We start from the raw sequence: 57,671 nt of genomic DNA, 5'->3' as shown, positions 1-57,671 counted from the left end.
TCGGCGAGGCTTTCGAAGCCCCAAGATTTCCCAGCCAGCTTTTGGCGACGGCGTTCAATGAACGGCAACTGACCCGGCTTCGCGAACAAACCGGCCTGGGCAGTTTCACCGCCGACATCGAAGTTCTGAACGAAGATCTGTTCAACTGGATCTGCCCAGGCAAGGCACAGTGGGTCGGCTATCGGGAGTGGCAAAATAGGCTGATCCGAGCGGTCGACATTTTCGGCAAGGGCAATGTCGGCACCGGTATCGTCGGCGGCGTCGAAACGGCAGCGCCGAATGGGTTCCGGACGGAATCCGATGCCCTGCGCGCGACGTTGGACGAAGCTGAATATCTTGCTCAGAACGGTGTCACCACGGTTCACACGGTCTGGGCTCCGCAAATCGGGTCGCAGTTCTACCATCTGAAGGCGCCGTCGCTCGATTACTTCATCCGTCTCGCCCGCGGCCTGCAGGATATCAGGGAAAAATACGGGCTGTCGGCCGACTTCGATGACTTCCGCCGTTGCGGCAATCACCCGGATACCGATCTGGCCCGCCTTCAATGAAGTTCTGAAATCGCGAGGGAAACCCATGACAGCCAATCTCAGCCAGGAAGTGATCGACCTCCTCAACGATCCGGAAACGACCAAGGTGCTGGCGACGGTCGACACCGCGGGCGAACCTCACGCCGTGGTGAAGCAATCGCTTCATCTGGGCGAGGACGGCAACATTCATTATCTGGAAAGAATCGAGTCCTCGACTACCAACCGCAATCTGGTGCGCAGCATCTGGTTCGACGGTTCGGTCGCCATCTCCCTAACCGGACGCAACGGACGCACCGTGCAGATCAAGGGCAAGCCTATCAAGATTCACGTCTCCGGTCCGCTTTTCCTGGACCATTATAACCGGTTGCGGGCGACCCTGGGGGATTCCGACCTGGCCGGCGTCTGGGTCATCGAACCCGAACGGGTGATTGATCAGGCGCTGGAGACGAGACGCGCAATTGAGGCGGAAAAGCATCCCCACTTCATTCACCTCGATCGCCTTGCCCGCCATTGAGCGGGGCGGCCGCCCAGGTAGCCTCACCGCCCGTTTTCGATGGCCAGCCGCATCAGTTCGGCGGAGTTCGAGACATGAAGGCGGGTCTTCAACTGGGAACAGGTGTTGGCCACAGTCTTGTAACTGACGTCGAGTTGCGCGGCGATCTCGCTCAGGGTCTTGCCCTGGCCGAAGAGGTCGAACACGGCCCGTTCGCGGCGGGTCAGGCCCGCCAGCGGATGCCTCGACATCCCGCCGACACCGGCCAGGGCCAGTTTTTGGGCGACCGGGCGGCTCAGGTAGGGGGCGCCGCCCAATACGGTCGCGGCGGCCTCGACGATGGTTTCAGGATCATCGCTCTTGGTGACATATCCATGAGCACCCCGCTCCATGGCGCGGGTGGCGTGGGCGGCATCCTCGTGCATGGAAAACACCAGGATGCGGACGCCGGAATCCAAAGCCAGCAAGGGGGCGATGAGGTCCAGCCCCGTCCCGTCGGGCAGGTTGAGATCGAGAAGGACCAGGGCCGGCGCGACCTCGCTCATCAAGCGAAGCGCCTCGGAGGCGCTGGCCGCCTCGACGACCTCAAGCCCCCCCCAGCCTTCCAGCAGCATGCGGCACCCCGCGCGGACCACCGCGTGATCGTCGATCAGCAGCACGCGCTTCTTCTCAGGCATGACCCGCCCCCACCATCCCGACCAGGGGGCCGAGGGGCAACAACGCCTCGAGAAGCGTCCCGGTCCCGCCGCCACCGTTCACCGTCACGACGCCGCCATGCCCCTCGACACGCTCATGAATGCCAAGCAGGCCGAACCCCCGCCGGCACCCCTCGTCACGTCCACGGCCGTTGTCGCCCACCGCCACATAGGCCACCGGGAAATCGGGATCGCCCCGCCATGACGGAGCAATGGAACCGAAGCCGCCCGCCGGCCCGCTGCCGATCTCGACGACCACGCGGGAAGCGCCGGAATGCCGAGCGGCATTGGTCAGACACTCCTGGATGATCCGGTAGATGGAAAGGGCCAGGGATTCGTCGGATGGCGCCTCGAAATGGACGCAGCGGAACTGCCAGTCGACCTCCGGCGCGCGGCCGCGCCAATCGTCCACCAGCTGACCGACGGCCGCGACCAACCCCAGATCATGCAGGCCCAGCGGCCGCAGTCGCCCAAGGATTCGCCGGTTCAGCCGTTGCAGATCGTCGACCAGCCCAAGGATGGTCTTGGCGTGATCCGTTTCCGCCGTTTCCCGCGCCGCACGAACGATACAGGCGGCCTGCGCCTTGATCCCGAACAGACAGGGCCCCAATTCGTCGTGCAATTCGTGCGCGAGCATGTTGCGCTCGCTCTCCTGCACGGAGATGAGCTTCTGGATCAAAAAGCGGTTGTCGCCGCTGATCCGCGCCAATGAACGGGCCAGACTGTTGAATTTCATGCCGACGTCGGCGAGTTCCGGAACGTCGAAGGGAGGCAGGCTCGCGTTGAAATTTCCCTGTTCCAAACGCCCGAGCCCCTGGCCGAGCAGAAAAAGGGGATGCAGGGCTTGGCCGACCAGCCAGAAGACCACGCCGACGAACACCACCATCAACCCCAGCAGCATGGCCCCGCCCAGCACCATCTCGTCCCACAATTCCGAGATTTCCCCGGAAGGATCGCCCGAGATCACCACCTCGCCCAGACGCCGGCCGTCCATCATGATGGGATGGCGGAGTTCCCAGGGCGGCGGACGGAGAAGATCGAAAAACCACCGCGGCGGCGTCCCGGACGTCACCGAGCGGCCATCGGCACTTTCCCCGCCGGCCGGCCGGCCGGAGACCGCCACGCTTACGCGAACGTGGCGCAAGGCCGGCAGGGATGCGATCACCGCTTGAAGGCGCGTCATGGCGTCGGGCGCGCCGGGCGGCAAGGCGGCGACGGCTTCCGCAGCCAGATGATCGGCGAGTTCGGCCGCCGAAGCCCGCTCCGCCACCACCCGCAGCCGCGCCTGATGGACCATCACCAGCAAGGCGGCGATGGTCGTCACCACGACCACGCTGACGAAAATCAGGATCAGCCGCTTGCGCAGAGAACCACCTCCCCCGAAGACCGGCCGGCGACCGGGATATCTTTGGATGCTCCCGTTTTATCAAGGCCCCCGTCGCCGCGCCATGCTGCCTAAGTCTTAGGGCCTGGGACGGAATTACCGAACCAGGCTCTCCAGCCCGAGCAGCGCCTGAGCCCGCCGACAGCGGAGCGTAGGCGTCATATCAAACCTAAGGCCTGTGGATAATTGGCAATTGTCCGGATGTACTTCGTCCTCTTGATCGTTCCGGTGCGCTCCGGCTTTTGATGAACCACCAAGGCACCAAGACACCAAGGTGGCGGAGTGTGCCACTGGCATTTTCCCGTCCCGTCATCGGCTGTCGGCCGAATGCCTGTGGCGCGGATTGGCCGCCACCGGATGATCCGAAAGACGCCTTGGTGTCTTGGTCTCTTGGTGTCTTGGTGTCTTGGTGGTTCAAAATATCCGGGGTTTCCTTTCATGCCATCGGGGAACCTGAGGCAACGGGAGAAGCCTTGAGGCGCCCCCCTCAAGGGGGCATGGCCGTCTGAATGTCCACGCGCCCTTAGAGTCCCGGCGGACTCACGCGCCGCTCGGGCTAAAATGGCCTGGTTTAAAACGCCACCCGGACACCTCCCCAGAAGCTGCGGGGCTCGCCGGGGCTTTCGAAGCGGGTGTCGGTGAAGGAGGGAAAGAGCGAGGTCGGATTGCCCAGGGTGCCGGCCGTCGCATATTTGCGGTCGAAGATGTTCTGAACCCGGAAGAACAGCTCCAGGCCGGGCCGCAGCCGGTAGGAGGATGAGGCGTTGACCACGGCGAAAGCGGGGATTTTCGGCATGCTGTTGGATTCATCCCCCCGAATGACGCGGTCGGAGGAGAACCGCAGATCGCTTCCCACCGACCATTGGTCGGACAGGGCATATTCCGCCCCCACTTTCAGCGTATGCAGCGGAATGCCCGGCAACCGGTCGCCCCGCCGTACCTGGATGTTGCCGTTCGCGTCGGCCGCCGTGTTGTTGGGACTTTGTATGGTCAAGGGGCTGTCGAAGGTGGCCCGGACCAACCCGTAATCGGCGAACAGCCGCCAGGATCCCAGGCTGGCGTCGAGGCCGGCCTCCAGGCCCTGGCGCAGGGTGGCGGCGGCGTTGGTGAAATAGCCGCTACCCAGCAGCGACCCGCTACTGACGAAGATGATGTCGTCGGTACTTTTCGTCGTAAAGGCGGCCAACGACCATTCGACCCGGCCCGTCCCCGCCGGCAGCCGCCCCCGGGCGCCGATCTCCCAAGTCCGCGCGATCACCTGCTTCAGGTCCGGGTCGGAAACAAAGGCGTTGGGAACCCGGCAAGGCTGATCGGGATCGGCGCAACTCAATTCGGCGGCGGTGGGCACGCGGTTTGCCTCGCTGTAATTGACGTAGGTCGTCAGTCCGTCGACGACCTGCCAGGCCAGACCGAGCGAGGGATTGAAGCGCTGGTAGTCGTGCTTGCCGGAAAGAGCGCCGCCCAAGCGGTCCTGCAGATCCTGCTGGGCGAAATTGAAGCGGCCGGCGGCGGTCAGATGCAGATGGTCGGTCAGGGAAAAAGTGTCCGAGACATAAGCGCCGTAGTAGGCATTGTGCGCCCCCAGGGATACCGAGTAGGAAGAACCGCCCAGATAGACGCCGCTGCCCACCACGGCGCGGGACGAGGACAGCTCGCCCAGTTCGGCATTGGTATTGTAATCGGTCCATCCCTGATCCGTGCTGACGCCGAAGACGGCATGGTTGGCATGAGCGGCGACGCGGCCCTCGTGGGTGATCTGCGCCGAGGCCCCCATCGACTGGGTCAGGGTCACCGTGTTGTTGTTGATGCCGTTGCCCCCCAAGGCGGAGGAAATGGTGTTGCCGGCGCGATCGGTGATCGGACCGTTGTCATCGCAGAGAATGCCGTCGTTGGGATCGGCGCAGGCCGAGATCCCGCTGGCGTCGCCGTTGTGGGTGGCGGTCCGCAGATGCCGGTAATAGGCGCCGCCCTGTAGCGACAGACTATCGGACAATTCGTAGCTGCCGCGCAGATCGATCGCCGCCAGGGCATTCTGGGTCTGGTCGGGGCTGGTGAAAACCGCGCTACGGTTCTCCGCCAGCAATTGCACCGGCGACGTCCCCAACCCCGATAGATCGGACGCCGCCAGGGTCACCCCGACGCCCAGTTCCAGAGCCTCCTTGCGGAAGGCGAGATCCGTGTAGTTCTGGATGAGCTTGGAGCGGGACGATTGGCGCCAACCATCGTCGGTCTGCATGGCGACCCCCGTATAGAAGCCGAAGCCGCCGAACTGCTGTCCCGTCTCCACCATCGTGCGGGCCCGTCCGAACGAACCCGCGGCGATTTCCCCATCCGTCCCCGGGTTGGTAAAGCCGTTCTTCATTTTCAGTGTCACCGCCCCACCCAGGGCGTTCAGGCCGAAGACCGGATTTGAGCCCGGCAGAACCTGGAGCTTATCGATGGCGAAAGAGGGATTCATGTCCCAATTGACCAGGTCACCGAAGGATTCGTTCAACCGCATGCCGTTTTGATAGACGGCCAATCCTTCCGAATCCCCCAGCGTCGGCGAGGCGTTGAACCCCCGGAAGCTGAGGCTGGGTTGCATCGGATTACCGGCATAGTCGGCAACCGACACCGCCCCCAACCGGGCATTCAACAGATCCGCGGCACTTTGCGGACCGGTGGCGCGCAACGCGGCCGGGTCCACCACCTGCACATTGACCGGCAGCTTGTCGCGATCGACGCCACTGCCCATGACGGGGGCCACCCCGACCACCACCACCTCTCCCAACGAGACGGGCGCCCCGTCTTCGGCAAAGGCGGGAGGACAAAAAATCACCGCGGGGAAAATACCTAAAGTGAGACGTCGCCACATGCAGCCGCTCCCGATTTGACACCACCCTTGTCAGAAGGGATTGCCGCAACAATACTTAATTAAAACAATGTATATTAATTGTCATAAGGTATTATAAAACACAAAAAATCTCTCTTGATTTTCACTTCATGGAGATACGACGGGAATATTTGTAAATAAAATCGGGAAGATTCGGCAAAATTTTGCTTATGGCAGATTGATTCCCATCATCTCGAGCCGTCGGGGGAAGCGATCCGACCGTCCGCCTGAATGAACAAGGTGCGGGTGGCGTAGGACAACCAGAAGCGATGGGCGCGCATATAGTCCTCGCCGATCAGCATGTCGGCCTCGGTGGCTGGGAAATCCATGATTCCCACACCCAATCCGTGGATGGTTTCGCCGGCAACCCGGACCGTCCCCTTCGCGCCGGCGTCCGGCATTCCGGCGACCATGCCGATACGCTCGCCCGACGACCGGGCGAGCATAATGCCGCTGGCCCCCGTATCGAAGATGGCACTGAAGATATTGCCATTCACTTCGACCGGCATCGCCAGCCGCCGGGACCGGGTCAGCCATACCGGAACCGTCACGTAACCGCCATCCCAAGGCGGCGAAAGCGTCGTACAGCCATTGACGCGATAGAGCGTGATGGTCCGCGCGGGAACATCGAAATCGACGTCATAAGCGGACAGCAGATCGGCACCGATCAGACCGGCCATCGTCACATTGGCGGGAAACTGCCCGGCGGCGGCCGTCGGTTGACCGAGCGCGATCACCGCGACGCTCTTGCGCCTGTAGGCGATGCCGCCGAATTCCAGTTCGTCCAGCACCGCATTGCTGACCCAGGTTCGTCCGCTGACGCCGGAGCTGGTGGTGAAGCGGCCGGGATCCCGGGGAAGCCTCAAATATTCGACGGTTTCCGGCGTGATGACGGTCCCTTGCGCGCCGGTGTCGATGCCGATGGCCACCCTGTGGCCATTGATGGAGGCGGCCACCGTCGGCATGAAACCGTTGAACGTGACCGGCAGGACGGCCTGGCGCTCGATGCGGCATTCGCCCCGGGCGGCCGATCCGGGATGGACGGCCAATCCGAAACACAGCGCACAAAGCCCCAGCCGACGCCCGGTCACGGTCAATCCAAAGCTTCCCTTCCCACGACCCTTCGCCCGAGCGGGCCCGAGGACATTCGGCAATCGGCCGGACGCACTCCGTCCTCTTTTGATGGTTCCTGTGCGCTCCGGCGTTTGGTGAGCCACCTTTACGGTTTCCGGGACCATCAGCGCGATATCCCGGTAACTGACGACGGGCCCTAAACCGACAGATGGGCCTCCATCCGGAGCTCCGCAATGTTCCGGACGAATGGGTCATCTCCCCCCTTGAATTTCAGAACGATCATTTCCATAATAGATCCATGCAAACGCCCAAGCTCTTCGCCGTGACCGATCCGAACGCCCATCAAGGCCCGGGCCGACCACGCGAATTCGACATCGATGAAGCCGTGCGGGACGCCATCGAGGTGTTTCGCCAGCGCGGCTATCACGGCACGTCGGTGCAGGACCTGACGGAGGGCACCGGGCTCGCCCGGGGAAGCCTTTACAAAGCCTTCCACGACAAACGCTCATTGTTCCTGGCCGCCCTCGACCATTACACCGCCGGATCCCTGCAGCGCATCGGGGACACATTGTCCCAACCTGGATCGGCCCGCGCAGCGATTCGCGACACCCTGATGGGATACGCCCGCCGCGCCGCGGAAGGGAAAGGTCGGCAAGGCTGCCTGCTGACGGCGTCCGCCATGGAATTGATGCCCGAGGATGTCGAGGTCAGCGCCCTGATCAGCAGAATGTTCCGGCGCATGCAGGACTTGTTCGCCGCCGCCGTCATCCGCGGTCAGGCGGCGGGCGAAATCCCCCGCGAATATGACGAGCGGGCGATCGCCCGGGCCCTGCTCTGCACCGTTCAGGGGCTGCGCGTGCTGGGCAAGACCGGCCCCAGCGAACAGGAAACGGCGGAAGTGGTCGATCAGGCTTTGAAAATTCTCGATTGACCGACCCCCTGGCAGGTCAAACTTGGCTTAATTTGGAACCATTCGTTCCATAATAGAAAAAGGATCGGAGAAATGACGATGGCTTCGGTACCAGCCGCGAACGGCGCGGAAGCGCTTGATCCCAGGCGGTGGGCCGCGTTGGTCGTGCTGCTCACCGGGGCCTTCCTGGCCCCCCTCGATTTTTTCATCGTCAATATCGCCATGCCGTCGATCACCACTGGACTGGGCGCCACCGCCGCCGACGTGCAGTTCGTCATTTCCGGCTATGCCGTGGTCTATGCGGTCTTCCTGATCACCGGCGGACGCCTGGGCGATATCTTCGGACGCAAGCAGATCTTTCTGATCGGATTGGCCGGCTTCGCCCTGGCCTCGGCCCTGTGCGGCCTCGCCTGGTCGCCCTTCTCCCTGATCATGGGCCGCCTGCTGCAGGCCCTGGCCGCCGCCGCCATGGCGCCGCAGGCCCTCGCCTCGATCCATGCCCTGTTTCCCCCGCATGAACGGGGCCGCGCCTTGAGCATCTATGGCGTCACCCTCGGCCTGTCCTCGATCGTCGGCCAATTGCTCGGCGGCGCTCTGGTCGGCGCCGACCTGGGAGGGCTTGGCTGGCGGCTGATCTTTCTCATCAACCTCCCCATCAGCATCGCCGCATTCGCCGTCGCCATCCCGCTTCTGCGCGAGACCCGTGACGGTCATCGGCCCCGCCTCGACGCCGGAGGCGTCGTCCTCTCGGCAATGGCGCTCACCGCATTCGTGCTGCCCTTGATCGAGGGGCGGGAACATGGCTGGCCCTGGTGGGCCATCGCCACGCTTCTGAGCGCGCCCCTGTTCGCCGAAGCCTTCCGGCGTTATGAAATCGGCCTGGCCGGGATGGGCGGGGAACCGCTGGTTCCGATCGAGGTCTTCCGCTCGCCCGGACTGCTCAGAGGGCTGGCAGCGATCGGCACGCTCTATGCCCTGGCGGCCTTCTTCCTGACCTACTCCATCTATCTGCAGGACGCCCTCGGACGGACCGCCCTGCAGGCCGGCCTCGCCATCCTGCCGTTTTCCCTGGGCTTCCTGCTGGGCTCGACCGGCAGTCCGATGGCGGCCCGGCGTCTGGGGTCGGCCTCGTCGTCATTGGGCTTCGCGCTGTCCTCGACCGGCCTGATCGCCACATCGCAGGTCGCCGCCATGGCTCCCCCCGGCGCCATGCCGCCCACCGCCCTGATGGCGCCGTCCCTTCTGCTGATCGGATTGGGCATGGGATTTTCGATTCCGACCATGATGCGAGTCGTCGTCGAGCGGGTCGAACCGCGGCGCGCCGGTCTGGTCGGCGGCATGGTGAACTCGACCCTGCAAGTCAGCGCCGCCGCCGGCGTCGCCGTGCTGGGCGGATTGTTCTACACCGTTCTCGGAGACAGGACGGACCCCGCGCAGGTGACGCACGCCTTTTGCGTCACCTTGCTGGCCATCGCCGGCTGCCACATCCTGGGCGCCGTTCTCGCCGCCGGCCTCGGACGGCGGCAAAGTTGACTTTACACCAGATCTCGGTGATCGGACCCGATCACCGAGCCCTCAATCGCCGGGCGTGCTTGCCGGCCCCCTGTCTTTCACCAACCGGGCGCGAGATTGGCGGCGAGGATCGGCCAGTCGCGAGCCCAGCAGCAGCCATGGGTGAAATCGGAAACTTCCCGCAGTTGTACCGGCGCTCCCGGCGGTAAATGCTTGATATAGGAGGCGACCACGTCGGTACCGACCGCCGTGTCTTTCTCCCCGGTAAAATGGATCTGCGGCATGGCGCCCAGGGAGCCGGCCACGTCCACCGGATCCAGGGATCCCGCCAATGGTGACAGACCGTCCCGCTCCGTCCAATAGCCGAGATCGAGATCGGCGACCACGGTGACGATCTGGACGACATCGTGACGCCCGGCGACGAGCAGAACGGCCAGCGCGCCGCCCCCCGAATAGCCGACCAGTATGATCCGGGCGGCACCGGCGCGGGCCTTCAAGGTGTCGATGGCCAGCCCCATGCCCTCGACCACTTCGGGCGCGTAACGCCGGGACGTCCACATCGGCGTCGCGCAATTCCGGCCATGGGCCGGCAGGGTATATTGGCAAGGCCGCGCGATCCAGGCCACCGACGCCCGCCCGGGATGGGCGAGGGCGAGGCGCAACGCCACCGGATCGGTGGGAGTTGGATCAAGCGAAGGCTGCCGGGGGTGGACAAAGGCGAAACCGTCACCCTCCAGATAGACGACCAGGATATCGCCGCCGCTGCGCGGCGGCGCGCTGGCGACCGCCAGATCGAAGGATCCCGACGGCAGGATTTCCCACCGCCAACCGGCGTCTTTTGTCAGAGACGGCCCCTCCGCCTGGCGCGATGCACAGGCGCCCAGCAGCAGGACCAGCAAAAGAAAGCTCAAGGGTCTGCTCATCGGATCTTATCTCGCAAGGCCGCCAGTTCGTTTGCCATACGCGCCAGGGTCCCCGGCCAATCGCCTCGCGCGCTTTGCCGAAACAGCCGGGTCTGCGGATACCAGGGCGTATCGGCACGGTCCATCAGCCAGCGCCAATCGGGAATGAAGGGCAGCAGGACCCAGACCGGACGCCCCAGGGCGCCGGCCAGATGAACCGGAGAGGAATCCACCGAAATCAGCAGATCGGCGATCGAAAGGATGGCCGCCGTATCTTCGAAATCGTCGATCTCGTCATCCAGCGCCAGCAAAGTCATGCCGGCGGGCGGCGTCTTGGCCTCGGCGGCCTTCGGCCCCTTCTGCACGGCGAGAAAAGTGACGCCGGGCATGGCCAGGGGCGCCAGATCGGCCAGGGTCATCGAACGGTTGGCGTCGTTATGATGGGCCGGCCGACCGGCCCAGACCAGGCAGACCAGCGGCCGCGGAAGTTTCGCCAGACGCCGCCGCCATTTGGCCACACGGGTGGGGGACGGTGACAGATAGGGGATGGTGCCGGGCAGATCGTCCAGTTTCAGCCCCATCACCATCGGCAGGCTCATCATCTCGCAATGGACGTCGAAGGCCGGAGGCAGCGTGCCACGGACGATAAGTTCGTCGGCCCCCTTGCAGCGCTCAGCCAAAGACAGGCTTTCCCGGTTGATTTCCAAAATGACGTGGGCCTGGCTGCGTTCCTTGGCCCAGGCGACCATGCGGATGAATTGGAAGGTGTCGCCATAACCCTGCTCGTCGTGAATGAGCAGGGGCCGCCCCGGCATGGGGCGGCCGTCCCAGCGCGGACGCTGTACCTTGCGCTCGATGCGGGTGGTATGGGACAGACTGTAACGGTAATGATATTCCCGCCACCCCCGCTCGAACTCTCCCATCAGCAAAAGGGTCTCGGCCAGATCGAAACGCCCCGACAGATCTCCGGGAACGGCTTCGACCAGCATCTCCTGAACAGCCCGCGTCTCGGCGAGACGACCCTGCTGGCGGCTGAGTTGGGCCAGGAGACGCCACAACGGTATGGGGCCGCTGCCCGAAGCCAACAGGGGCCGCACGATGGCCTCGGCCTCCTCCAGCCTGCCTTGCGCGATCAATGCATGGATCTGCTGATCCACGACGGAAGCGTCCACGATGGTCACGTCAGGTCGACACCCAAGGCCGTCAGCAGGGGCTCCAGGTGACGGGCATGAGCCTTCCAGCGCCCCATCGAGGATTTATAGATCGGACGACGCACCTGGTTGACGCTGGCGGTACGGATCGTCCTGCGGTTTTCATGGAAGTTGAGGCAGCTCTCTTCCCACGGCAATCCGAGGAAATCGATCAGACGTTTCGCCTCTCCTTCGAGATCATCGACCACCGCCTCGTAATCGACCTCAATGAAACGGTCCTTGGGCAGCACTTTCCGCCAATGCGCCATCAGTTTCTGGTAGGCGACATGGAAGCGGCCCAGTTCGGCCAAATCATAAGTGAACAACTGTTCGGCGGTGAACAGTTTCGTGTAACAGGAAAGACAGGTATCCACCGGATCGCGCCTGCAATGGATGATCCGCGCGTTGGGCAAAGCCAGGCGGATCAGCCCGGCATGCAGGAAATTGGCCGGCATCTTGTCCACCACATGGAGCCTGCCCTGGGCCAAGGGCTCGACACGAGCGAGATAATCGCGTCCGATCCGTTCCCATACGGTCTTGTCGAATTTCACCACATCCTCGGGATAGACGCCGATGCCATCGACGATCCGCTGCAGCTGGCTCAATTCACCCCCCCCGAGCACCTGGGAATGGGAGGCGAGGATCTGTTCGATCAACGTCGTTCCCGAACGGGGAATACCCACGATGAACACCGGCAGCGACGACGGCGCCCCTACCCCGCGACAAGATTTGAAGAGCGCCGGTGAAAAGACTTTGGCGATCCGCCGCATCCATTCGGTGGTGGCGCCGATGTCGAAATGAAAGGTGGAGCGCTTCAGGCGGTTGCCTTCGTTCAGATGGTAGAAGGCCCGGTCGGAATTCCCCACATCCAGATAGGCCTTGCCCAGGGTGAAGTGCAAAGCCTGGCTATCGGCCAGCGAGCGCGTCCCGCCGTCCAGCAGCATGTCTTCGATAGTCCGGATATCCGGATCGTTCTCGGCAAACGTCTTGAGATCCGAACGATTGAACAAGGCCTGCGCCGAACGGGGAAAGGAGTCGAGAGCGCGATCGAAAGCGGCCCGAGCCTCGTCCTTGCGCCCATTTTCCATGAACAGGATGGCGCGGTTGACCAGGGCGTTTTCCGTCGCCAAACCCGGCAGGGACGCCGCCCGGTCGAATGCCTCAAGCGCTTCGTCGAAACGGCTCAAGGCCTGCAAGACCTGTCCGACGGTGTTGTGCGCGTCGGAACTTTCGGGCGCATTCTCCACCGCGCGCTTGGCCGATTCAAGAGCCTCGGGCAGCCGTTCGAGCCGGATCAGCGACTGGGCTCGCGCGGCGAGCCCGCCCGCATGCATGGGAGCGAAAACCAGCAGTGCGTCCAGCCAGCGCAAGGCTTCGGTGAACCGGTAGCGAGAGGACTCCACCGCTGCCAGATTGATGTAGGCGTCCGCCATCTGGGGATTGAGATCGATGGCGCGGCGAGCCTCGGCGGCAGCCTCGTCGAGGCGGCCACGATCGTTCAGGAGATTGGCCAGATTGCTGTGGGCCTCGGCGTAATTGGGATTCAAGGACAGCGCCTTGGCATAATAGCCTTCCGCGCGGTCCAACCGCCCGAGGCGCTTGCAGGTGTTGGCTAGGTTGTTGTGCGCCTCGGGGGAATTTTGCTGCAAGGCCACCACCCGCTCGAGGCAGGACAGGCTTTCATCCAGCTTTCCCGCCTCCTGCAGGATGATTCCCAGATTGTTCCAGCCGGCCACAAGATTGTTGTCGAGGGCGACGGCCCGCCGTCCGGCCCGTTCGCCTTCGGACAGCAAGCCCTTCTGCCGGCACATCTCGGCGAGGTTGCTGAAATAGACCGCCGGCGCCCGTGGCGCCTGGCAGGCCAGCCGCAGATGCTGCAGCGCCAGATCCAGGTTGCCATAGGCATGCGCCATCACGCCCATGAGATGAAGAGCGTCCGCCTGTCCGGGCCAAACGGCCAGAACGCGCTGGCAGAACAACTCCGCCTGATCGGCCTGCCCGGCGTTCCAGTGGGCATAGGCGCGAGACAGAGCCTCCTCGATGCTCAAATCCTGGGAGGGGGCTGGAGCAGACGGCTTACGGGCCATGGTTTCTACCTAGTTCGATTTGGAAAGGGACTGCAAGGCGGCGGACAAGCCTTCCAGCTTGATCGGAATGTCCATGCCTTTCTTTTCCGATACATTGTAGTGCAGTACCAGCTTTTTTCCCGTCGAGAATTTGGCCATGGCGGTTTTGTCCAATACCGCCATGGCCTCGCAGCCTTCCGCGCCGCAACGCTCGAACGGCAGGAGGATCGGTTTCGAATCGTCAACGCTGAGACTGAAGCCCTGCGGCAGCATGACGCCCAAGGGGGCGGTCAGCGACATCCCGGTCTGGTCGGATTTGTCCGTCGGGAAGAAACGGATATGGGCGAGCACGGAGTTTTGCGGCATGGCCACGGCGAACTGCTCGATGACGCAGGACTGTTTGCCGTTCGCGTCCTTGTTGCAGGTCTTGTTCCAAAGAGGGGCCGGCGCATCCGCGGCCCCGGCGGAAGAGGCGGCACAAAAAAGGCCAGCCAACACAGCAATGGTGAATGATGATTTCATCGTGCAATCACAGCCATAACGTAAACACCTGATGCAATTAATAATTCATTGGTTGCGATGCGCAACCCGAAAATGATTAATCGGCAGCAGCGGGATAGCAAGAAGACAATATAAAAATAATCCTCAAAACCCCTAATTCAGCCATGACATTCCGACGAGTCCTTCCAAAACGGCAAATTGTGACAATCTGTTTCAGATTCTTCGTCGCCTGTTACAAATAAACAACAAATTAGAAATCCCCCTGATATCAACGGGAAGAAAGATGATGCCTACTGAAAAGTGTTGGTATGGAGCCCTCTCGAATGTCGGTCGAGCAAGTCGTCTTGGACAAGAAGCTGATCTTTACGGTAACAGCCGGACGAACGGGGACTTCCTACCTGACCAAATTGCTCGAAGCCGTTCCGACGGTCAGTGCCCATCATGAGCCCAAGCCGAATTACGTCGATGTCTTGCGTCGGGTCCAGAGCAATCCCTACATGGCCTACGACTTCCTTTTCAAACAGAAGATACCGGCCATCCGGGAATGTCCCGGCGAGGTCTATGCCGAGACATCGCATCTGATTTGCAAGGGCTTCATCGAGCCGATGATCCGCATGGGCCTGCGTCCGGCCCTGATCATACTGCGCCGTCCGCCCCGGGAAGTGGCCTGGAGTTATATCCTCCGCGATTGCGTCCCCGCCTGGTCGACGCTCGGCATCGCCTATCTGCTGGATCCGCGCGATCCCGGCGTAATGCCTCTTCTCCGCTGGGAAACGGCCAGCGCATACCAGCTTTGTTTCTGGTACGCGCTGGAGATGGAGCGCCGTCAACGCCACTATGCCAAACTGGCCGAAGATCTCGGACTGCCGGTCTTCGACGTCACCAACCGGGAACTGAACGACTGGCTTATTTTCTCCGAGATGCTTGATACGCTGGACCTGCCGATCACCGACAAGATCAGGCGGGCGCACGCGGCCATCAGCAAGAAACACCACAACCAGAATCCGAAACAGATGGATCTACCCATCGATGACTCCCTGGCCACGCAAGAAGAAGATATCTGGGACGCGGTCAGCCATTACGAACCCTTCCTGCGTGATCACGTCACCCACCGTTACGCAACGTTGTCCCAGGCCGCCTGACGCCACTCAAGGCCGAAACCCTCAATTTCCGGGGCTACAGGGTTTCGGGAATGGGATCAGTCTTGCCGTCAACGAACGAAAATTGCGGGATACACCCTCCCCCTGAACCAGGCGCGCATCGTCGCCCAGCACCTTTTTCCAGTCGTGCCTTCCTCGTCAGAAGGACGCCGACGCTGCCGGTGGTGGCGACAATGCGAACCGCCATGCCGCCGCCCTCAACCGTACGGACGGTTTTCCAGCCCATTGTATATAGCTAACAAATAGTGCGACTTTTCCTCCGATCGCAGAGAAGAGCATCTGGATGCCATGCATAAAAACTGAGCGCTCCTGCAATTAATTGTCCGCGCTCCGGGCATTATTTCAATTTCAAGCCCACCCATTCGGGAATCGCGGAAATCCGCAAAATAGCAACCATTGATCTTATCTTGACGTCACCCCACATCGACTAATTGTGATGTTTCCGGATAGGTACTCCCCATGATCAATCTGCGAATCAATGGCGACATGAGAGCGGTCGACGTTCCCGGAGATATGCCGCTGTTATGGGTTCTCCGCGATATCCTGGGCCTGACGGGCACTAAATTCGGATGCGGCATCGCGCAATGCGGCGCCTGCACCGTACATCTCGACGGTATTCCCGTCCGATCGTGCCTGCTGCCGGTCGGCACGATCGGAGAACGGGCGATCACGACGATCGAAGGCATCGCGGAAACGCCCAATGGCGCCAAAATCCAGAAAGCCTGGCTTGATCTCGAAGTGATCCAATGCGGCTACTGCCAATCGGGACAAATCATGTCGGCCACCGCATTGCTGAATGTCACCCCAAACCCCGACGACGCCGACATCGATGCGGCGATGGCGGGAAACATCTGCCGTTGCGGAACCTACGTACGGATCCGTGAAGCCATCAAACAGGCGGCCAAATCGGTTTGAACAGGCGACCCGGAGTTAGAACATGTTCGACGCGACAGCAACGCGAGCAGGCCCGACAAGACGCACCTTCCTGAAGGCCGGAGCCGCCGTCGGCGGGGCTTTCCTACTGGGGTTTCACCTGCCTTCGGCGATGGCCGCAAATGCGGAGACGACCGTTTTCGCGCCCAATGCCTTCATCCGCATCGATCGTCAGGGCAAAGTCACGTTGATCATGCCGCAAGTGGAAATGGGGCAGGGCATCTACACCACCGTCGCCATGATCCTGGCCGAGGAACTCGACGCCGCCTTCGATCAGGTCGTGCTGGAAGCGGCTCCGCCGAACGACGCGCTTTACGCCAATCCGACATTTCGTATCCAGGTCACCGGCAATTCCAATTCGGTCCGGGCCTTCTGGCTGCCCCTCCGCAAGGCCGGAGCCGCCGCCCGCGCCCTGCTGGTGGAAGCCTCGGCGCGGATTTGGCAGGTCGATCCGGCGACATGCCGGACCGACAGCGGCGAAGTGTTCCACGACGCTAGCGGACGCAAGGCCTCCTACGCCGCGTTGGTGGAACATACGGCGGGCTTGACGGCGCCGGCTGATCCGCCCTTGAAGTCGACGGCGAATTTCAAGCTCATCGGCCAATCGCTCAAGCGGCTGGACACCCCCGACAAGGTCAATGGCAAGGTGATTTACGGTATCGACGCCATGCCGCCGGGCGTGACATTCGCCACGCTGGCCGCCTGCCCGGTATTCGGCGGCAAAGTCGGCCATGTCGACGACAGCAAGGCCAAAAGCCTTCCTGGCGTCCGCCAGATCGTCGTGCTGGACGATCTGGTTGCCGTGGTCGGAGATCACATGTGGGCGGCCAGGCAAGGCCTGGAAGCGCTCAAGATCACCTGGGTCGAAGGGCCGAACGCCGCCGTCTCGTCGGACGACGTCTGGAAACAGCTCCGCGCCGCCAGCGAAAAGGAAGGTGTCACGGCCCGATCCGTGGGCGATGCGACCGGCGCCCTGAGCAAGGGCGAATTGATCGAGGCCGCCTATGAGTTACCCTTCCTCGCCCATGCGACGATGGAACCGATGAACTGCACCGTTCATCTCACCGCCGATTCCTGCGAGATATGGGTCGGTTCGCAGGTATTGTCGCGGGCACAGGCCGTGGCGGCCAAGATCACCGGGCTGCCCCTTGAAAAGATCACGGTGCACAATCTCCTGATCGGCGGCGGATTCGGCCGTCGCCTGGAGGTGGATCACATCGACAAGGCCGTGCGCATCGCCCAGCAGGTTGCCGCGCCGGTCAAGGTCGTCTGGACCCGCGAGGAGGACATTCGGCACGACGTCTACCGGCCGGTCTATCGGGACCGGCTTTCCGCGACCCTGTCGGGCGGGCGGATCGTCGGCTGGAAGCATCGCATCACCGGGTCATCGATCATCGCCCGCTGGTTGCCGCCGGCATTCCAGAAGGGCATCGACATCGACGCCATCGATAGCGCGGCCGACATTCCCTACGACATTCCCAATCTGTCCGTGGACTATGTGCGCGACGAACCGCCCGCGATGCCCACCGGCTTCTGGCGGGGCGTCGGCCCCAACAACAATGTCTTCGCCATCGAAAGCTTCATGGACGAATTGGCCAGGAAAGCCGGCAAGGATCCTGTCGCCTTCCGCCGCGACATGCTGGGAAAGGCACCACGCTTGCAGGCGGTGCTCGATCTGGCGGCGGCCAAGGCGGGATGGGGCAATCCGCTGCCGCCTCGCATGGGCCGCGGCATCGCGCTGCAAACCTCCTTCGGCAGCTATATCGCCACGGTGGCCGAAGCCGAGGTGGATGAGGCCGGCGAAATCCGGGTCCGCCGGATCGTTTCAGCGGTGGATACCGGCATCGTCGTCAACCCCGATACGGTGGTGGCGCAGGTGCAGGGCGGCCTGATCTTCGGACTGACGGCCGCGCTGTACGGTGAAATCACCATCGACAGGGGCCGGGTCCAGCAAAGCAACTTTCATGATTACCGGATGCTGCGCATCGATCAGACGCCGGCCATCGAAGTGCATCTCATCAAAAGCGGAGAGGCCCCCGGCGGCATCGGCGAAACAGGCACCACCGCCGCGCCGCCGGCTCTGGGCAACGCGATCTTTGCCGCGACCGGCGTACGCTTGCGACGCCTGCCGATCGATCGCAGTCTTCTGGCCGGAAGGAAAGTGGGATGACCTTATCCTCCAACGGAATGCTCATCCGAACCGGCATCCTCGCCGTCATCGTCATCGTGGTCGTCGCTTTCTTCTGGTTTGTGGTCGGCCCCGGTCCGCTGGATTTCGCGGGCGGCAAAACCGTCGCGATTGCCGCCTACAGCGGAGCAAATCCCACCGGCGTTCCCGTCGAATTCGCAAAAGACGATCTCGTCACGCGCGGCCGGTATCTGACCCAGGCCGCCGACTGCCAAGCCTGTCATACCACGGAGGGAGGCCTGCCTTTCGCCGGCGGGCGGGCATTCAAGACACCCTTCGGCACACTCTATTCCCCCAACATCACCCCGGATCGGGAAACCGGGATCGGCACCTGGACCGACGCGGACCTGCTGCAGGCCATCCATCAAGGGATCAGCCGAGACGGTACGCGTCTCTATCCGGCCTTTCCCTATGCCGCCTATACCTATCTCGCCGATGCCGATGTCCTGGCGATCAAGGCCTATCTGTTCAGCCTGCCGGCAGTCCATAACGCGCCGCCGGCCAACAGCCTCGCCTTCCCCTACAATCAACGCTGGCTGATGGCCATCTGGTCGTTTCTGTACAATCCCGACCAGCGTTTCCAGCCGAACGCGGAGCGCAGCCCCGAATGGAATCGCGGCGCCTATCTCGCCGAGGCGCTGGGGCATTGCGGGGACTGCCACACGCCGCGCAATCGCCTGCAGGCATTGGACAATCACCGGAAATTCGCAGGCACGGTCGTCCAAGGATGGCGGGCCTACAACATCACGGGAGATCAAGACACGGGCGTCGGCGCCTGGAATAATGCCGAACTGACCAGCTATTTATCGACCGGCCATGCCACCGGCCGGGGCACGGCGTCGGGGCCGATGGCCGAAGCGGTCGATTTGAGCCTCGCCCATCTGAGCGCGACGGATCACGCGGCCATTGTCGCCTATCTGCGCAGCGTCCCGGCCATTCCATCGCCCGATCTCCCGGCCCCCAAGGCGGAACCGGCGCCAGCCGCCCCGAAACTTGGGACACCGGCGGGCATCGATTCGCGAGGCCAGAAACTTTTCGCGGGCGCCTGCGCGGGGTGCCACGATTGGACCGGCGTAAGCCCGCTCAGCCCCTTGGCAACTTTGACCGGCGGGCGTGCGGTGAATGATCCCAGCGCCGCCAATGTGGCACAGATCATCCTTTTGGGGGCCCTGCGGCAGACGATACAAGGCGTCTCGATCATGCCGGCGTTCGGCAGCGCCTACTCCGACGTCGAAATCGCCGCCCTCGCCAATTACGTCGTCGCCCGTTTCGGAGCCAAGCCGTCGGCGATCACCGCTGAGGAGATCGCCGAGCTTCGCCGGATGCAATGAGCGTGAGGATTTTGTTGATTCGACAATTTATCAACACGCCCTTGGCTCCCCTCTTCAGTCAGTCCACCGCCAGGATGACGTGGGATGCCTTGAACAGGGCGCAGGCGCGGTCGCCCACCGTCAGCGGCAACTCCTCGGCGCTGTCCTTGGTGATGACGGCGGTCAAGGTCTTGCCGTTGCCGATATCGAGAATGATCTCGCTGTTGACGCCGCCGTCGATGCGTTCGATCACCGTTCCCCAGATCAGATTGCGTGCCGAAACGCGAGGCAACACATCGCCGCGCGCCAGCATGACGAAGGATGACTTGACCAGGGCCACCGCCTCGCGGCCCGGCGCCAGGCCCAATTCCTGAGCCCCGTCCTTGGTGACCACGGCGACGATGGTGTTCTCGTCGGAAACCTTCAACGTCACCTCGACATTGACCGGTGCCCAGCGGATGTCGGTCACTTGGCAGCGAAAGGCGTTGCGGGCACTGGTTTTCATGGCGACGCTCCAGAACAGAAGATCGGTGTGCTCATCCAACCCATCCTCGGCGATGGCCTGCGATATGCGGGAAAGCTTTTCCTCGAGTCGCCGGAAGGCCGCGATCAACCGACGTCCATCCTCGGTGAGTTCGGCTCCGCCGCCGCCACGACCGCCGGCCTGGGCGATCAGCGCCGGACGCGGCAGCAGATTGTTGATGGCGTTGATGCCGTCCCACACCGCCTTGTAGCTGAATCCCAGCGCCCTGGCCGCCTGGGTGATGCTGCCATGGGTGGCGACGGCCTCCAGCATGGCGATCCTGTCCCGCCCGATAGGACCTTGCCCCTTGCCCCGCAAAGCCAGCAGAGCCTCGATTTTTCCGTCGACCATCGCCTCGCCCACGTTGTGTAAGTCTCTTATATAGCGTGAGCATCGAAGCCTGCGAAGGTCAATCGAAAACCGCGCGTATCCGAAGAGCCCCGGTCCATGGCCGGGGCTTTATCACGACGATAAGGACCTGGGACGAAAGTCACTTGCCGATGATGACGTCGGACGACTTGATGATCGCGGTCACTTGGTCGCCGACCTTGAGCGCAAGCTCATCTGCGGCTTCATTGGTGATCGACGAGGTGATGAGATCACCACCGCCGGTGGCCACCTTGAGAGTGGTGGTGACGGTCCCCCGATGAAGGCTTTCGACCTTCCCCTTCAGGGCATTGCGGGCGCTGAGCTTCATGACGCACTCCTTTTGGGCGGTTAAGCGTCTTGGCAAGTCGATCCTGTCGCGGGACATCCGTCCCTCCGGAACCGGCCAAGAATGCGCGGCGCCTCCTGCCGCGTCAATCGCAGTGAAAAGCTTACGCTTTTGATTGACGACACGCTCAAACGGTCGAGCCCGTCGGGAATGCCCATGGTATCGGTGAAGTCCCGGATCTCCACCTCAAGGCGGCGGGAGGAGGAACCGCTCAGAAGGCCCTCATCCCTCGCCACGGCAGATGGTGCAACACCAACGCCAGGAAAATAAGCCCACAGCCGGCCAATTGAATACCGCCGATCGCGGTGCCCAGACAGATGAGGGCAAGCAGGGCCGTCCATACGGGCTCCAGGTTCATGATCAGCGCGGTATGGCTGATCGGCGCGGTTTTCTGGCCGCGAACCAGCAGGAAGAATCGCAAGGACGTGCTGATCAGCACGCTGGCCAGGAACCAGCCGACGGCCTCCATCCCCACCGTCGTGGGCCAGCTTTCGCGCGCCGCCGACGTGGCCAGGCTCAACAGTCCCACCACCATCAATTGGATGGCGGCCAAAGGCATCACCGGAATGCGGGAAGCGTAGCGGTTGTTCAAGTTGAGATAGAGGGAGTTGGTCACCGCCGTCCCCAGGAAATAGAGATCCGCCAGGGAAAAGCCGATGCCGTCCTTCAGCGACAGGCAGGCCAATCCGGCGGTGGCCACCCCGACGGCCAACCAGGTCGCGCGGCTGACCGGAATGCGAAACAGCACCCGACCGAACAGGGGCGCCACGATATTGCCCAAGGCGCAGATGAAGGCGCCGACCCCCAGATTGTCGGAAACCAGCAACCCCGCCACCCAGAACATCATGGACGCACACATGGCGATCCCGGTCAGTACCGACCGTCGAAGGTCGCGCCGTCCGAGCGAAAGCAGCGGACGGAATCCGAAGCAAGCCAGGATGAGTCCCCCCAGCAGGAAACGCGCCCCCATGAAGAACATGGTGGGCAGACTCTGCAGGGCGTAAAGCGAGAAAAACCATCCCGCGGCGGCCAGTATGGTGACAAGGACAAGCAAGCCGTCGGCTTGCAAACGGCGATCGGAAGGCATCGGTTTCCCTGGGAAGACGCATTAAGAAAACGAGGGGGTGCCCCCCTTGGGCCTAATGGTTTACTCCCAAACCATCCCCTTTTTCAAAGCCGATCCTCGGCTCCATCGGTATTGATAATAATTCGCAACATCGATATGCTCGGTGGGACCGGGCGGCTGAGATCGGGCGGCTTTTCCGCGCCGTTCCGTTACCGGCGCCCTTATTCGTCTTGCGAGAGAGTCCGGCGATGAAGATCAGCGTGATTTACGGTACCGACACAGGCACCACCCGAACGGTGGCGAAGACAATCGCCAGGAAGTTGCCGAAGGCTTCGCTCCGCCATATCACCGACGCCAGCCGCGAGGATTTCGAAAGCAGCGAATTTCTGATCCTGGGTTCGCCCACCTACTGCCTCGGCGAACTGCCGGACGATTGGACGAAGGCTCTTCCTCTGCTTTCCGCCGTCGACATGACGGCCAAGAGGGTCGCCCTGTTCGGAACCGGCGATCAATTGAACTATCCGGATTCCTTCGTCGACGCCATGGGCATTCTCTACGACGCGGTGACGGCACATGGTGCCGACGTCACCGGACCGACGGAGGCCATCGGCTACCAATTCAACAAATCGGAGGCTCTGCGGAACGGCAAATTCGTCGGACTGGCTCTCGACCTGGACAACCAAGCGAACAAAACCGAGGCACGCATCGAATCATGGATTCAGCAAATCATCTGACCGGTTCCAGGATGCAGATCCTGGTCAACAGCATCTACGAACTGAACAAGGGCGTCCGCCATCTCTTCCTGCTGACCGCCGGCAGGACCGACCTTCCAAGGATCAGGAACAGACTGGAAGTCGAAGGCGTGGATTATTTCGTCCAGGACATCAACACGACCAAATGCAATGTCTTCTTCGGCAAGGCCGCCCTGGTGCGGACGGCCCGCCATATCGCCGGAAAGCCGCTCAATCAGATGTCGCCGGAAGAGGACTTCATGCTGGGAACCCTGCTCAGCTATGACAAGGAACGCCAATGCGAGCGCTACCTTTCCATGATCGAAGCCGGACCCCGAATGCGCATGGCGGCGGGATGAGATGCCGGGCGGCGAGGTCCCTCCCGCGAGTGCCCTTCAGGAAACGGTACGATCCATCGAATCGGCGGAATCGGTAAAACCGGCTGATTTGACCAACGGAAAAGGCCGGCGGCGATTGGTCCGTGAGGTTCCCTTCTCCGCTTCCGGAAAAAGAACCCAAATCCCCATGGCCAGGAACGGTATCGATTCAAGCAGCACGCGCGTTTCGGAGATGACGCCGAACACAAGGATCGAGACGACCGAGGCGACCTGGACAAGAGCCAATGAAAAATACCGACGGAAATCTCGCACAGACAAAATAAACGATAGACATAGAATGCAAATCATAAGGCATGGAATAAGCATATTGAAATAAAAATTGATATTTTCGAAAAAATTCTTAATAAAATTAACATTCATCACAAAATTGTTTTGAAAATTCCGCCCTGCCATCTCCGGCATATTGAACAGCGCGGGACCGACCTCTTTCACAAGAAGCAAGTCGCGCAGCATGTTCAACAAGACAAGCCCACTGCCGAAGCAAACAAGCCCCGCGACGAGCATCGCCCATTGCGGGCGGGCGCGATCCAGCACCGCCTTGACCAAAGGATCGGCAATCATCCACAGCGCGATGTAAAGACCGCTCTCCCTATTGAATATCGCCACCGAGAACAACACGGCGAACCAGCGCCAGTCTTTCCCGGTCAGAACAAAATAGGTGAACAGCGTGAATAGAATGATGCTGGCATGATCCCACGCATAAAGCCACGGAGGGGCCAGCAACAAACAAAACAGCAGATGGAACAGGAAAAAGGCCCCCCAGGCCGCCCGGCGCCCGAAACACCGGTCGGTCAGGCTCAGCATCAACCAACCCGCCAGGGCGGTCATGGCAATGACGAAAAAGATGTGCGCCAGGGGGAATCCACCGGTCAGGATGGAAAGCCCCTTGATGATCCAGGGGCTGAGGACGCGACTTTGAAAAACCCGCCAATGAGGTTGGCCCTGCACCACGCCCAGGGCCGCATCGATGGAATTCCTGTATGCCGCCCCCAGGATCAACAGGATCATGCGAAATTGCGCAAAGGCGAACAGCAGCGAGACAATCACCCAGCGAACATTTGGCACCCAGCGAACATTTGGCACCCAGCGAACATTTGGCACCCAGCGAACATTTGGCACCCAGCGAACATTTGGCACCCAGCGAACATTTGTCGTGGGAAGCCGATCCGCAATCCGAAAATTCCTGACCAAAACCGAAGCCTTCCCGATGCCGATGTTGCGCATGCCGCGACCTTCATGCTGAAGTCCTGGAGAATAGCAGGGAGGCTTCCCGGACGGACGCTTAAGCCCGAGCGGCGCTTGAGCGGAGCGGAGGCGTCATATGAAAGCTAAGGCTTTGGAGCGATTGTTTCGCCCCAAAGCCTTAGCAAAAATCCATCAGGATCGGTACAAAAAACGGCCGTTCAGTAAAACATCGAGCCGACCTCAGCAGTCGACGAAATTCACCGCCAATCCCCCCAGCGACGTCTCCTTGTACTTGGATTGCATGTCGGCGCCGGTCTGGCGCATGGTGGTGATGACATTGTCCAACGAAACCCGGTGGCTGCCGTCGCCATGCAACGCCAGGGAGGCGGCAGCGATCGCCTTGAGGGCGCCGAAGGCGTTCCGCTCGATGCAGGGGATCTGCACAAGCCCCCCCACCGGATCGCAGGTCAGGCCGAGATTGTGCTCCATGCCGATTTCGGCGGCATTCTCGATCTGTTCGTTGCTGCCCCCCAACGCCGCGGCGAGACCGGCCGCGGCCATCGCGCAGGCGACGCCGACCTCGCCCTGACAGCCCACCTCGGCGCCGGAAATCGAGGCGTTCATCTTGAACAGCCCGCCGATGGCGGCGGCGGTAAACAGAAAAAGACGCAATCCTTCGGCCGTCGCCTCGCGGCGGTGGTCGCGATAATAACGCAACACCGCCGGGATCACCCCCGCCGCGCCGTTGGTCGGCGCGGTGACGACCCGGCCGCCGGCCGCGTTTTCCTCGTTGACCGCCATGGCATAGACGCTGACCAGATCCATGATTTCGTGCGCCGCCGGATCGTTCGCCGTGCCGCCGGAACGCAGCCGGCCGTAGATCGCCTTGGCCCGCCGTTGAACCTTGAGTCCGCCGGGCAGCGGGCCATCCATGGACAAGCCGCGTTCGATACAGTCGAACATGACCTCCAGAACGCGCTCGACATGCCCTTCCACCTCGGCCGGGGGCCGTGCCGCCGCCTCGTTGGCGCGCATCAGGGCGGCGATAGAGAGCCCGGTCTCCTTCCCGCGGGCAAGCAATTCGTCCGCCGAGGAGAAGGGATGGATATCGCCATGCGCCTGCGCCCCGGCGCCGCCGTCCGGATCGTCCTCGCGCAGGATGAAGCCTCCGCCGATCGAGCACCAGGACTCCTCCATCAGAACGCTCCCCCCGGCATCGCGAGCCAGAAAGCGCAGCGTGTTGGGATGGCGTTTCGGCGGGGTGAGCGTATCGAACAGCAAGTCGCGCTCGGGATCGAAACCGACCGATCGCCGCCCGGCTAATCGAAGCGCCTTCGAATGCCGGACTTCGGCGACGATGACATCGGCCTGATCGGGCTCGACGCTCGCCGGCTTTTCGCCGGAGAGGCCCAGAATAACGGCCTTGTCCACCGCATGCCCGCGCCCGGTGAAAGCCAGGGATCCGTAAAGCGTCGTCTCGATGGCGGCGACCCTTTCCAGCACCCCGCGACTTGCCAATCCCTCGGCGAAGGCCGCGGCGGCCTTCATCGGGCCGACGGTATGCGACGAGGAAGGACCGAGGCCCACCTTGAACATTTCAAAAACGCTGATCATGCCTTATCCGTGATTGGGCCGATGGAACGGCCTGAACATTAGCCCGGCAACACCCGTTCGACCAGACGAACCCAGAAGGCGGCACCGGTGGCCAGGGCGCCATCGTTGAAATCGTAGATCGGGTTGTGCAGCGCCGCCCGGTGGCCGTCGTCTCCCACGCCCATGAAGATATAAGCCCCCGGAAGACGTTGCAGCATATAGCCGAAATCCTCCGAGGCCATCGAAGGTGGACAATCGGTCGTCACCGAGGACCGTCCCACCACCTCCTCGGCGGCCCGGGCCGCCTTGTCGGCCGAGGCCGAAGCATTGATCGTCGCCGGATAGCGGTGTTCGTAGACGACGTCGGCCACCGCGCCATGGGCGGCGGCGATCGATTGGCTGAGCCCCCTCAGGAGCCCCTCGATGTCGCGCTGCACCTCGGGCGACATGCAACGGACAGTACCACGCAGAACCACGCTGTCGGGGATGACGTTCCAGGTATCGCCACCGTGAATCTGCGTAACGCTGAGCACGGCCTTTTCCAAAGGGCTGACCCGGCGGCTGACGACGGTTTGCAAGCCGAGGACGATCTGCGCCGCGACGACGATCGGATCGATCCCGGTTTCCGGCATGGCGCCATGGCAGCCGCGCCCCGTCACGGTGATTTCGAAGGTGTCGAACGCCGCCATCATGGTCGAGCCGTTGATGGCGAATGACCCCAAGGGCAAGGCCGGCCAATTATGCAGGCCGAAAATCTCCGAACAGGGGAACAGATCGAACAGGCCATCCTCGATCATCCGCCGCCCGCCCCCCTCGTTCTCCTCGGCCGGCTGGAAAATGACGTGGATGGTGCCCTGGAAATTCCGCCGCCGGGCAAGCTGCCGGGCGGCGCCCAGCAGCATGACCGTATGGCCGTCATGCCCACAGGCATGCATTTTTCCGGCGATCCGCGAGGCATAGGGCAAGTCCCCCTTCTCCTCGATGAACAGGGCGTCCATGTCGGCCCTGAGGCCGATCACCGGACCGGAGCCGGTGCTCAAGGTCCCGACCACGCCGGTCTGACCGAGGCCCCGATGGACCGCGTAACCGTCCGCCGCCAGTTGCGCCGCGACCAGATCCCCCGTCCGGATTTCGGTGAAGGCGGTTTCGGGATGGGCATGCAGATCATGCCGCCACCCGGTCATCATTTTCAGGATATCGTCGTCCAGAACCGTCATCGTCCCCCCTCGCCTCAATGCCGGAAAAACTGGGCGATCAGCGTCGCGCCGATGAAAGTGCCGGCATTGGCCAGGAACGAGGTGACGATGATCGGCCAGCCGAGACGGCGGAACGCCGGAAGATCCTTGGCGACCGAAAGCCCCGCATAGGCAAGGATGGGCGTAATCAGGGCGAGCGGGCTGATCTTGCCGGTCCAGCTTGAGATTTCAGTGGCGTAAGGCATGCCCGGATAGGTCAGCACCATGCCGACGATCGAAACCCAGCAGACGATCGGCGCGAAGGTGAGCCCCAGGCGGAAGATGGCGAAACCAACCATGGTGGTGGCGAAAATGATCGCCATGCCCGGCAAGGCGTCGCCCACCGCCGTATGAAAACCGATATTGTTGCCGATCAGCGCGATGACCGCCGTGACGAACCAGGCGATCACCCACTCCGTCAGGCTGAAGGCCTTATGCGGATTGGAACCGACGGCCTGGCCGTCCAGTCCGCCGGTGGTGGCCCGTTCCCGTAGGCCGATCCTGCCCAGGACCGGCATCAGCACGCCATAGGCCCAGATGGTGAAGGGCAGCGACAGGAAAAGCGTGAAATAGGTACCGACCGTCGTCGTCAGGAGATTGGCCGCTCCGGCGAAAACGGCAACCTCCTTGGCGACTTCCGGAGACTGTTGCGCGGCGATGGCGCCCGAGGCGGCGGCCATCATGCTGCCCGAACCGACGCCGGCGCCCATCGCCAGGGCGATGGGATCGAAAATATTGAGGCTGGCGATGAAACCGGCCAGAAGCCCGATGAAGACGGCGCCGAAGACCGTGCCGGTGAGATATTCAGCCAGGACGCCCCGGCCTTCCGCCGAGTCGAGGCCATATTTCTCGCTGATGATGGCGAGGCTGGGCTCCCGTCCCACGGAGAAGGTGGCGCCGATAGCCTCGCGTCGGATTCCTAAAAGCAGCGCGACCGGCAAGCCGAAGACCATGGTGCCGAAGAAATGCCCGAACTCCTGGAAGATCAATGACCAGCCGGAGGCCACGACCGACGGCAGGGATCCCCCGACCAGCAGGCCGAGCTTGGCGATCAGCAGGAACAAGGCCGGCTGGAGGAGACTGGCCCCATACCACTGGGTCTCGGGACCGGCCCCCACCGGAGCCGGCAGGAAACGGGAAAAGACGCTGAACAGCCCCCCGAGAAGCACGGACCAGACCAGGGGCATCAGCAGGATCTTGCCCGGCCCGACCTGGAAGCCGATGGTGCCGATGCTCTCGGCGATCACCACGATGAGAAAACACAGAAGATACAGCCTGATCTTGCTTGGCAGCAAAGATCCTTGCCCGGCGTTTTGTCCGTCCATCACGAAGCCCCCTGTCGCCATACCGGCCCAGCCCCGAAGACGCCGGACCACGAAGGAAGCGACTGTGGCACAGGCCCGCCCATCACAGACATACGCTTGGATCTTTTTTTCCGTTGCCTATGATGCAACGCTCGAATGAAATCCGGGAGCGGTCCCCATGGACGAACTGCGCATCGCCTATCTGTTCGAAACCACCAAGGCCGGCAGTATCCGCGGCGCCGCCGAACGGCTGCAAGTCAATGCTTCCACCATCAGCCGGCAAATCTCCCTTCTGGAAAAGGACCTGGGCATCCCCCTCCTGGAGAGACTTCCCCGAGGCATCCGCGCGACCGAGGCCGGACGCATGCTGGTCGACTACTATGCCGATCAAAAGGTCGCCCGCGACGATGTCGTCGCGAAAATCCATGAATTGAACGCCCTGACGCGTGGGACCGTCCAACTCGTCATTGGCGAAGGGTTCATCGGCGATCTTCTGTCCGGGCCGCTGCAGGAATTCTGTAGAAGCCATCCGGGGCTGTCCCTGTCCGTCGACGTCATGGCGACGGACGGCATCATCCGGGCGATCACCGAGGACGAGGCGCAGATCGGCCTGGTGTTCAATCCACCCTTCGACGAGCGGCTGAACACCACCGCGCGGATCAGCCGGTCCATTTGCGCCATTGTGCCCGTCGGCCATTCCGTGGCCAAGCTCGGCCACGAACCGACGCTGGCCGAGTTGCTGCCTTATCCGCTGGCCTGTTTGAGTTCGTCGTTCGGGGTGCAAAAACTGATCGACGACGCCACGCAACGGGACCGCGTCCATCTGCACTCGTCAATCCGCACCAACTCCTTCACCCTGCTGCGCAAATTCGTCGTCTCGGGGCTGGGCATCGCCCTGATGCCGGGCTTCGTCGCCGCCGAGGAACTGGCGGATGGCCTGGTCGAGGCGGTACCCATCGCCAACGACATCCTCAAAGCCGCTGAAATCCACATCGTCACCCGGCACGGCCGGCAATTGCCGCCATCGGCCCTGCGCCTGCTGGGCCATCTCAAATTGCATCTCAAGGCGTTCTACGCCACGGCGAATGCCTGACAACCTTATATGGGCTGCCCTGAGGACCTGACGCGAAATAATCGCGTCAGGTCCTCAGGTTATAAATGACGCCCGCGCCTCCGGCTTGGGCGGGCTCAAGCGCCGCTCGGGCTGTAGAATTTGATATGGCGCCTCCGCTCCGCTGTCGGCAGGCGAGAGGCGCCACTCGGGCTAAGGCCTGTGGACATTCGGCAATTGGCCGGATGTCGTTCATCCTCTTGATCGTTTCGGTACGCTCCGGCTTTTGATGAACCACCAAGACACCAAGGCACCAAGGCGCCTTTCGGATCCGCCAGCGGCAGCCAATCTGCGCCGCAGGCATTCGCCCGCCAGCCGATGACAGGACGGGAAAAGGCCAGTGGCACACTCCGCCACCTTGGTGACTTGGTGCCTTGGTGGTTCAAAATATCAGGGGGGTTCCTTTCATGCCATTGAGGAACCAGAGGCAAAGAGAGAAGCCTTAAGCCTCCCCATCAAGGGACAGGACCATGATGAATGTCCACAGCTCCTAAAGGAGCCTATTCCGTCCCAGGCCCTTACCCGAACGAATCCGCCATCGCCGCCTGCAACCAGGCGATGAAGGCGCTGGCGGCGGCGCCGGGCGACAGGTCTTGCGTCATGATGAAATAGCGCAAGTTGCTCAGGGGCTCCTGATCGACGGCGGGCACCAGGCGCCCGGTCTCCAATAGCGGCTTGACGACCAGCGAGCGGCCGAGCGCCACCCCCATTCCGCCGACAGCCGACCGATAGGCGAGCTGGGCGAGATTGAAAAACTGGTTCTGGCTCGGCCGCCCCCAGGGCGTACCATGCCTGTCCGTCCAGAAACGCCACTCGTCGGTGGGAGACGCGCAAGGCAGCCATGGCTCGGTATCGTGCAGGAGAACCACCGGCCGCGCGCTTCCCGCGGCCTCGCCCTCCGCCCGATAGGCCGCCGAACAAACCGGAAAGACCCGTTCGGGATGATCGAAGGCGACCACGCTTCCCTTCGGCGGCTCGGGCCCGTAACGGATGGCGATATCGATGCCCTCGGAGACCATCCGCGCCCGGTCGAGGTTATGCATTTCGCCGAATATCGCGACATCGAGGCCCGGATGATCGGCGAGAAACGGCTCAAGCCTGGGTACCAGCCACTCCAGCGCCAGGGATGGAACGCAACTGACCCGCAGCGCGCCGGAGGCGGATGTCGCGTGAAGCTGAAGCAGGGCCGCCGCCATCCCCTCGAATCCGGCGCGCGTCGCCTCGTAAAGCGCCTGACCGGCGCTGGTAAGCTGCAGACCGCGCTTGGCCTTATGGAACAGCGTCACCTCGAGACGCAGCTCAAGACGTTGAATACGCTGGGTAACGGCGCTTTGGGTCACCGCCAGGATGTCGCCCGCGCGGCTGAAGCTCCCCGTTTCCGCCGCAACCCGGAAAAACCAGAGATCGCTGGCCAGACGCGCATCCAATTGCCTGATCATCATCGAACTATAAGCTCAGCTAATACATGCCGCCAGAGCATATAATTCGTCGGTCGCCCAAAAAAAAGGCACTGTTGATTTATTCAGCAATCTGACCGGCGGATACCGATGACCAAGCCTCTCTCCGATTACGACTCACGCGCCTCCAACACCATTCCAGCCGCCGTCGGACAGGGGGTTCCTGTCGTCTGGATGAACCCCCGCTATCGGAATACCGCCGAGATCCTTCCCACCCTGCCCTTTTCGATCGTCGACGTGGAGAACACCGAGAAACGCTGGCGATGCTTCGATCCCCTTCTGGCACGGCTGTTCGCCGAACTGGAAACCGGCCGCATCGATTCTCCCCTGCTGTCGCTGGACCCGTCCAGCCGGCGACGCATCGCCGGCAACGACGACGGCGCCGTTCTGGTGAAGGCGGATCACGCATTGCCCATCACCGGATGCATCAAAGCCCGGGGAGGCGTTTACGAAGTTCTGGCATATGCCGAGACGGTCGCCCTGGAGGCCGGCCTGCTCTCCCCCGGTGAAAACTACGCATGCCTCGCCGAGCCGGGGGTCCGGGAGCTCTTTGCCAAACACTCCATCGCGGTGGGCAGCACCGGCAATCTCGGATTCAGCGTTGGGGTAATGGGACGGGCCCTGGGCTTCAAGGTCGAAGTCCATATGTCGCACGATGCCAAGGATTGGAAGAAGCGGCGTCTGCGCGATATCGGCGCGACGGTCGTCGAACATCCCGGAGATTACGGAAGCGCCGTCGCCGCGGCCCGGGCATCCTTCCTGGACAAGAGCTGCGCGCATTTCATCGATGACGAGGATTCCATCGCCTTGTTTCTCGGCTACGCGGCCGCCGCCTACGATCTTGAGCGTCAACTCGCCGCCTTGCGGATTCCCGTCGACAGCGCCCATCCGCTTTACGTCTACCTGCCTTGCGGCGTGGGAGGCGCGCCGGGGGGCGTCACCTTCGGTTTGAAATTGCTTTTCGGCGATGTCGTCCATCCGGTGTTCGTCGAACCGGTCGCCTCGCCCTGCATGCTGGCGCAACTCGCCACCGGCATCGACCGGTCGGTCAGCGTCTACGACATCGGATTGGACAACCACACCGCCGCGGACGGCTTGGCCGTTGCCCGCGCCTCCATGCTGGTGGCGCGCACCGTCGGCGAACTGGTGGAAGCCGTCGTCACCGTCCCCGACGATGAGCTTTTCCTGTGGCTTGGCGATCTTTGGCGGGAATCGAACCTGCGCCTGGAACCATCGGCGGCCTCGGGATTCGCCGCCGCCCAACGGTTTTGCGCGGCCACCCCGGGGCTCGGCGGCAATGACCGGGCGACCCACGTGATCTGGACGACGGGAGGAGCTTTGCTCCCCGAAGCCGAATTTCAGGAAGCACTGTCACGCGCCAGAGCATTAGCCAAAGCAGCCGATCGATAAAGATAATGCTGGAATATCAAGAAAACCACGGGCCATTTGTTCAGGACGAAACATGATGAATAGCAGCGTTCCTAAAAATAAGAACATCAACGTTCTTGGACTTGCCCTTTTATACATCGCATATTGCATGTCCTATACGGACAGATTTGCGATGTCCCTCTCCCTTACCCATGTGGGTAAGGAATTCAGCCTGAATCCGACGGAGCTCGGCCTCGTCCTGAGTGCTTTCTATATCGGCTACTCGCTCATGCAATTGCCCGGCGGCTGGCTGGCCGACCGGTTCGGCTCCAAGTTCGTGGTCATCACGACGATCGGGGCATGGTCGATCTTTACCGTCTTCACCGGCTTCGCCTGGTCCTTCGTCTCCCTGATCGCCATCCGCTTCATCTTCGGTATCGCCGAAGGGGGCTTCCCTGCCTCGGCCGTCAAGGCGGTATCGGAAACATTCAGTGGTGAAATGCGCCCCAAGATGACGGCGCTCCTCATCTCATCGAATTACGTCGGCAGCATGATCGCCCCCTTGATCATGGCTCCGCTCATCATCTATTTCGGGTGGCGTCACGCCTTCACCGCCATCGGCGGCGCCGGACTGCTCTTCGCGCTGGCCTATTACTTCGCCGTTCCCTACGAAAAGCCCGGAGCCGACGGGTCACGGGATTCGAAACCACAAGACTGGACGAGCCTGCGGGAACTTCTGCGAAACCCGCTGCTCTACCAGCTTCTCATCACCTGGTTCTGCCTAAGCTGCGTCAACAAAGGGCTGGATGCCTGGATGCCGGCCTATCTGCTGCAGGCGCGCGGGCTCAACCTGAAAGCGGTGGGCCTTCTCACCCCCCTGCCCTTCGTCATGGCGAGCATCTCGACCGGCCTGGGCGGCTGGATCATGATCAGGTTCTTCGATGGACGAGAAAAGTATCTGATGACGGTCAGTTGCATCTTGACTGGAGTTTTCTTGTATATGATGTACACTGCCTCGACGGTTGCTGGGGTAATCACTTACCAATCCATTCTCTATTTCTTCAAGTCTTTCGTCTTCGCCACCGCCTTTTCTCTGCCGGCCAAATTGTTGAAGGACAATCAGGTCGGAACAGGCATCGGTATGGTCAATCTCGGCGGACAGGTCGCCGGCTTCGTCGCTCCCTTTGTCATGGGCGTGCTGGTCAGCGAATTCGGAACCTACGACGCGGCCTTCCAGTTCCTGCTCGGCGCCACCGTCATCGCGACCCTCGTGTCCTTGACCATCCGGACGCGCCCCGCGTCCCGGACCGCCGTGCAGAGCGCGTGAAACCTCCCTTCGAACCGACCGACCGATCTTTCGGAGCCCCAATCATCATGTTCAAACGTTTCGGAATATCGCTGAAGCTGATTTCGCTGGTGTTCGGCGGTGTGGCGGGAATCGCCGCCCTGGCCGCCTTTGCACTCTATTTCATGCATCAGGCGATGCTCGACGACCGGGTGGACAAGGTGAAGAACCTGGTGGAAACCGCGGTCACCGTGGCGAAGAGCTATCATGACCGGGCCCAGGCCGGCGAGTTCGACCAGGCCACCGCGCAAAAACTGGCCAAGGAACAGATCCGGGCCATGCGATACGGCAAGGGCGAATATTTCACGATCTTCAATCGGAAGGGCATCGCCGTCATGCACGCCCTTCTTCCCAAGACCGAAGGGTTGGACAGGACCGACAACCAGGACGCGACCGGCATTCCGATCGTCCGGCGCTACATCGAAATGGTGCAGGGCAAGGGTGGCGGCGCGCTCTTCTACATGTTCCCCCGGCCGGGGGAGAAGGTGCCCGTTCCCAAGGTATCCTATGCCCTGGGGTTCGAGCCGTGGGAGTGGATCGTCGCGACCGGCATCTATATCGATGACGTGGACGCGGAGTTCACCCTGGTCGCCACGCGTTTCGCCATCATCATCGGGATCATGGCGATCATCCTGGTAACCGGCGGCCTGCTCATCTCCCGCAACGTCACCGGCCCCCTGCGGCGTCTGGTCGCGGTGACCGAGCGCCTGATCCATCATGACTTCTCCGTCGAGGTCAGCGAAACCGGACGTCACGACGAGATCGGCGTCCTGGGTCGCGCCATCGACGTCTTACGAACGGAAGCCGGCCAGGCCGACGAATTGCGCAAGGCGCAGGAACGGGAAAGGGACCGGAACGAACAGGAGAAGCGGCGCCTGATGGAGGAACTGGCCGATCATTTCGACGCCAGCGTCAAAGGCGTGGTCCAGACGGTGGCATCGGCCTCCACCCAGTTGCAGGGAACCGCGCAATCCCTGTCATCGGTGGCGGAACGGGCCAGCCATCAGGCGGCGATCGTCTCGGAGGCGTCCGGCAAGGCCAGCGGCAATGTGCAAACGGTGGCCTCGGCGGCCGAGGAGCTCACCTCCTCGATCCGCGAGATCGGCCGACAGGTCAATGCGGCGGCCGATGTTTCTGGAAACGCCGTGATCCAGGCGGAAAAAACCAATCAGATCGTCACCGGCCTGGCCGGTTCGGCCGATCTTATCGGCAATGTGGTCAAACTGATCAACGGCATCGCCGGACAGACCAACCTGCTGGCCCTGAACGCCACCATCGAGGCGGCACGGGCCGGCGAGGCCGGAAAAGGTTTCGCCGTCGTCGCCGGCGAGGTCAAGTCGCTGGCCAATCAGACGGCGAAAGCCACCGAGGAGATCTCGCAGCACATCACCGGCGTGCAGACGGCCACGGCGGAAGCGGTGACGGCCATCCAGGCGATCACCACGACGATTTCGGAAATCAGCCAGATCTCGTCGGCGATCGCCTCGGCGGTCGAGGAACAGGGAGCCGCGACCCAGGAGATCGCACGCAATATCGAACAGGCGGCAGTCGGCACCGAGGAGGTGTCGCGCAACATCGCCGGGGTCACCGAAGCGGCCACGGAGGCCGGACAGGGGGCGGGCCATGTCCTGTCGGCCTCGACCGAATTGTCCAAGCAGTCGGACAAGCTGCGGGCCGAGGTCGAACAGTTCGTCGCCCGCGTCCGAACCGCTTGAAAGGTGTACGAGGCTTAAGAATCACCCCCTTCGCCCCCTCTTACCCGCTCGTCCAGGGGGCCGTTCCGGCGGCGAAATGGCGGATCAGGAAATCGGCGAGAACCCGCGTCCTGATCGCGCGCGGCTCGCCGGCCGGCATCACCAGATGCAGGGCCAGGGGCGGCGCCGACCAATCGGTCAGGACCGCTTGCAGACGCCCCTCCTCCACCGCCTTCCAGGCAATGAAATCGGGCTGCAAGGCCACCCCGATCCCGGCGGCGAGCGCGGCGTCCAAGGCGTCGGCGTTGTTCGCCTTCAGCCGGGCGGCGACGGCGACCGTCTCCTCGGCGCCGCTGGGACCGGTGAACCGCCACGTCTCCCCCGTCGCCAGATAGCTGTAGCCGAGACAGGCATGCTTTTCGAGATCCCGGGGATGCTCCGGAACGCCATGCCGTAAAAAATAGGCGGGCGTGCCCACCACCCAGCGGCGAACCGGACAAAGCCGCCGCGCGACCATTCCGGAATCCGGCAAATCGGCAATTCGGAGCGCCATATCGAAGCCCATCGCCACCAGATCGACGACCCGATCGTCCAGATGAAGATCGACGGTGACTGCGGGATAGGCGTTCAGAAACTCCGGCAGGATCGCCGCGACATGGCGTAGACCGAAGGACATCGGAGCGGCCAGGCGAACCCGCCCGCGCGGCGTGGCCGACTTGGCCTGCGCCTCGGCTTCGACGGCCTCCCCCTCCGCCAGGATTTGCGCGGCGCGTACGGCAAGGACCCGGCCTGTTTCAGTCACCGAAAGCCGACGGGAGGTCCGATGGATCAAACGCTCCCCCAGACGCGCCTCCAGCCGGCCGATAATCTTCGAAACCGTGGGAGCGGACATCCCGAGTTCGGCGGCGGCCCCGGAAAAAGATCCCAGTTCCACGACCTTCGCGAAAACCGCCCATGCCTCCAGATCGGGAAGGGACATCTTCTTACCTAAAGAAATGGAAATGATATCATTCCATAATTGCCATTTTTATCGGCCTGGTCGAGCCCTATCTTCTTTTCACGACAAAGCCATTCCCGGCTGTTAACGGAGGTTAAAATGATCGAACTTCGGCCTTATTCACAATTGGGTGGCGCCGATCACGGCTGGCTGAAGGCCAAGCATCACTTTTCCTTTGCCAGCTATTACGACCCCCGGCGCATGAGCTGGGGCGACCTGCGGGTGTGGAACGACGACGAGATCGCCGTCAATACGGGCTTTCCGCCGCATCCGCACGCCGACATGGAAATCGTCACCTATGTCAGGGAAGGGGCGATCACCCATAAGGATTCCCTTGGAAACGAAGGTCGTACCGTTGCCGGCGACGTGCAGGTGATGTCGGCGGGATCGGGCATCCGTCATTCCGAATACAATCTGGAAGACGAGACGACACGGATTTTCCAGATCTGGATCGAACCGAGGAGCAGCGGCGGCACCCCCTCCTGGGGAACCAAACCCTTCCCCAAGGGCAAGCGGTCCGGGCGTTTCGTGACCCTGGCCAGCGGCTTCGCCGAAGACGACGCCCTGCCCATCCGGGCCGAGGCCAGAGTGATGGGCGCGACGTTGCGCGCGGGTGAACGGATCACCCTGGCCATCGACCCGAAACGCCACATCTATCTGGTGCCCGCCACCGGATCGGTGGAAGTGAACGGCGTCACGGTGAATGCACGCGATGGCGCGGCGATCACCGAGATCTCCTCGCTCGACATCACCGGTATCGCCGACGCCGAGGTGGTTCTGGTCGACGCGCCGTAAGGAACGGCCTGCCAGCCCAGGATAAAAGGAGTGGCACCGGCCTTCGTGCCGGTGTTCTCCAAAAGGCGACCCACTTCCGGCTCTCGCCGGAACACCGGCGTCCCTGCCCATAGAAGAAAATCTCCCCTCGCCCGCTTTGCGGGCGAGGGCTTATCGCCACCCGGAGGAGTGTTTCGTCTAGGAACTGCGTCCGGTTTCGGCAAGGAACCAGACGCGCAGTTCGGCTTCGTCGATCCAGTTTTCCAGAAGACTGGTACTTGCGACATCGCCGTGCTCGTCGCACAGGCTGTGGGTCTGCCGCATCCGCTCGGCCAGGGCCGCGTTGTCGGCGCACAGTTCCGCCAGCATGGCCGGCGGAGACAACAGGTCTTCCTCATTGCCGGCGATCTGGCTCAGTCGCTCGATATGGCCGATGGAACGGATGGTCGTCCCGCCGATCTTGCGGACACGTTCGGCCATCGCATCGACCAGGGCGAGAATCTGCGACGCCTGATCGTCGAAAAGCAGATGATAATCGCGAAAATGCGGCCCCGAGACATGCCAATGAAAATTCTTCGTTTTCACGAACAGCGAAAAGACATCGGCGATAAGGGCGTTCATCGCATTGGAAACATCGTCGACCGCTTCGATGGAAAAGCCCCCCAGCGATTCCGACGTTCTCTTTTTCTCAATTTTCCGGGCCATATTTTACACCGTAACTATGTCTAATATACAGGGGTCACGAGATGCGGATCGCGCTTCCGCGCAGGCGATCATTCGAGAATGCGCGCGAAGAACTTCCCGGGACTGACCCCGACCGTACGCTTGAACTGGCGATTCAGATGACTTTGATCGAAGAAGCCACAGAGTTGCGCCACATCGGCAAGCTTGAGTCCTTGCTTGATGAATTTCATGGCTTTATTGACGCGATATGTTCTCAAATACTGGTGCGGAGTTACACCGTATTCATCACGAAATTGTCTGATCAACACGAACTGATTGACGTTGGCAAGTTCCGAAAGTGATTGCAGCGTTATTTCCGAGTCGTAATTTTCCCGCATATACTCGACCACGTCACGGTGGCGCCTGTTTGATCTTCTTTTATTTTCATTGGTTGCCTTCTTATGTGTCACTTCCGCGATATCGCGAAAAAGCATAGCGAGACACGTCGATTTCATCAGAGCGCATTCGCGACTTTCAAAAACGGAAAGCGTATGAATAACCCTTCTATGCAGGTCCTCGTGATTCAGAACCGGGTTCGAAAAATCGAACGTTCCATATTCACCGTCTCCATGCGCATTTAAAATATTTTGCAATCCCTCCTGCGAAATATGAATCTCGTGACAATCGGATCCATTCACTTCGTCGCAGTGGATCGTTTTCGTGCTGAAAACCTGCCCTGCGTCACGCAAAACCACGCTTCCCGGGGTTTCATGGTAGGTCCGCCCGTCCTGGTTGCTCAACCAGGACGACCCACGGAAGGCGAGGATGACGACCTCGTCGTGAAAGGCGTTGTTCATTTCGAGAAGGTGTCCGCCGGGGAGAACGCGCCTCACGAAAGAACATAATTTATCGTCTATTTTGAAAACTTGAGGTGCATTTGAGCAATTCGGAACCACCATCTTCATCACTCCACATGACGCCACGCCATTTTCAACAACCCGTCACGATTAAACAAAAAATACTCAAGATATTATTATTTTATCACTCAGGCTTTTACCTGAAATGGGGACGCCGTCACTCGTTTTCACCATTTATAGAACGATATTTTTTTGAGATATCTTGGCAGGCAACCAACAAAAAGGCGCCGACCAGCCCCAGATGCTCATAAAAGGCATTGGCGCTCATGAAGCGTTCCACCCCCGACATTTCCCAATAGCGATTGGCGAGGAACGTCGCCGCCAGGGTGAAGAATCCAAGAGCCAGCGCGCCCGCCCAGCGCCCGACGCCGCCCAGGATCATGACCGAGGCGCCGAGTTCGAGAACGATCACCAGGACCGCGAGAAGAGACGCCGGGGCCAGACCGAAGTGGGTCATTTCGGCGACCGCCCCGGCAAAGTCCGACGCCTTCACCAGTCCACCCTGGAGATAGGCGGCCGTCAATCCCAGCAACCCCAACCATCTGACCATGGCGGAGGTCCCCCAGGGACGCAGCGCCACGACGACCATTCGTTCGACGTCCGACATTTCATCTCTCCATCAGAAGGCCCAGCAGGCACATCCCAGGGCACCCCAGAACCCTTTCAGATCGGACACGGGAATGCGGCCGGACCAGGCCTGGGCATGATCATGTCCGTGGACGGTGCAGGAATGCGCGCAGCCGCAGGATGTCGCCAGCCGGTGAGACGTGCTGTCCGCCGCGGATTGGCGGTCCGCCCACCCCGCGTAACCGCCGAATGTGCGCACCGGCGACCAATCGGGCATGGCCGGAGGAAGAGCGCCCTCGTCAAGGCCGGCGAAATCTCCGGCGCCCCAGACGATCTTGCCGCCGACCATGGTGAGTTCGGAGGTGAGGAACGAGATATCGGATTCGGCGCAGGAAAAGTAATCGCGATCCGGCACGATCAGATCGGCCAGCTGTCCGGCGACGATTCTGCCCTTCTTGCCCTCCTCGTCGGAAAACCAGGTGACGTTCTCGGTCCACATCCGCAAAGCGGTCTCGCGATCCAGGCAATTGCGCTGCGGCGTCAGGCGCAACCCGCCGACGGTCCGCCCCGTCACCAGCCAGGAAAGAGCGACCCACGGATTATAGGAGGCGACGCGGGTCGCATCGGTCCCGGCGGACACCTTGACCCCCATCTCCAGCATCTTGGCGACCGGAGGGGTCGCCTCGGCGGCGCCAAAACCATAGCGCTCGACGAAATATTCGCCCTGGTAGGCCATCCGATGCTGGACCGCGATGCCGCCGCCGAGAGCGGCGATGCGCTCGATCGAACGCTCGGAAATGGTTTCCGCGTGATCGAAGAACCAGTGCAATCCCTCAAGCGGAATATCCTGATTGACCCGCTCGAACACGTCGAGCGCGCGGGAAATCGTCTCGTCATAGGTTCCATGCAGGCGCCACGGCCAGCGGTTCTCCGCCAGGATGCGGATCACCCCTTCCAGATCGCCTTCCATGTCCGGCCCCATATCCGGCCGGGGTTGGCGGAAATCCTCGAAATCTGCGGCGGAAAAGACCAGCATCTCGCCGGCGCCGTTGTGGCGGAAATAGTCGTCGCCCTGCTTGTATTTCGATGTCCTGGTCCAGTTGAGGAAGTCCTCCTTCTCCTGCTTCGGCTTCTGCGTGAACAGGTTGTAGGCCAGACGGATGGTCAGATGCCCATCCTCGGACAGCTTGCGGATGACCTCGTAATCCTCGGGATAATTCTGCGATCCCCCGCCGGCGTCGATGGCGCCGGTAACCCCCAGACGGTTCAGTTCCCGCATGAAATGCCGCGTCGAATTCACCTGATAGTCGAAGGGAAGTTTCGGCCCCTTCGCCAGGGTCGCATAAAGGATGGTGGCGTTGGGTTTGGCCAGCAGCAATCCGGTGGGATCGCCCTTTTCGTCGCGAACGATCTCGCCACCGGGAGGCGCCGGCGTATTGCGATCGTAGCCGACCGCCCGCAAGGCCGCCGCGTTCAGCAACGCCCGATCGTAAAGATGCAGCAGGAACACCGGTGTTTCGGGCGCCGCCGCGTTGATTTCATCGATCGTGGGCAGACGCTTTTCCGAGAACTGATGCTCGGTGAAGCCGCCGACGACCCTGATCCATTGGGGAGGCGGCGTGATGGCGACCTGCCGCTTCAGCATGTCCATGGCATCGGCCAGGGAGCGCACGCCGTCCCAGCGGAGTTCGAGATTGAAGTTGAGCCCGCCCCGGATGATGTGCAGGTGATTGTCGATCAGTCCCGGCAATACGCGCCGCCCCTTCAAATCGACGATCCGGGTGCCGGGTCCGGCCAAAGGCATGATATCGCCATCGGATCCGACCGCGAGAAAGCGCCCGTCCTTGATGGCCACCGCGCTGGCGGAAGGGGCGGACTTATCGAGCGTGGTGAACAGACCGCGATGCAAGATGAGGTCGGGAAAGCTGGGGGCGTTCATTGACGATCTCCGCGAAAGAGGCATTTCAATCAGGAAGGACGACCGGCCGCGTCGTCGGATGCGGCGGCGGGGGCCGCGCTCAGGGTGGGCGAAGGCGCGGCCTTCGGCAGATGCCCGAACATGTGCGGCTTGACCTGCTGGAACCAGCTGTGATCCGCCGATTGACGCTGCCACATGTTCTTGACGACGGGCGGCACCTGCTCGCCGATGAGGATCCCCAGCAGCCCGACCAGGGCGATGACGGGCGGAGCCGGAGAGCGCACATTGATCAGGCCATAGACGGCACCGACCAGCAGACCGGCGGCCAAGGACAACAGATAAGCTTTCATCGGCGGATATCCCTCTTCATGGACCAGGTGTCCGGCGATCCTTCGCCACGCCCTTCGCGGATCCCGCCCCGGGGGAGGCGGGATCCGCTCGCGAGGGCGCCGATCAAGGCGTGCTGATCACCTTGTGGGGGAACGCGCCTCGCTGGGGGGCCTTGTGAACATGGGTGTAGGCGTAATCGACGCCCATGCCGTAGGCCCCGAAATGCTCGCGGACGACCGTCATGACGCCATCATAGGTTTCCCGACGGGCCCAATCGCGCTGCAGTTCGAGCAGGACGGTCAGCGTCGTCATCGAATGGGCCCCGGCCGCCTCCATGCGCCGCACGGCGGCATCGTGGGATTCGGGGGAAGTGCCGCCCGAGGCGTCGGTGACGATATAGATCTCGTAGCCTTCCTCTATGGCGGACAGGGTCGGGAACAGCAGGCAGGCTTCGGTCCACAGGGCGGCGATGATCAGCTTCTTCTTGCCCGACGCCTTGACCGCGGCAACCAGCGTCTCGCTGTCCCAGGAGTTCATCGATGTCCGTTCGATGGGGTCCTGGCGGACCACATCCAGAAGTTCCGGCCAGATATAGCCCGAGAAGGACTCGGTTTCGACCGCCGTCAAGATGGTGGGAATGCCGAAGATCTTGGCGGTCTTGGCCAAAGCCAGCACGTTGTTCTTGAGATATTGCCGGTCGATCGACGTCACGCCAAAAGACATCTGAGGCTGGTGATCGATCAGAATGAGAAGGCATTCATTGGGATTGATCAGTGCCTTTGCATTAAAAGTCATCATTGTCTCCAATTACTGATAAATACTCATTCCATCCGGAGATGAACGCTGAAAATTCATCCCCTGATGAAGGAAAGAAGCTCTTGATTGACGATGTTCTTATGGGTCGTGCACAACCCGTGCGGCGCTCCCGGCACGACTTTCAAGACCCCCCGCGGCAGCAGCTCGGCAGCCAGCTTCCCGGTCGTGGCCAAGGGCACGATTTGATCGTCGTCGCCATGCAAGACCAGGGTGGGAATCGTCATCTTCTTGAGATCGTTTCGGAAATCCGTCTCCGAGAACGCCTTGATGCAGTCATAGTGGGCATTGAGGGCACCCATCATCCCCTGCAGCCAGAAGGTTTCTCGGACACCGTCGGAGACCTTGGCCTCCGGACGATTGGCCCCATAGAAAGGTATGGTGAGATCCTTGAAGAACTGGGCCCGATCGGCCAGGACACCCGCGCGGATGCCGTCGAAAACCGACATCGGCACGCCATCGGGATTGAAGTCGGTCTTGGCCATGATGGGGGTCACCGCCCCGATCAGAACCGCCTTGGCGACGCGCTTCGTCCCATGGCGCCCGATATAGCGGGCGACCTCGCCGCCGCCGGTCGAATGGCCGACGTGAACGGCGCCATGCAGGTCGAGAGCCTCGGTCAGGACCGCCAGGTCGTCGGCGTAGGTATCCATGTCATGGCCGGACCAGGGCTGGCTGGAACGGCCATGACCACGACGGTCATGCGCCACGACACGAAAACCGTTCGAGGCGAGGAACAGCATCTGATCCTCCCAGGCGTCGGCCGAAAGAGGCCAGCCATGACTGAAGACGACCGGCTGGCCATGGCCCCAATCCTTGAAATAGATCTGCGTGCCGTCTTTCGTCGTGATTGAGGTATTGCCCATCTTTGACGCTCCATTTTTTCCGTGTCCGCCGGAAAGAGTGCCGGCCCGATCCGCCGCCAGGGCATCGCTCGCGAAAGCTCCACCACCGATTGCCGAGGCGATGAAGGCGCCACCCTTCATAATCAATCTTCTTGAAATATTGATGGTTTCATTTGAATGAATCACACCCATCACAGAACTACGCTTATTATTACATATAAAAATTTCATATTCATACTAATGTAACACTTTAATTTCGCCCAGTGACGAGATATTCTCACGAGAGACCAATCCAATATTGGATGAAATTGACCATTTTTTAAAAAATGTAAAAAGTATCCTGTATTTTTTTATGGTTTATTTGATACACGCAGAGCCGCCGCAAATAACCATAAATAAATACATGTCTTTATGTTTTATATTTATATTCCACTACATATATAAAATATTTTTATTTATAAATTTTTTATATCGGAGACTCATGATGAAAAAATCAACAACTCTTACATTTTTACTATCATTTTTATCCGGATATGTTGACACGGCCGTCTACGTCTACATGGGCGGCCTCTTCGTCGCTCATGTAACCGGCAATTTCGTTCTTCTCGGAACGACGATGAGTGGGCAGACCGGCGGCGGCGGTCACAATGGCATGGTCGCGCTGCAGCTTCTCTCCTTCCCGATCTTCGTCGGAGCGGCGGCTCTGGCGACGGCCATCGGCGAACGGACCGGCGGCGGCAGACGGGGAACCCGTTTTCTTTTCGGCCTCGACTCCGCCATCTTCGCCCTGGTCGGGGCGGTTGCGCTGGCGGGGTGCGAGATTCGTATCGCGGGATCGCTGCTGCTGGTGGTGGCGATGGGATTTCTCAACACGGCGCACCGGCTTGATCCGACGCTCGGGCCACCCTTCACGGTGATGACCGGCAATGTCACCGGAATGGCGGTCTCCCTCGCCAGGCTGGTCGGACTGGCCCCGAAGGCCGATGCAAAAGGGGGCCCGAAGAGCACGGTTGCGGCAACAGCCATACCGGTGGCCGGCTTTTTGTTCGGTTGCGCCGGCGGCGCCCTGGCCCAGGCCTATTGCGGACTCGGCGCCATGGTCGTCCCCGCCTTGATATTGGTGGCCGGCCTGTTCGCCGCGGCCTGAAAACCGATCCGCAAGGCGCAGGAATTTCGTGTTCCTCAAGACCATCCCCGGGAGATAGGATGGCGGCTCGTCATGCCGGAATTCCGGACGGCCGAACCCACCCGGCAAGGATCAGGCCGACGCATTGCCGTCGCCCGCGACGGCCCGGCGGGCAGAACGATGATCGGATGCCATTTGCTTTCGGGGCTGAGTTGAACGTTCAAGAGATATTCGCCAACGCCCTTCGGCATCATCAGGCGGGGCGCCTGGGCGAGGCCGAAGGGCTTTACCGGCAGGTGCTGGCGATCGACGTCCGCCACGCCGACGCCCTGCATCTGCTTGGCGTTCTGGCCGGCCAGGTCGGGCGCAACGACATCGCGACCGACCTGATCTCCAAGGCCATCGCGCTGAACGATCAATCACCGGACTTTCACATCAACCTCGGCAATGTCCTTCTGATGCGAGACAGGCCGGAGGACGCGGCGGGCTCCTTCCGGCGCGCCCTGGCCCTGAGGCCCGATCTGGCGGAAGCCTATTACAGCCTGGGCCTCGCCTTGCAGAAACGGGGCCGTCGAAACGAGGCCGGAACCGCCTATCGCCGCGCTTTGGCCCAGAAGCCGGATCATGTCGAAGCATCCTTCAATCTCGGCAATATCCTGCAAGAACAAGACAAACCGGAAGAGGCGATCGCCTGTTACAACCGCGCGCTGCATTACAGACCGGACCAAGTCGAGGCATATTGCAATCTTGGAACGGCCCTACAGGCGCGAGGCAGGCAGAGCGAGGCGGCGGCCACCTATCAACGGGCGCTGGCTTTGAAACCGGACCTCTCGGCAGCCCACTATAATCTGGGCAATACCTTCCAGGCCCAGGACCGGCTGGAGGAAGCGGTGATTTCCTATGGACGGGCGGTGGCCTGCCGACCGGACTATGCCGAGGCCCAGGGCAACCTCGGCAATGTTCTCAAAGAGCAGGGAAAACTGGCGGCGGCGGCGGCGGCCTATGGACGGGCGCTAATCCATAAGCCGGACTATGTCGAGGCCCATAGCAACCTCGGCCTGACCTTGCAGGTCCAGTGGAAGCTGGGGGAGGCCGTGGCCGCCTTCGGACGGGCGCTGGCCTACAAACCGGACCATGTTGAGGCCCTCAGCAATTTGGGAGTGGCCCTCCTGGAACAAGGCAAGGTGGAGGAGGCGCTGACCTCTTTCGCGCGGGCCCTTGCCTGCCAGCCGGACTACGCCAACGCTGAACTCAACCTCACCGTCAGCCAGTTATACCGGCCGGATGTCGGATTGGCGGATATTCTGGCCCTGTCGCGTCGCTGGAACGACATCCACGCCACCCGCTTCCAGGACCGCTGGCCGGACCATGCCCGCCCCCGGAACACTGAGGAAAAGCCGCGGCTCGGCTTCGTTTCGGCGGATTTCCGCCAACATCCCGTGGGACTTTTGGCCATTCCGGCACTCGAAGGACTGGCCAGGGCCGGATATCCCCTGATCTGCTACAGCAACAGCAATGACAACAGTTTCAGGGAAGATCGACTGAGGGCTCGCTTCGCCGGGGCGGCGACGGAATGGCGATCGGCGGCCACGCTCTCCGATGACGCGCTGGCCGATCAGATCAAGGCCGACGGCATCGACATCCTGATCGATCTTTCCGGTTACAGCGCCGGCAACCGTCTGCTGGTTTTCGCCCGCAGGCCGGCCCCCATCCAGGTGGCCTGCTGGATCGGCTATCCGGCCACCAGCGGACTGGTGGCGATGGATTACGTCCTGGCCGACCGTTATCAGATACCGCCCGGAGCCGAGGCTTTTTACACGGAAGCGGTGGTCCGGTTGCCCGACGGCTATGTCGCCTTCGAACCGGCACCCGACGCCCCGACGGTAAGCGGACTTCCCGCCCTGTCCCGAGACGGCGTCACCTTCGGCTCGTTCAACGCGCTGAAGAAGATCACGCCGGAGGTGGTGGCCGTATGGAGCAGTATCCTCAGCCGGTTGCCCGCCAGCCGGCTGCTCTTGAAAACGCTGGCCCTGGACTGCCCGGCGACGCGGCGCTATTACGCGGAAATGTTCGCCGCCCACGGCATCGGGGAAGAGCGGCTTCGGTTCGTCGGCAAAACGACGGCCGAGCAGCATATGGCCTGGATGGGGCAAGCCGACATCGCCCTCGATCCGTTCCCCTATGCCGGCGGACAGACGACCCTTGAAGCCTTGTGGATGGGACTTCCGGTGATCAGCCTGCCCCGCGAAACCTTCGGCAGCCGCCATTCCCTCAGTTATCTGTCGAACATCGGCCTGGGCGGATTGGCGGCGGCGACCCCCGGGGATTACGTCGAGCTTGCCTGCGATCTGGCCGGGGACCTTCCCCGTCTCGCCGATCTGCGATCCGGGTTGCGCGGGCGCATGCTGGCCTCACCCCTGTGCGATGCCGACCGCTTCGCCCGCGATCTGGGCGCGGCCCTGACCACGATGTGGCAACGCTGGCACGACGGCCGACCAGCCACCCTCATCGATATGACCTGAGAGGCGTCGCTGAAAAACGCCTCCCCCGCCACGAAAGCCGATTCACGCGCCATCGGACATAGGGGCTGTTGAAAAATTATCGAATCAACAGACACTAAAGCCCGAACGGCGCTTCTCGCCCGCCGTAGCGGAGCGCAGGCGTCATATGGAATCTTAGTGTTTGGAGCGATAATTTCGCGGCGAGCCCTAAGGGCCGCGAATTACCAAGGGTCGCGGCGACACAATAAACCAGTTTATTTACAACATTCTACAGATACCACCCGCCATCGATCGCACGGAAAATTCGGGAGAAACATCATAAAATTCCCAGAATTGCATGAGAGTTCGAAGTGGGTTGAGAAAATTGCATTGCACGACAAACCGCATACGGATGCATTCTGACGGTAAGATTTTGTAAATTTACTACATTCTGAGGTCATGATGCGTAGCTGTGCCACCACTGTCTATTTCACTGTCGCCGCCCTCGTGCTTGTCACCGTTATCGGCGTCACCCACACGGAAACCGCCAAAACCGGCAACCCCGCCCTCGCCCAGGCGATGTTTGCCGATGAGGCCCATGTCGCCGGCCACGGCACGACCAGCGAACAGAACGACTAAGCTTTCTACCGGCATTTGATGGATCGGATCGGATCGGGCCTGAACCGCTCAGGCTCGGTTGTCCGGATCATCATGAAGGCTGTTTTATTCGATCTCGGCGAAACCCTCTACAGCTACGAGGGTCTCCCGCTAAGCTGGAAAGACCATTACCAGGCCGCCTGGAAGCGGGCCCTGCAAATGGCGGGACTGGATTGCGCAGACTATGATCTGAGCCTGGCCGCCGCCCATATGGAAAAATTCAACACCCGTATCGTCATCCGGGATGAGGAATTCAGCAGCGACCACATATTTGACGGCGCCCTGCTTCAGCTGAAAATAGATCAGATCCACCGGGAGAAGATCGTCGACGCCTATTTCGGATATTTCAGGCAGGCATTGCGCCCTTATCCCGAATCCCGGAAGGTTCTCGAAATTTTGCGGCGCAATGGGATCCGAACGGGCGCCCTCACCGATGTCGCCTATGGAATGCCGGCTCATTTTGTCGAAGACGATCTGCGGCTCTGCGGCATTCTCGATCTTTTGGACGTCTGGTTCACATCGGTTCATGTCGGCTATCGCAAGCCGCATCCTCGGGGATTTTTAACCCTGTGCGAGGCATTGGAAATAGCGCCGTCCGAAGCCATATATGTAGGCAACGAGGAAAAAGACGTCGTTGGGGCCAAAAATGCGGGATTGACGGCGGCCCTGGTGAATCGCACACCGGGCGCGAAGCCCGAATGGCGTCAGGATCATACGATCACGAGTTTATTGGACTGCCTCGAAATCCTGGAACTCGGTGGCCAAGCCGATGGATATCGGCGCTAAGACCAAGGGACAATGAGGCGAGCCGCGTCAGTGGCTCGCCGGTATCAAACGATACATCCTCGCAGCCCTCCTGAGAGGATGTATCGTAGCGCTCATGGTGCGTTGCACCGCACGTTCCACGCCATGGCCGTACTTGGCGGCGTCGCGTAAACCGACCTGAAGCAGATGGCGATCTGATCGCCCGCTGCTATAGTGGGTGACAACGCCACCGTCGCGCTGCATGTCGCGTTTCCCGGGTTGCCCCCGACCCCTCCGGGATTGAAATCGCAGACGCTTTGCGCCGACCTTGTGCCGCCCACACCAAGGCCCGTCGAGCCCTTCAAGACGACGATCGCGGCATCCAGATCCGACCATGCGGCGGGAGCCGTCGTCAGCGCCCCTTGAAATGATACCGCGCTGCAGGTACCGGCCACCGGAACCAGGATCGCCGCGGTCGGATTGACCAGGCTTTGGGAATAGACCGCCGTACTGATACCGGACACGGCGAAGCAGTTGCTGGAGCCCCCGACGGGCGTGCTCGCGGCAATGCCGCCACTTGAGCCCGCGAAATTGAATAACGTCTGTGCGACCGCTCCATTCGCCACAACAGCCGCCAGCACGGACACGATCACCACTTTAGAGATTTTATATATCATAAAATCACCTTTTGGTTGTAATTGTCATGGCAGGTGGTCCCAGATGCGGCTTCTGTCAAGAGTGCTAAAAAAAACGGGACCAGCTGGGTCGCGGGGGAGCGGATCGGGCGGTACCGTTGAAGCGGCGCCAGCGACGGCTGCCGGGATCGTTACCGATATGAACTTTGCGCATTCCACATGATTAAAACGAATAAAACCAATCACTTAAAAATATTATAAGCGACCGATCCGCCCTATCGGCACGATGCGCATCCATCACATCGAGCCAGGTTTTCGCGTCTCCCTCGAACGCCAATAAATTATTTCATGCATTTTTCGTGTCTTTTTTTTCCGCTCGGTGGCATTTTGCGCCCGCGCCCGCGCAACTCAGTCGGGTCCCCGGTCATGGGGATTTGCCATCGGGAGGGCGGCGCCATGAACCATGTCGCCGAACCCCGGCTTAACCTGTAACTGCAACGGAACCATATTATGCCACGCCAAACGCCCCTCTCCGATGTCCGAAATATCGGCATCGTCGCTCATGTCGATGCCGGAAAAACGACCACCACGGAGCGCATCCTGTATTACACCGGGCGCAAGCACACCATCATCGACATTCATGATACCAAGGATCTGAAGACCTCGACGACCACCGACTATCTCGAGCAGGAACAGAAGCGCGGCATCACCATCCAGAGCGCCGCCGTTTCGGCCTTCTGGCGCGGCAAGAAGATCAACGTCATCGACACCCCCGGCCACGTCGACTTCACCATCGAGGTGAACCGCTCCCTGCGCGTGCTCGATGGCGCAGTGGTGGTGTTCGACGGTGTGGCCGGTGTCGAGCCGCAGTCGGAAACCAACTGGCGCCTGGCCGACAATTACAGCGTCCCGCGCATCTGCTACGTCAACAAAATGGATCGCAGCGGCGCCAATTTCAAACGCTGCGTCGAGATGATCCGGACCCGCTTGGGCGCGCGGCCCCTGCCGATTCAACTGCCCCTGGGCTCGGAAGACAATTTCAAGGGCATGATCGATCTGGTCGAGATGAAGGCCCTCGTCTGGGATTCGGACGACAAGGACGCCCAGTGGCAGATCCTCGACGTCACCGACGACCTGGCCGACAAGCTGAACATCACCGTGTCGGAAGACCGCGAGATTCTGGCCAATGTCGCCAGCTACCGGTCCGAATTGGTGGACACCGCGCTGGAGCAGGACGAGGAGGCGATGGAAGCCTTCCTCACCGACGGCACCGTCCCCTCCCCCGACATTCTTCGCCGCGCGCTCCGCAAGGGCACGCTGAACTCGTCCTTCACCCCGGTTCTGTGCGGCTCGTCCTACAAGAACAAGGGCGTCCAGCAGGTCCTCGACGCCGTTGTCGATCTGCTGCCCGCCCCCACCGACGTCCCCGCCATCAAGACCGTGGATGCCGACGGCGAACCGATCGGCGAGCGGATCTGCTCGGATGACGAACCCTTCTCGGCACTGGCCTTCAAGGTCATCAACGACGCCTATGGCGCGCTGACCTTCATCCGCGTCTATTCGGGCGTGCTGACCAAGGGGGCCTCCATCCTCAACTCCACCCGCGGCAAGCGCGAAAAGATCGGCCGCATGGTCGAAATGTTCGCCAAGGAAGCGCAGCCGGTGGAAGAAGCCCGCGCCGGCGACATCATCGCCCTGGTGTCGCTGAGCGAGACCGAAACCGGCGACACGCTGTGCGACTCGGCCAATGAGGTGGTGCTGGAACGGATGCGCTTCCCCGAGCCGGTCATCAGCGTCTCGGTGGAAGCCAAGACCAAGAACGACCAGGAGAAGTTCACCACCGCTCTCGGCAAGATGGTGCGAGCCGATCCCTCCCTCCGCCTGGAAACCGACCGCGAGACCGGTCAGACCATCCTGCGCGGCATGGGCGAGCTGCATCTGGAAGTCACCCTGGACCGCATGCGGACCGAATTCGGCGTCGAAGGCAACATGGGCAAGCCGCAGGTGGCTTACCGGGAAACCTTCACCCAGCCGGTCACCCATACCTACACCCATAAGAAGCAGACGGGCGGTTCGGGCCAGTTCGCCGAAGTGAAGATCGTCTTCGAGCCGACGGAGCGGGGCACGGGCTTCCAGTTCATCGATGAGACGGTGGGCGGTTCGGTGCCGCGCGACTATGTTCCCTCGGTGGAAAAGGGCTTGCGCCTGCAAAAGGAAGACGGCGTGCTGGCCGGCTTCCCCACCGTGGATTTCACGGCCACGCTGGTGGACGGCAAGTTCCACGACGTCGATTCCAACGCGCTGACCTTCGAAATCGCCGGCAAGGGCTGCTTCCGCGAAGCCATTCGCAAAGCCAACCCGATCCTGCTTGAGCCGGTGATGAAGGTGGAAGTGGTGACGCCGGAGGATTATCTGGGTGACGTCATCGGCGATATCAACCGTCGCCGTGGTTCCATCCAGGGTCAGCTGGAACGGGGTAACAACATCGCCGTCGAGGCCGACGTGCCGCTCTCCGAAATGTTCGGCTATATCGGCCAGTTGCGCGGCATGACCAGTGGCCGGGCCTCCTACACCATGGAGTTCTCCCACTACGATCCGGTGCCGCGTCAGGTCGCCGACGAAATCGTCGCCCAGATGAGCAAGGCGTCGTAATCGAAGTTGGGGCGGGAAGGCGATAATTTCGCCTTCCCGCCCCAAGATTCGACGCGTCAGGGCCTCAACGGGCCTTTGGCATATCCCGCGCTATAAATCCTCTGTCCGCAAAGACGTCGTCCCCGGACGGATCCCCGGCATCCAGACCTCTTCGCGTTTGGCGATGTTGGCGCGGATTGCCTGCAGCCCCCGGATCAATTCTTTCCGATTGTCTCCGCCGTCGCCTTCGAGGCGTTCGGCGACGACCACTCGCAAGGCGTCGATATGCAGGCGCACCGCCCGCATTTCAACCTCGCCGAAACCGATCCGATCGCTGATGAAATGGCAGAGCTGGGCGGCGATTTCGGTAATCAGGGGATAGCCGAAGCTTCCCCCCTGCCCGGCCATGTCATAGGCGGCCTCGAACAGGGCGCGCATGTTGTCCGTCCGTTCCCCGGGCGCCGCCGCCCTGGCCCGCCTGAAGAAGATCTGCAACCGCGACAAGTCCTTCCGGACCCGGATAAGGTAGTCGTCCTGGAGATCCCTGATCGCGGCGTCGGCCCGCAGCACGGCATCGTCATCGACGCCCCACGGAGAATAGGGCACCCGCAATTGGAATTGGGGCGGAACCGGGATAAGCAGCGGCTCGCTGGGAGAACCGCTATTTTTTGGCTGGTACCAGACATCCTCGGCCTGGGATGATGCCGGTTCCGGCGGAGTATAAAGCTCGTTACCGACGTCTTCGGCATAATCGTCGTAAAGGAGTGCCCGAATTTCCTCGGGCGTGACGACGACCGGTGGATCTTCGTCGACGACCTGGCCCCAGGCATCCGTCTCGACGGCACGGGGCGGGGTCCGGCGCCGATCCATGCCTTCGAAGTCGGTCTGCTGCCAACGCTGGCTGGGACCGAAATAGTCCGGCGTGCGGATGAATGGACGCGGATATTCGATGATGGTCCTGATCCGCGCGAAAAGCGCCTTGGCGGATAAGGGCTTGCAGAGGACGTCATGGGCGCCGGCGGCACGGGCATCGGCGATATGATGCGGAGCGGTCGCGGCGCTTAGCACGAGCACGATGGCGAAGGGATTGGGGCTGTCGTCCGCATTGCGCACCATGCGGACGAAGGCGTCCCCATCGACGGGCCGCGTGCAACGGTCGCAAAGGATGATATCGGCGGGGGACGAGCGCAGGCTGTCGAACGCCTCCCGGCCGTTGGCGGCCTCGGTGACGGCGCGCACGCCAAAGGCCCGCAGCATGCCGCAGACGACCCGCCGCATATCGCGATTGCCATCGACGACGAGAACTCTGGCGTTTTCCAGGCTATATCCGCTCATCGGCTTTGGTCTTCTACCGTGACATCACCTTGAAAAAAGATAAACCATAGATGGTGATGTGTCGCGCCCATCCATACTGCATGATGATATTTCTTTTTTCCGACCCAAACATTTCGCAGGCCCCTCATTCATCACCCCGTTTGCGGCACCGAGGGCCCGTTGGGAAATAACCGCGTCATTGAGAACGTGAGCACAACAACGACGATGAAACAAGTAAAGCATTGATTCATCAACAGCCCCTTAAAATCCCCAGGTGGCCTTCAACAATCCGCTGTGGCTCTGGTAATTGGGCCGCGTCTCGCCCTCATATTCGGCCTTCAGCGTCAGGCTGTCCGACTGTTCCAGCGTTGCCGACAGGATGAGGCGCGCCCCGTCGGCCGGCACGGTATCGACACCAAGAGACGCCTTCGGTATTTCCTGACTCATCTTACAATCCCGCCACGACAAGAAAACCTGTCAAGTCAACACCACGTCAATGAAACGGCAAAATGAAAATTAAAAGGGAATTCATTCAACTTTTAGCTATCGAAACACATCACTCACAACATACCCCCATATTCTCTCAACGATTATTATAGTGAAATGGCCCATGATTAAGAGAGTTTCAAGATATGAAGGATCCATTCCGTTCGCGGCACCAACATGACATTCGTATTATCGGAGACGAGCCGGATGGCGGCCTCGCCGATGATTACCAAATTGCGAATAACCGCCGAAAAATAACCACCGTTCAGCAAATTAAATCCGGTAAATTTCTGGAAATTCCCTAATTTTCGTGTACCGTTTTACAGCACTGCTCAGAAAATCGGGAATACGCGACACCCGAGGGGAATGATCAGATGGGGCACAGCAAACCCGCGCCGGCCACGCTGCCATCGCATATAAAGCTCGACCACGTGGTATTCAGCCGGTTCGCCGAATGTCTATTTTATCTATCCGCGCCCAGCGAAGAATTCGTGCTGTCGGTAAACATCGGCGGCAATCAGGTGGTGTTGCCGGTAGCCGGAATCATCAAGGAATTCGTTCTGGGTCCGGCGGACGTCGAGATGCTGGAGCTTGTCGGTCAGTCTTTGCGGTTCGTGCGTGGATTGAGGATCGGCGACGCCTTGCCGAAGGAAGTCCTGACCGGCGAAGCCAGTTGGGAGGTCTCGCAAAAGCATCAGATGCTGGCCCGTCAACGCGTGCTGATGCAGTTGGTGAACTGGCTGATGGGGGTTGAGACCTTACTGACGTCGCCCGAACAGCTGATGCAGTTGGCCAACGACCCGACGACCAAGAAGAAGGTCAACGAGGCCTTCGGCGAGGCGGCGGAGCGCCTCGGTCTCGGGCGTGAAAACCGCGAACAGATGCTCCCCTATGTCGAAAAGCTCTCCAACGAGCTTTCCTATGTCGAAGCCTTGCGCGAGATCGTCGAATCGATCCGCGCCATGCTCGGCAAGGTCGAGGGGCTTCGCAAGATCTATCAGCGCGAGAAGACCCTTCTGCAGACCCTTGACCAGGTGCGCAAGCTGATGCTGGTGGCCGTTGCCGAATTCGATGAGCGCATTATCGAACTCGACGCGCAGACCGGCGAGATCATCGCCGTGCTACAGAACCTGGAACGCCAGGTTCTGTTCATTCGCGAGAAGCGGGATGATCTCTATGTCCGCCTGCTCGCCTGGCGCGAGGTCATCGACGAGTGGCGGAGAGTCGATGTGGCCATGTCGCTGAAGATGGAGAACGTCATCGCCCGGTTGTATCAATTCCTTGCCGCACGCTACATGAAGACCGACGAATGGGTGTTGATGACTCAGCTTCAGCTCCGGGCCGAGAACATCGATGATCTCAAGAAGAAGAAAAAGGTGCTGGTATGGTGATGTGTGGCGAAAAGACGATACTCGTGGTCGAGGACGAGGGCTTCGCGCGCAAACACGTGGTCATGATTTTGAGCAAAGTCGAGGGATGCTCCATCCTGGAGGCCGTCGATGGACCTCAAGCCACAGATCTTCTATCGAGCAAACAGGTGGATCTGATGATCCTCGATTTGCATCTGCCGAACGCCGCCGGTGTTCAGCTCGTCAGCGGTTTGGATCTCCTGCATCAACTTCGGGCGGGAGAACTGGGGGCGCCGGCCAAGCTGCCGGTCATCGTGGTGACCGGATCGGATGACGTGATCGCCGAACGCATCGCCGGTGCCATGGGCGTGACCGCGTTCCTGCACAAGCCGGTCAGGGCGGACACGCTGCGCCAGGCTGTCGCCGTGGCGCTGAACGGGTCGGAATCATAAACGCCGTCATGACCTAAGATCGACACGGGCATCCACCTGCGGAAACCATACAATGTCATTTGCCCCGACCATCCGGATATCCGTGTCGAGCACGGGTATGACGATTGTATTTGGTGGTGGGACGAATGAAATAAGCCCCGCCGAGAGAAAGCAGTCTCCATGTCCGTCACCAACCCGAACCTTCCCAAATCGATTCAAGCATTCAGGACCTATACCGCCCAGATGTTCCTGCGCGATATCATGGCCGGACTTACGGTGGGACTGGTCGCCCTGCCGCTGGCAATGGCCTTCGGCATTGCTTCGGGCGTAACTCCGCAAGCGGGTATTTACACGGCGGTGGTGGCAGGCTTCCTGATTTCGGCGCTGGGCGGCTCACGCACCCAGATTGGCGGACCCACAGGGGCCTTCGTGGTGATCGTGGCGGGAATCGTGGCCCATTTCGGGATGAGCGGCCTCGCCATGGTGACGGTGATGGCCGGCGTTCTGCTTCTGTTGATGGGTCTCACCGGCCTTGGCGCCGCGGTTCGCTTCATTCCGCGGATGGTGGTGATCGGCTTCACCAACGGCATTGCCGTCCTGATCGCCTCGACACAGGTCAAGGATTTCTTCGGCCTGCGCACCGGGGAGGTCCCCAGCGAATTCCTGCCCCGGATGAAAATGCTCGCCGAGAACTTCGGCAGCTTCAATCCGGTGGCGCTGGGGCTGGGCCTGGGAACATTGGCGATTCTGCTGTTGCTGCCGCGCTTTACCAAACGGGTTCCGGCGTCGATCGTCGCCCTGCTGGTCTGCACCGGCGTGAGCGTCATCTTTCACCTGCCGGTCGAGACCATCGGCAGCAAATTCGGTGGAATCCCTGAAGGGTTGCCGCCTTTCGCCGTTCCGGAATTCCACTCGGAAGATATTCTGCCGTTGATTCCCTCGGCCTTTACCGTGGCGATGCTGGCGGCCCTGGAGAGCATGCTCTCGGCTGTCGTGGCCGACGGCATGACCGGAGACCGGCACAACCCGAATGTGGAACTGGCGGCGCAGGGAATAGCCAACATGCTCTCGCCGCTGTTCGGAGGCATTCCCGCCACCGGAGCCATTGCCCGCACCGCGACGAATATCCGGGCGGGCGCGCGCTCGCCGGTCGCCGGAATGGTGCATGCGCTGACGCTATTGGGCATTCTGCTGGCAGCCGCGCCGCTGGCCAGCTACATCCCGTTGACGGCGTTGGCCGCGGTGCTGTTCGTGGTCGCCTACAACATGGGTGAGTGGAACGAGATCGGTGGCATTCTGCAGTTGGATTTCACCGCCAAGTCGGTGTGGGTGGCGACTTTCGCGCTGACGGTCTTTGCCGATCTGACGGTTGCCGTGGGTGTGGGCTTCACGCTTGCCGCCCTGCTCTACATTCACCGGGTGGCCGAAACCACCTCCGTGGCGCCGGTCACCGAGGAATACATCCGGGATGGCCTGCCCCACAGTCTCCAGGGCCGCATCCTGCCGCCGTTCGTGACCGTTCTGCGCATTCACGGGCCGTTCCTCTGGGGCACCACCGAGAAGCTGGTGGAAGCGACCACGGATCTGGAGGTCTTTCAGCCGGTGGTGATTTTGCGGCTGCGCAACATGACGGCAATCGACGCCACCGGCATTCACGCCATCGAGACCTTTGCCAGGCAACTCCAGGACTCCGGACGCACGCTGCTGCTGTGCGGAGCGATGCAGCAGCCATCGAAGCTGCTGCACGGCGAGCGTTTTCTTGACCGCATAGGCCGCGAGAACTTCATGGCGAATATTCAAACCGCGTTGGACAGGGCGAAAGAGATCCATGCGGCGGCGGAGGTGTCAAAGGCAGGCCCGTGATTGAGCGGCTCCGATAATCAAAAATTTACAATATGAGGAAACAGCAATGAGCAAGACGCTTGATATTGAAAGAGAAAGTCGTATCGCCTCAATGGGGATCGATCAAAATACGCGCGAGGTGATAGCGGAGTGCAAGCCCCTCATCGAGACGATGATCGAGGGCGCGGTCCGGGATAGCTTCTCAAAAATCATGAAATCGCCGGAGGTCCAGAAAGCATACGCCGGCGTTAATCTGGAGGATGCCGTCGCCGCCCAGCGATCTCACTGGGTCAATGATATATTGCCGGCACAGTTTACAAACGACCAAATGGAACATTGCGTCACCCTCTTCTCCAAACGACAGAAGCAGGGGTTGGCGCTGCGTTGGTATTTCTGCTTCTATACAAATGTTCTTTCCAGAATGATCATCTCCGTGTCGGAACATTATCGCAAGAAGCCGGACAAACTGCGCGCGGCGGTGGAAGCTCTTACCAAAGTCGTGAATTTCGAAATCGAGCTGGCCTCGGCCGCCTACATGCATTCCGCCCAGGAGCAGGCGGCGACGGTTCTGAACGGAACCGCCACGGAATTCGAACAGAACGTTTCCAGCGTGGTCGGTACGGTCTCTTCCTCCGTCACGCAACTCGAGGCGGCGGTGGAGACCATGGCAAGCGTGGCCAACCAAACCGCGAACCAGGCTCAAACCGCGA

Annotated in this window: 51 protein-coding genes (2 of these 51 only partly in view); 24 read left to right on the top strand and 27 right to left on the bottom strand. The window is 61.3% G+C overall.

Annotated elements, in window-relative coordinates; all coding sequences use genetic code 11:
• Positions 1-548, top strand: partial view of a radical SAM protein gene (locus CWS72_RS08250; RefSeq protein WP_101250101.1) — the end only. The gene continues 688 nt to the left of window position 1, outside the view; 548 of the gene's 1,236 nt are visible here — the last part of the coding sequence; its start codon lies beyond the left edge, outside the window; it ends in the stop codon at positions 546-548.
• Between the two features lie 25 nt (positions 549-573).
• Positions 574-1,041, top strand: coding sequence for a pyridoxamine 5'-phosphate oxidase family protein (locus CWS72_RS08245; protein WP_101250100.1), 468 nt, complete (start codon positions 574-576; stop codon positions 1,039-1,041).
• Between the two features lie 23 nt (positions 1,042-1,064).
• On the opposite strand, the gene CWS72_RS08240 is transcribed toward CWS72_RS08245, so the two are convergent.
• The 4 genes from CWS72_RS08240 to CWS72_RS08225 all read right to left on the bottom strand — a co-directional run bounded on the left by CWS72_RS08240 (position 1,065) and on the right by CWS72_RS08225 (position 7,062).
• A complete protein-coding gene (locus CWS72_RS08240) occupies positions 1,065-1,697 on the bottom strand; it encodes a response regulator transcription factor (RefSeq protein WP_101250099.1) in 633 nt (210 codons plus the stop codon).
• Positions 1,690-3,039: a histidine kinase gene (locus tag CWS72_RS08235; protein WP_146002678.1), complete on the bottom strand. Its 1,350-nt coding sequence runs from the start codon at positions 3,037-3,039 to the stop codon at positions 1,690-1,692. The genes CWS72_RS08240 and CWS72_RS08235 overlap by 8 nt, the downstream gene beginning before the upstream one ends.
• Positions 3,040-3,670: 631 nt before the next feature.
• Positions 3,671-5,953, bottom strand: a complete 2,283-nt coding sequence (locus CWS72_RS08230) for a TonB-dependent receptor (RefSeq protein ID WP_101250097.1) — start codon at positions 5,951-5,953, stop codon at positions 3,671-3,673.
• 206 nt (positions 5,954-6,159) lie between these two features.
• A complete protein-coding gene (locus CWS72_RS08225) occupies positions 6,160-7,062 on the bottom strand; it encodes an aspartyl protease family protein (protein WP_241911638.1) in 903 nt (300 codons plus the stop codon).
• A gap of 281 nt (positions 7,063-7,343) precedes the next feature.
• On the opposite strand from CWS72_RS08225, the gene CWS72_RS08220 reads away from it, so the two are divergent.
• Together CWS72_RS08220 and CWS72_RS08215 are read left to right on the top strand one after the other, a co-directional pair.
• A complete protein-coding gene (locus tag CWS72_RS08220; protein ID WP_101250151.1) occupies positions 7,344-7,976 on the top strand; it encodes a TetR/AcrR family transcriptional regulator in 633 nt (210 codons plus the stop codon).
• Between the two features lie 72 nt (positions 7,977-8,048).
• Positions 8,049-9,488: an MFS transporter gene (locus CWS72_RS08215; protein WP_199175585.1), complete on the top strand. Its 1,440-nt coding sequence runs from the start codon at positions 8,049-8,051 to the stop codon at positions 9,486-9,488.
• Between the two features lie 77 nt (positions 9,489-9,565).
• Here the strand turns inward: CWS72_RS08215 and CWS72_RS08210 are convergent, their stop codons facing one another.
• Genes CWS72_RS08210 through CWS72_RS08195 form a run of 4 tightly spaced genes read right to left on the bottom strand, consistent with a single transcriptional unit; the run spans position 9,566 to position 14,147 of the window.
• Positions 9,566-10,390: a dienelactone hydrolase family protein gene (locus CWS72_RS08210; RefSeq protein WP_101250095.1), complete on the bottom strand. Its 825-nt coding sequence runs from the start codon at positions 10,388-10,390 to the stop codon at positions 9,566-9,568.
• Positions 10,387-11,541 carry a tetratricopeptide repeat-containing glycosyltransferase family protein gene (locus tag CWS72_RS08205; protein ID WP_206747697.1) on the bottom strand — a complete coding sequence of 385 codons (1,155 nt, stop codon included), beginning with the start codon at positions 11,539-11,541 and terminating at the stop codon, positions 10,387-10,389. Before CWS72_RS08205 ends, CWS72_RS08210 begins: the two co-directional genes overlap by 4 nt.
• Before the next feature lie 5 nt (positions 11,542-11,546).
• The gene (locus tag CWS72_RS08200) at positions 11,547-13,646 is read right to left on the bottom strand and encodes a tetratricopeptide repeat-containing sulfotransferase family protein (protein ID WP_101250093.1); all 2,100 of its coding nucleotides are present in this window, start codon (positions 13,644-13,646) and stop codon (positions 11,547-11,549) included.
• A gap of 9 nt (positions 13,647-13,655) precedes the next feature.
• A complete protein-coding gene (locus CWS72_RS08195) occupies positions 13,656-14,147 on the bottom strand; it encodes an invasion associated locus B family protein (RefSeq protein WP_101250092.1) in 492 nt (163 codons plus the stop codon).
• A 302-nt stretch (positions 14,148-14,449) separates the two neighbouring features.
• Between CWS72_RS08195 and CWS72_RS08190 the strand changes: the two genes are divergently transcribed.
• The 4 genes from CWS72_RS08190 (at position 14,450) to CWS72_RS08175 (ending at position 19,738) form a co-directional block, all read left to right on the top strand.
• Positions 14,450-15,268, top strand: a complete 819-nt coding sequence (locus CWS72_RS08190; protein ID WP_101250091.1) for a hypothetical protein — start codon at positions 14,450-14,452, stop codon at positions 15,266-15,268.
• Positions 15,269-15,745: 477 nt separating this feature from the next.
• Positions 15,746-16,201 carry a (2Fe-2S)-binding protein gene (locus CWS72_RS08185; RefSeq protein ID WP_101250090.1) on the top strand — a complete coding sequence of 152 codons (456 nt, stop codon included), beginning with the start codon at positions 15,746-15,748 and terminating at the stop codon, positions 16,199-16,201.
• A gap of 22 nt (positions 16,202-16,223) precedes the next feature.
• Positions 16,224-18,389: a xanthine dehydrogenase family protein molybdopterin-binding subunit gene (locus CWS72_RS08180; protein ID WP_101250089.1), complete on the top strand. Its 2,166-nt coding sequence runs from the start codon at positions 16,224-16,226 to the stop codon at positions 18,387-18,389.
• On the top strand, positions 18,386-19,738 hold the full coding sequence (locus CWS72_RS08175) for a cytochrome c (RefSeq protein ID WP_199175584.1): 1,353 nt from the start codon (positions 18,386-18,388) through the stop codon (positions 19,736-19,738). Before CWS72_RS08180 ends, CWS72_RS08175 begins: the two co-directional genes overlap by 4 nt.
• 58 nt (positions 19,739-19,796) lie before the next feature.
• Here the strand turns inward: CWS72_RS08175 and CWS72_RS08170 are convergent, their stop codons facing one another.
• The 3 genes from CWS72_RS08170 to CWS72_RS08160 form a co-directional block, all read right to left on the bottom strand.
• Positions 19,797-20,591, bottom strand: a complete 795-nt coding sequence (locus tag CWS72_RS08170; RefSeq protein ID WP_101250148.1) for a TOBE domain-containing protein — start codon at positions 20,589-20,591, stop codon at positions 19,797-19,799.
• Between the two features lie 139 nt (positions 20,592-20,730).
• Positions 20,731-20,937, bottom strand: coding sequence for a TOBE domain-containing protein (locus CWS72_RS08165; protein WP_101250147.1), 207 nt, complete (start codon positions 20,935-20,937; stop codon positions 20,731-20,733).
• A 229-nt stretch (positions 20,938-21,166) separates the two neighbouring features.
• A complete protein-coding gene (locus CWS72_RS08160; protein WP_101250088.1) occupies positions 21,167-22,042 on the bottom strand; it encodes a DMT family transporter in 876 nt (291 codons plus the stop codon).
• 227 nt (positions 22,043-22,269) lie between these two features.
• Here CWS72_RS08160 and fldA point away from each other — a divergent pair, with 227 nt between their 5' ends.
• Positions 22,270-22,755, top strand: a complete 486-nt coding sequence (fldA, locus tag CWS72_RS08155; protein ID WP_101250087.1) for a flavodoxin FldA — start codon at positions 22,270-22,272, stop codon at positions 22,753-22,755.
• Positions 22,734-23,111, top strand: coding sequence for a DUF2023 family protein (locus CWS72_RS08150; protein ID WP_199175583.1), 378 nt, complete (start codon positions 22,734-22,736; stop codon positions 23,109-23,111). Before fldA ends, CWS72_RS08150 begins: the two co-directional genes overlap by 22 nt.
• 36 nt (positions 23,112-23,147) lie before the next feature.
• On the opposite strand, the gene CWS72_RS08145 is transcribed toward CWS72_RS08150, so the two are convergent.
• From CWS72_RS08145 to CWS72_RS08130, 4 genes are all read right to left on the bottom strand, one after another.
• Positions 23,148-24,374 (bottom strand): hypothetical protein, encoded by a 1,227-nt coding sequence (locus CWS72_RS08145; protein WP_146002677.1) that lies wholly within the window; start codon positions 24,372-24,374, stop codon positions 23,148-23,150.
• A 201-nt stretch (positions 24,375-24,575) separates the two neighbouring features.
• Entirely contained in the window at positions 24,576-25,949 is a 1,374-nt protein-coding gene (locus tag CWS72_RS08140; protein WP_101250084.1) for an L-serine ammonia-lyase, read from the bottom strand.
• 38 nt (positions 25,950-25,987) lie between these two features.
• A complete protein-coding gene (locus CWS72_RS08135) occupies positions 25,988-27,145 on the bottom strand; it encodes a M20 aminoacylase family protein (RefSeq protein WP_101250083.1) in 1,158 nt (385 codons plus the stop codon).
• 14 nt (positions 27,146-27,159) lie between these two features.
• A complete protein-coding gene (locus tag CWS72_RS08130) occupies positions 27,160-28,488 on the bottom strand; it encodes a DUF3100 domain-containing protein (protein WP_101250082.1) in 1,329 nt (442 codons plus the stop codon).
• A gap of 157 nt (positions 28,489-28,645) precedes the next feature.
• On the opposite strand from CWS72_RS08130, the gene CWS72_RS08125 reads away from it, so the two are divergent.
• Positions 28,646-29,560, top strand: a complete 915-nt coding sequence (locus tag CWS72_RS08125) for a LysR family transcriptional regulator (protein WP_101250081.1) — start codon at positions 28,646-28,648, stop codon at positions 29,558-29,560.
• Positions 29,561-30,096: 536 nt separating this feature from the next.
• Here the strand turns inward: CWS72_RS08125 and CWS72_RS08120 are convergent.
• On the bottom strand, positions 30,097-31,020 hold the full coding sequence (locus tag CWS72_RS08120; protein ID WP_199175582.1) for a LysR substrate-binding domain-containing protein: 924 nt from the start codon (positions 31,018-31,020) through the stop codon (positions 30,097-30,099).
• 105 nt (positions 31,021-31,125) lie between these two features.
• On the opposite strand from CWS72_RS08120, the gene CWS72_RS08115 reads away from it, so the two are divergent.
• Genes CWS72_RS08115 through CWS72_RS08105 form a run of 3 tightly spaced genes read left to right on the top strand, consistent with a single transcriptional unit; the run spans position 31,126 to position 35,463 of the window.
• Positions 31,126-32,445, top strand: coding sequence for a D-serine ammonia-lyase (locus CWS72_RS08115; protein WP_101250080.1), 1,320 nt, complete (start codon positions 31,126-31,128; stop codon positions 32,443-32,445).
• 52 nt (positions 32,446-32,497) lie between these two features.
• The gene (locus CWS72_RS08110; protein WP_101250079.1) at positions 32,498-33,730 is read left to right on the top strand and encodes an MFS transporter; all 1,233 of its coding nucleotides are present in this window, start codon (positions 32,498-32,500) and stop codon (positions 33,728-33,730) included.
• 47 nt (positions 33,731-33,777) lie between these two features.
• Positions 33,778-35,463 carry a methyl-accepting chemotaxis protein gene (locus CWS72_RS08105; RefSeq protein WP_101250078.1) on the top strand — a complete coding sequence of 562 codons (1,686 nt, stop codon included), beginning with the start codon at positions 33,778-33,780 and terminating at the stop codon, positions 35,461-35,463.
• Between the two features lie 40 nt (positions 35,464-35,503).
• Here the strand turns inward: CWS72_RS08105 and CWS72_RS08100 are convergent, their stop codons facing one another.
• Complete coding sequence (locus tag CWS72_RS08100; RefSeq protein WP_101250077.1) at positions 35,504-36,421, bottom strand: LysR family transcriptional regulator; 918 nt, start codon at positions 36,419-36,421, stop codon at positions 35,504-35,506.
• Between the two features lie 117 nt (positions 36,422-36,538).
• On the opposite strand from CWS72_RS08100, the gene CWS72_RS08095 reads away from it, so the two are divergent.
• Positions 36,539-37,234, top strand: a complete 696-nt coding sequence (locus tag CWS72_RS08095) for a pirin family protein (protein WP_101250076.1) — start codon at positions 36,539-36,541, stop codon at positions 37,232-37,234.
• Between the two features lie 177 nt (positions 37,235-37,411).
• Here the strand turns inward: CWS72_RS08095 and CWS72_RS08090 are convergent, their stop codons facing one another.
• The 7 genes from CWS72_RS08090 to CWS72_RS08060 form a co-directional block, all read right to left on the bottom strand.
• Positions 37,412-37,918 (bottom strand): Dps family protein, encoded by a 507-nt coding sequence (locus CWS72_RS08090; protein ID WP_101250075.1) that lies wholly within the window; start codon positions 37,916-37,918, stop codon positions 37,412-37,414.
• Between the two features lie 68 nt (positions 37,919-37,986).
• Positions 37,987-38,841 carry a helix-turn-helix transcriptional regulator gene (locus CWS72_RS08085; protein WP_101250074.1) on the bottom strand — a complete coding sequence of 285 codons (855 nt, stop codon included), beginning with the start codon at positions 38,839-38,841 and terminating at the stop codon, positions 37,987-37,989.
• A 109-nt stretch (positions 38,842-38,950) separates the two neighbouring features.
• Complete coding sequence (locus CWS72_RS08080) at positions 38,951-39,400, bottom strand: DoxX family protein (RefSeq protein ID WP_101250073.1); 450 nt, start codon at positions 39,398-39,400, stop codon at positions 38,951-38,953.
• Positions 39,401-39,412: 12 nt separating this feature from the next.
• On the bottom strand, positions 39,413-41,299 hold the full coding sequence (locus CWS72_RS08075; protein WP_101250072.1) for an amidohydrolase: 1,887 nt from the start codon (positions 41,297-41,299) through the stop codon (positions 39,413-39,415).
• 29 nt (positions 41,300-41,328) lie between these two features.
• Positions 41,329-41,628 carry a XapX domain-containing protein gene (locus tag CWS72_RS08070; RefSeq protein WP_101250071.1) on the bottom strand — a complete coding sequence of 100 codons (300 nt, stop codon included), beginning with the start codon at positions 41,626-41,628 and terminating at the stop codon, positions 41,329-41,331.
• A 103-nt stretch (positions 41,629-41,731) separates the two neighbouring features.
• Positions 41,732-42,403: a hydrolase gene (locus tag CWS72_RS08065; RefSeq protein WP_101250145.1), complete on the bottom strand. Its 672-nt coding sequence runs from the start codon at positions 42,401-42,403 to the stop codon at positions 41,732-41,734.
• A 56-nt stretch (positions 42,404-42,459) separates the two neighbouring features.
• On the bottom strand, positions 42,460-43,287 hold the full coding sequence (locus tag CWS72_RS08060) for an alpha/beta fold hydrolase (protein ID WP_199175581.1): 828 nt from the start codon (positions 43,285-43,287) through the stop codon (positions 42,460-42,462).
• Between the two features lie 331 nt (positions 43,288-43,618).
• Between CWS72_RS08060 and CWS72_RS08055 the strand changes: the two genes are divergently transcribed.
• From CWS72_RS08055 to CWS72_RS08040, 4 genes are all read left to right on the top strand, one after another.
• A complete protein-coding gene (locus CWS72_RS08055) occupies positions 43,619-44,413 on the top strand; it encodes a YoaK family protein (RefSeq protein ID WP_338056165.1) in 795 nt (264 codons plus the stop codon).
• A 167-nt stretch (positions 44,414-44,580) separates the two neighbouring features.
• A complete protein-coding gene (locus tag CWS72_RS08050; RefSeq protein WP_158240554.1) occupies positions 44,581-46,914 on the top strand; it encodes a tetratricopeptide repeat protein in 2,334 nt (777 codons plus the stop codon).
• A 417-nt stretch (positions 46,915-47,331) separates the two neighbouring features.
• Entirely contained in the window at positions 47,332-47,511 is a 180-nt protein-coding gene (locus tag CWS72_RS08045; RefSeq protein WP_101250067.1) for a hypothetical protein, read from the top strand.
• Between the two features lie 72 nt (positions 47,512-47,583).
• The gene (locus CWS72_RS08040; RefSeq protein WP_158240553.1) at positions 47,584-48,315 is read left to right on the top strand and encodes an HAD family hydrolase; all 732 of its coding nucleotides are present in this window, start codon (positions 47,584-47,586) and stop codon (positions 48,313-48,315) included.
• Between the two features lie 92 nt (positions 48,316-48,407).
• Here CWS72_RS08040 and CWS72_RS08035 read toward each other — a convergent pair whose 3' ends face one another.
• Positions 48,408-48,950: a hypothetical protein gene (locus tag CWS72_RS08035; RefSeq protein ID WP_101250065.1), complete on the bottom strand. Its 543-nt coding sequence runs from the start codon at positions 48,948-48,950 to the stop codon at positions 48,408-48,410.
• A 468-nt stretch (positions 48,951-49,418) separates the two neighbouring features.
• Between CWS72_RS08035 and fusA the strand changes: the two genes are divergently transcribed.
• Positions 49,419-51,560: an elongation factor G gene (fusA, locus tag CWS72_RS08030; protein WP_101250064.1), complete on the top strand. Its 2,142-nt coding sequence runs from the start codon at positions 49,419-49,421 to the stop codon at positions 51,558-51,560.
• A gap of 90 nt (positions 51,561-51,650) precedes the next feature.
• Here the strand turns inward: fusA and CWS72_RS08025 are convergent, their stop codons facing one another.
• On the bottom strand, positions 51,651-52,874 hold the full coding sequence (locus CWS72_RS08025; protein ID WP_101250063.1) for a response regulator: 1,224 nt from the start codon (positions 52,872-52,874) through the stop codon (positions 51,651-51,653).
• Between the two features lie 240 nt (positions 52,875-53,114).
• Positions 53,115-53,300 (bottom strand): hypothetical protein, encoded by a 186-nt coding sequence (locus CWS72_RS08020; RefSeq protein ID WP_101250062.1) that lies wholly within the window; start codon positions 53,298-53,300, stop codon positions 53,115-53,117.
• Positions 53,301-53,713: 413 nt separating this feature from the next.
• On the opposite strand from CWS72_RS08020, the gene CWS72_RS08015 reads away from it, so the two are divergent.
• From CWS72_RS08015 to CWS72_RS08000, 4 genes are all read left to right on the top strand, one after another.
• Positions 53,714-54,730, top strand: coding sequence for a hypothetical protein (locus tag CWS72_RS08015; protein ID WP_101250061.1), 1,017 nt, complete (start codon positions 53,714-53,716; stop codon positions 54,728-54,730).
• On the top strand, positions 54,724-55,140 hold the full coding sequence (locus tag CWS72_RS08010; protein ID WP_101250060.1) for a response regulator: 417 nt from the start codon (positions 54,724-54,726) through the stop codon (positions 55,138-55,140). Before CWS72_RS08015 ends, CWS72_RS08010 begins: the two co-directional genes overlap by 7 nt.
• Before the next feature lie 159 nt (positions 55,141-55,299).
• On the top strand, positions 55,300-56,982 hold the full coding sequence (locus CWS72_RS08005; protein ID WP_101250059.1) for a SulP family inorganic anion transporter: 1,683 nt from the start codon (positions 55,300-55,302) through the stop codon (positions 56,980-56,982).
• Between the two features lie 46 nt (positions 56,983-57,028).
• Positions 57,029-57,671, top strand: the start of a protein-coding gene (locus CWS72_RS08000) for a globin-coupled sensor protein (protein ID WP_101250058.1). The gene runs 695 nt beyond the window's last position; only the first 643 of its 1,338 coding nucleotides appear in the window; it begins with the start codon at positions 57,029-57,031; the stop codon falls past the right edge of the window.

This window comes from Telmatospirillum siberiense (genome assembly GCF_002845745.1).
Lineage (GTDB): Bacteria > Pseudomonadota > Alphaproteobacteria > Rhodospirillales > Magnetospirillaceae > Telmatospirillum > Telmatospirillum siberiense.
Note: the sequence above shows the minus strand (reverse complement) of the source record. Positions and strands in the feature narration are given on the sequence as shown.

Coding starts and splice junctions, on each gene's coding strand:
- CWS72_RS08160 (WP_101250088.1), bottom strand. CDS start 22,042: ATGCCTTCCGATCGCCGTTTGCAAGCCGACGGCTTGCTTGTCCTTGTC.
- CWS72_RS08065 (WP_101250145.1), bottom strand. CDS start 42,403: ATGACTTTTAATGCAAAGGCACTGATCAATCCCAATGAATGCCTTCTC.
- CWS72_RS08185 (WP_101250090.1), top strand. CDS start 15,746: ATGATCAATCTGCGAATCAATGGCGACATGAGAGCGGTCGACGTTCCC.
- CWS72_RS08070 (WP_101250071.1), bottom strand. CDS start 41,628: ATGAAAGCTTATCTGTTGTCCTTGGCCGCCGGTCTGCTGGTCGGTGCC.
- CWS72_RS08035 (WP_101250065.1), bottom strand. CDS start 48,950: ATGATATATAAAATCTCTAAAGTGGTGATCGTGTCCGTGCTGGCGGCT.
- CWS72_RS08140 (WP_101250084.1), bottom strand. CDS start 25,949: ATGATCAGCGTTTTTGAAATGTTCAAGGTGGGCCTCGGTCCTTCCTCG.
- CWS72_RS08180 (WP_101250089.1), top strand. CDS start 16,224: ATGTTCGACGCGACAGCAACGCGAGCAGGCCCGACAAGACGCACCTTC.
- CWS72_RS08060 (WP_199175581.1), bottom strand. CDS start 43,287: ATGGGCAATACCTCAATCACGACGAAAGACGGCACGCAGATCTATTTC.
- CWS72_RS08130 (WP_101250082.1), bottom strand. CDS start 28,488: ATGGACGGACAAAACGCCGGGCAAGGATCTTTGCTGCCAAGCAAGATC.
- CWS72_RS08230 (WP_101250097.1), bottom strand. CDS start 5,953: ATGTGGCGACGTCTCACTTTAGGTATTTTCCCCGCGGTGATTTTTTGT.
- CWS72_RS08170 (WP_101250148.1), bottom strand. CDS start 20,591: ATGGTCGACGGAAAAATCGAGGCTCTGCTGGCTTTGCGGGGCAAGGGG.
- CWS72_RS08220 (WP_101250151.1), top strand. CDS start 7,344: ATGCAAACGCCCAAGCTCTTCGCCGTGACCGATCCGAACGCCCATCAA.
- CWS72_RS08110 (WP_101250079.1), top strand. CDS start 32,498: ATGATGAATAGCAGCGTTCCTAAAAATAAGAACATCAACGTTCTTGGA.
- CWS72_RS08215 (WP_199175585.1), top strand. CDS start 8,049: ATGACGATGGCTTCGGTACCAGCCGCGAACGGCGCGGAAGCGCTTGAT.
- CWS72_RS08145 (WP_146002677.1), bottom strand. CDS start 24,374: ATGCGCAACATCGGCATCGGGAAGGCTTCGGTTTTGGTCAGGAATTTT.
- CWS72_RS08195 (WP_101250092.1), bottom strand. CDS start 14,147: ATGAAATCATCATTCACCATTGCTGTGTTGGCTGGCCTTTTTTGTGCC.
- CWS72_RS08040 (WP_158240553.1), top strand. CDS start 47,584: ATGAAGGCTGTTTTATTCGATCTCGGCGAAACCCTCTACAGCTACGAG.
- CWS72_RS08100 (WP_101250077.1), bottom strand. CDS start 36,421: ATGTCCCTTCCCGATCTGGAGGCATGGGCGGTTTTCGCGAAGGTCGTG.
- CWS72_RS08010 (WP_101250060.1), top strand. CDS start 54,724: ATGGTGATGTGTGGCGAAAAGACGATACTCGTGGTCGAGGACGAGGGC.
- CWS72_RS08105 (WP_101250078.1), top strand. CDS start 33,778: ATGTTCAAACGTTTCGGAATATCGCTGAAGCTGATTTCGCTGGTGTTC.
- CWS72_RS08175 (WP_199175584.1), top strand. CDS start 18,386: ATGACCTTATCCTCCAACGGAATGCTCATCCGAACCGGCATCCTCGCC.
- CWS72_RS08200 (WP_101250093.1), bottom strand. CDS start 13,646: ATGGCCCGTAAGCCGTCTGCTCCAGCCCCCTCCCAGGATTTGAGCATC.
- CWS72_RS08240 (WP_101250099.1), bottom strand. CDS start 1,697: ATGCCTGAGAAGAAGCGCGTGCTGCTGATCGACGATCACGCGGTGGTC.
- CWS72_RS08025 (WP_101250063.1), bottom strand. CDS start 52,874: ATGAGCGGATATAGCCTGGAAAACGCCAGAGTTCTCGTCGTCGATGGC.
- CWS72_RS08115 (WP_101250080.1), top strand. CDS start 31,126: ATGACCAAGCCTCTCTCCGATTACGACTCACGCGCCTCCAACACCATT.
- CWS72_RS08245 (WP_101250100.1), top strand. CDS start 574: ATGACAGCCAATCTCAGCCAGGAAGTGATCGACCTCCTCAACGATCCG.
- CWS72_RS08005 (WP_101250059.1), top strand. CDS start 55,300: ATGTCCGTCACCAACCCGAACCTTCCCAAATCGATTCAAGCATTCAGG.
- CWS72_RS08080 (WP_101250073.1), bottom strand. CDS start 39,400: ATGTCGGACGTCGAACGAATGGTCGTCGTGGCGCTGCGTCCCTGGGGG.
- CWS72_RS08085 (WP_101250074.1), bottom strand. CDS start 38,841: ATGAAGATGGTGGTTCCGAATTGCTCAAATGCACCTCAAGTTTTCAAA.
- CWS72_RS08150 (WP_199175583.1), top strand. CDS start 22,734: ATGGATTCAGCAAATCATCTGACCGGTTCCAGGATGCAGATCCTGGTC.
- fldA (WP_101250087.1), top strand. CDS start 22,270: ATGAAGATCAGCGTGATTTACGGTACCGACACAGGCACCACCCGAACG.
- fusA (WP_101250064.1), top strand. CDS start 49,419: ATGCCACGCCAAACGCCCCTCTCCGATGTCCGAAATATCGGCATCGTC.
- CWS72_RS08045 (WP_101250067.1), top strand. CDS start 47,332: ATGATGCGTAGCTGTGCCACCACTGTCTATTTCACTGTCGCCGCCCTC.
- CWS72_RS08095 (WP_101250076.1), top strand. CDS start 36,539: ATGATCGAACTTCGGCCTTATTCACAATTGGGTGGCGCCGATCACGGC.
- CWS72_RS08165 (WP_101250147.1), bottom strand. CDS start 20,937: ATGAAGCTCAGCGCCCGCAATGCCCTGAAGGGGAAGGTCGAAAGCCTT.
- CWS72_RS08050 (WP_158240554.1), top strand. CDS start 44,581: ATGCCATTTGCTTTCGGGGCTGAGTTGAACGTTCAAGAGATATTCGCC.
- CWS72_RS08075 (WP_101250072.1), bottom strand. CDS start 41,299: ATGAACGCCCCCAGCTTTCCCGACCTCATCTTGCATCGCGGTCTGTTC.
- CWS72_RS08125 (WP_101250081.1), top strand. CDS start 28,646: ATGGACGAACTGCGCATCGCCTATCTGTTCGAAACCACCAAGGCCGGC.
- CWS72_RS08055 (WP_338056165.1), top strand. CDS start 43,619: ATGGTTTATTTGATACACGCAGAGCCGCCGCAAATAACCATAAATAAA.
- CWS72_RS08120 (WP_199175582.1), bottom strand. CDS start 31,020: ATGATGATCAGGCAATTGGATGCGCGTCTGGCCAGCGATCTCTGGTTT.
- CWS72_RS08190 (WP_101250091.1), top strand. CDS start 14,450: ATGTCGGTCGAGCAAGTCGTCTTGGACAAGAAGCTGATCTTTACGGTA.
- CWS72_RS08020 (WP_101250062.1), bottom strand. CDS start 53,300: ATGAGTCAGGAAATACCGAAGGCGTCTCTTGGTGTCGATACCGTGCCG.
- CWS72_RS08015 (WP_101250061.1), top strand. CDS start 53,714: ATGGGGCACAGCAAACCCGCGCCGGCCACGCTGCCATCGCATATAAAG.
- CWS72_RS08090 (WP_101250075.1), bottom strand. CDS start 37,918: ATGGCCCGGAAAATTGAGAAAAAGAGAACGTCGGAATCGCTGGGGGGC.
- CWS72_RS08135 (WP_101250083.1), bottom strand. CDS start 27,145: ATGACGGTTCTGGACGACGATATCCTGAAAATGATGACCGGGTGGCGG.
- CWS72_RS08210 (WP_101250095.1), bottom strand. CDS start 10,390: ATGAGCAGACCCTTGAGCTTTCTTTTGCTGGTCCTGCTGCTGGGCGCC.